The following is a 56707-nucleotide window of genomic DNA, read 5'->3' as shown; positions in this document are numbered from 1 at the left end:
ATGCTGGCGATCACGCAACCCAGCACCGGCAGCAGGACGGCCCACAAGAACGGCTTGCTGCGTGCCCATGCCGAGCACAGCATCAGCCAGCCCACTGTGGGCAGGGCCCACATGATGTAGACGGGCAACGAACCCAGCACGCCACCGATGATGCGCAGCGGATGCGAATCGGTGAACACCGCGGTGCCCGCACCCAGACCATTCACGGTCAGGGTCAGCGCCGAAATGATCCACAAGACCACGCCGATCAGGATGCCGACAGCCACGGCCGCGATAGGCGCCAGCACCAGGGCCCATGCCGCCTTAGAAAGCACCGTGCGCGTGTCCGAAACCGGCAGCGATTTCCAAAACAGCACGCTGCGATCGCGGCGGTCGTCGTACAGCGAACCCAGCGCGTAGAAGAAGACCACGAAAGCCAGCACGACCAAGGCCAGCAGCACACCTGCCAGCAGCACCCCGTCGCCGAACGCGCCGATGGCTTTGGCGACTTCCTCATGCGAGCCGTTGATGACGAACCCGTCGGCTCCCGCCGACCTGCGTCCGGCGATGCTGCCGATGATGGCCATCAGCAGATAGAGGAAGGAGACGATGGCGCCGGTGATCACTGGCGCCCATAAGAAACCGCCACGGTTTTCCCAGTATTCGCGCTTCAACAGCCATTTGAAGTTGTTGGTTTTATGCGTGGTGATGCTCGTAGTAGCGGGGGCGTTCATGCGTAGGTTCCTTTCATGATGGCCACGAACAGATCGGCCAGACCGGGGTTGCGCGTTTCGCCCAAGGCAGCGAGCTGTTGCCGGGATACGCCGTCGAAGAGCATCACGGTCTTGCCGAAGGGCAGGGCGCGTTCGTCGATGGGCTTCAGGGCGCGGGCTGCATCGACGTGTTCGGCCGATGCAAGCACTTCGGTGTAGCGGTCCGCGATTTCTTCCATCGGCGAGGTCAATACGATCCTGCCGTCGCGGATGAACATCACGTCGGTGAGGATGTTCTCGATCTCTTCCACCTGATGGGTGGTGATGATGATGGTCTTTTGTTCGTCGAAGTAATCCTCCAGCAGACGCTGGTAGAACTGTTTGCGGTACAGGATGTCCAGGCCCAGGGTCGGCTCGTCCAGCACCAGCAGCTTGGCGTCGATGGCCATCACCAGCGCCAGATGCAACTGCACGATCATGCCCTTGGACATCTCACGGACGCGCAGGTTGGGGTTGAGCTGGGTATTGGCGATGAAGCGTTCGCACTTGGCGCGATCGAAGCGAGGATGGATGCCGTCGACGAAATCGATGGCTTCCTTGACCTTGATCCAGCGCGGCAGCACGGCGACGTCGGCGATGAAACACACCTCGTTCATCAGCTCGTCGCGCTGCTTGCGCGGGTCCAGCCCCAACACCTTCAGGTCGCCGTCGAAGGGCACCAGCCCCAGGATCGCCTTGAGCGCGGTGGTCTTGCCGGCGCCGTTGGGGCCGATCAGGCCGATGATCTTCCCGGCTTCGATCTGGAAGCTGGTGTCGTTCAGGGCCAACTTGTTGCGATACGCCTTGCGCAGGTTGCGCGCGGTAATCACTGTGTTGGCGGTCACTGTATCTAAGCCGATGTTGTTGGCGACAGCGCTCATTTGGCACCCCCCTGGCGCAGCAGTTCTTCGGTGGACAGGCCCAAACGGTTGATGCGCTCGGCGACCGCCGGCCATTCGTCGTGCAGGAATCGTTCGCGCTCGCTAACGAGCAGTTTCTTCGCGGCTTCGTCGGTAACAAACATCCCCAGTCCTCTACGTTTTTCGACGAGTGCCTCGTCCGCCAGTTCCTGATAGGCGCGCGAGACGGTGATCGGGTTCAGCTGGTACTCGGCCGCCACCTGGCGGACCGAGGGCAGAGCGTCACCCGGCTTGAGTACACCGTCCAGCATCATCGCGATCACGCGATCCTTCAGCTGGCGGTAAATGGGAGCGCCGTCGCTCCACTGGATTGAGGTCAGAGTCATCATGGTTCAGCCCCGCGGGCGCAGTGATTGAGCAAAGGAGAAATAGGGCATCGACAGCGAGGAACGGCTGCGACGGTGTTTTCGCTCAACCGGGGCCACCACTTCATCGGTCGCCTGCACGGCGCCGGTTTCGATGGATTCGACCAGCGGACTGTCGTTGCCCAGGGTGTCATTGGCATGATCCGGAAGGCGATTAGCCTCGCCGTTTGCCATCAGCCCCACGGCCAACAGCGCGGTGCTGATGGAGAGGCTGGACAGTGTGGTGAACAGTTTGTGGTTCATGGGACCCCCGCTGCGTTGGGTGAGTGGTGTTGTATTGAACTATAACACCTAATCACGGCACGTCAATAGGTCATGTCAACTTTGTTACCCAACTAAAGGCATACTGCGCTCCGGCTTTCTTCCAGGTGTTCTAACAATGGCTAACGCATTGAAAATATTGATGATTATTGGATTTTTGATGGTCGGGCAGAACGCATTCGCCCAGGATTTGCTGGACCAGAACTACCGGGCACTGGCCGGGAAAACCGCCGTGAACCTGAAGGAAGCCTATGGCGGCGACGTCATTCTGGTGGTCAATACCGCAAGCAAGTGCGGTTTCACCCCGCAATACGAGGGCCTGGAGGCACTGCAGCGGAAGTACTCAGCGCGCGGTTTCACCGTTCTCGGCTTTCCTTCCAACGACTTCAAGGGCCAAGAGCCGGGCGAGGAAGCGCAGATCAAGGAGTTCTGCACGCTTACTTACGGCGTCAAGTTCCCGATGTTCGAAAAAGTGCACGTCAAGGGCGACGAGACGACACCGCTGTATCGGGAGCTGGAGAAAGCGACCGGCGTGTCGCCCGGCTGGAATTTCCACAAATACCTGATCGCACGCGACGGCACGGTGGTGGCGAACTTCCCAAGCAAGGTCAAGCCGGATGATGCGGCGTTGGTGGCTGCGATAGAACGCGAACTGAAGGCCAAGCGCCCCCGCAAATAAGCCCCGCGTCATCGTCGTCGCGCATGCGACAATATCCGTATTGCGCCGGATATCGGCGTCGGTTTCGAATTTTTTCAGGAGTTAGCAATGAAGCGGGCGATGCGCGGCGTAGCCGCATTGATGGCGGCGACTTTGGCAATGATGGGAGGCGACTTGTCGGCACAGACGGTGGAGAAAGGCGGCAAGACCGCGCTGGTGACGGAGAAAGACAAGGTCAGCTACGCGGTGGGTATGGACGTGGGCAGGTCTTTCCAACCTATCGCCGAATACATCGACATCGCCGCGTTCGAACGCGCTGTCGGCAATGTCTTCGCCGGCGGGCAGCCGCTGATCACCGAGACCGAAGCCAAGGCGACCGACGAAGCGCTACGTATGAACCTGGCGGTGAAGCAGGGAGCGCCTGTACCCGGCATGCCGCCGGGCTCGCAGCCGCCGGCCGTGGCCAAGGATAAAGTGGGTCTGATGCTGGGCAGCTTCGCGGTGGGTCCGTCGCTGGCGCCGCTGAAGGACGAAATCGATCTGCCGGTGCTGGTCCAAGCGGTGCGCAGCTCGCTGGCCAAGAGCGCGCTGCTGATGACCGAGCAGGAAGCGCAGGCCACCATGCAGGCCTACATGACCAAGAAGCAAAGCACCGCCGGGCAGAAGAACCGCGAGGAAGGAGCGGCCTTCCTGACCAAGAACAAGAACGAGAAGGGCGTCATCACCACGCCGTCCGGCCTGCAGTACATGGTGTTGCGCCAGGGCAGCGGCGCGCGTCCCACGCCGCAAAGCCGCGTGCGGGTGAACTACGAGGGTAAGCTGCTCAATGGCACCGTCTTCGACAGTTCCTACCAGCGCGGACAACCGGCCGAGTTCGGCCTGAACCAGGTCATCGCGGGTTGGACCGAAGGCGTTTCGTTGATGCCGGTGGGCGCCAAATACCGTTTCTGGATCCCGTCCGGCCTGGCGTACGGCCCCAACGGCGGCCAGGGTCCGATCGGTCCTGACGCAACGCTGACATTTGATGTCGAACTGATGGGTATCCTGCAGTAGTCCTTTTACTGAGCCAGTGAGTCCCCCATGCGGATAGCGATTTTTGGAACCGGTTATGTCGGTCTGGTTACCGGCACTTGTCTAGCGGAAGTAGGCCACGATGTGATCTGCGTCGATATCGACGCAGACAAGGTGCAAGGCCTGAAGCAGGGCGTGGTGCCTATTTTCGAGCCGGGCCTGCAGCCGATGGTGAAAGCCAACTATGAGGCGGGCCGGCTGGATTTCACTACCGACGCCGCCCTGGCCATCGCCCACGGCGAAGTGGTCTTCATCGCGGTAGGTACGCCGCCGGACGAAGACGGCAGCGCCGATCTGCAGTACGTGCTCAAGGTGGCACGCACCATCGGCCAGCATATCGACAGGCCGGCGCTGGTGGTCAATAAATCCACCGTTCCGGTGGGCACGGCCGATAAAGTACGCGCCGCCATCGCCTCGGAATTGCAGGCGCGCGGCGCCGAAGTGGCCTTCGACGTGGTTTCCAATCCCGAATTCCTGAAGGAAGGCGATGCCGTCAAGGATTGCATGCGCCCAGACCGCATCGTGATCGGTGCGGAAGGCGCGCGGGCGGTCGACAAGATGAAGCGGCTGTACGCGCCGTTCAACCGTAACCACGACCGCATCGTGGTGATGGATGTGCGTTCGGCGGAGCTGACCAAGTACGCGGCCAACGCCATGCTGGCGACCAAGATCAGTTTCATGAACGAGATCGCCAACATCGCCGAACGCGTCGGCGCCGATATCGAGCACGTGCGCAATGGCATAGGTTCCGATCCGCGCATCGGCTGGCATTTCATCTATCCCGGCGCGGGCTACGGCGGCTCCTGCTTTCCGAAGGATGTGCAGGCGTTGGCCCGGACCGCGCAACAACATCATTACGACGCACGCTTGCTCAATGCGGTGGAAGCGGTCAACGAATCGCAGAAAGGCCATTTGTTCGAACTGATCCAGCGCCACTACGACCTGGGCGAGGACGAAGGCGTGCGCGGCAAGACTTTCGCGGTCTGGGGGCTTTCCTTCAAGCCCAACACCGACGATATGCGTGCAGCTTCCAGCCGCCGTCTGCTGGAGCAGTTGTGGCAAGCCGGCGCCCTGGTCCGCGCCTACGATCCGGAAGCTTCCCATGAAGCTCGCCGCATCTTCGGTCAGCGCGATGATCTGGTGCTTTGCGATTCGGCCACGGCGGCAGTGCAGGGCGCCGACGCGCTAGTGGTGGTCACCGAATGGAAGCAGTTCCGCAGTCCGGATTTCGCGCGCTTGTACGCGGCGCTGGGCGATGCGGTCGTTTTCGACGGCCGCAACCTTTACGAGCCTGTCGACGTCGAGGCCGCGGGCCTGGCGTATTACGGCATCGGCCGAGGGAGATCCGTGCGTGCAGAGTGATCCGAAAGCGCTGGATCCGGCGTTGGAGCAACGACTGATCGAACTGGAAACCCGGTTAGCCTTCCAGGAGCACGCATTGGGAGAGCTAAGCGAAGCGCTCGCCGATGCGCGCGCCGAAGGCAACCGGACTTCCGAGCTGATGCGCAGCATGCTGTCCGATCTGCGCAAGGTCCGCACCGAGTTGTACGCCGACGCCACGGACGAACCGCCGCCGCCGCACTATTGATAGGCTGCGCGGCTCTACTGGTTTCTTTCTCCTGGCTCCGGTAGATACTGGAGCCAGCGACTCTCCCCACCGTCCACGACCATGACCGATTCCCTACGCGACCAACTCCTGGGGCTCGGCTTCAAGCCGGCGCCGAAGCCCGAAAGAAAACCCGAACGCAAGCCGGAGCGCAGGCCCGACTCCCGACCGGACAACCGACATGCCAGTGGCAAGCCTGCGGGCAAACCCGCTGGCAGGCCGGGCCAGGGTCCCAGGCCGAACAATGCGCCGCGTGCGGCGCAAGCCAAACCCGCTCGTTCGCGCGAGGAAATGGACCTGGCCAAGGCTTATGCCATCCGCGCGCAGAAGGAAAAGGACGAACGCATCGAAGCCGAGCGCCTGAAACAGGAAGAGGCGCGCCTGCGCCGTGAAGCCAAGGCCCGCGTCGAGGAGTTGCTGAAAGACAAGCCGCTGAATGATCCAAACGCGGAGATCGCCCGGCATTTTCCTTACGGCGGCAAGATCAAGCGCATCCACGTCAATGCGGAACAGTTGAAAGCGTTGAATGCCGGCGAACTCGGCGTAGTGCAGCAGAACGGCCGCTACTTGCTGGTCACCGCCGCGCTGCTGGCCGAAGCCGAAAGCATCTTTCCGGCTTGCGTAGCGCTGAAGGTCGATCCGGACGCGCCGGCTGGCGACGATCCGTACTCCGATCCGCAGTATCAAGTGCCTGACGATCTGGTTTGGTAGCCGAAAACAGCCAACGACTCATTGTCTGCCTGCTGCCCGGGCTCGATGGCACCGGCCGACTGTATAGCCGCCTGGCGACGGATTTATCGGGTGATTTCGAAGTGCGGATACTCGACTATCCGGTCGACGCATTCGATCGCTACGAAGCTCTTGCCGAAGCGCTCGCACTCCGCCTACCGCGGGACAGGCCTTTCCTGATCGTAGCGGAGTCCTATGCGGGTCCCTTGGCGGTGCTGCTCGCCGCAGCACGGCCATCCGGTCTGGTGGGCTTGGTCATCGCCGCTTCGTTCCTTCGCAAACCGATTGCGCAGGCAGGCTTGCTGTCTCGAATACTGCGATTCCTGCCTATGTCGGTAACGCCGCCGCTTCCCGTACTTGAGGCCGTCTTGATGGGAGGTTGGCATGACGCCGAAGTGAGGCGCGAGCTTGAATCGTCATTGCGTCTCGTCGAGCCGAGCGTGCTCAAGGCGCGTCTTATGGCGACGCTGCAGGTGGACGTCAGGGAAGAATTCCAGCGAATAACAGTGCCCGTACTGTATCTGCGGGCCAGCCGCGACCGACTGCTTCAAAGCGGCGTCGAGAAAGACTTCGCTATGCCCGGAGTGTGGCGTGTCGACATCGAGGCGCCGCATTTCGTATTCCAGGCCGTGGCTTCCGAGGCCGCGAACGCCATACGGAATTTCCTGCGGGATCGCGATATCTGGAACGGATGACCGATCAACGGCCCGGGGCTGGCGCGTTCCTCACCAGCCAGTACCACGCGATGACGGCGGCTAGCAGCGCAAAACAACCTGCCGCAAGAAACGCGACATCGCCGCCGAAATGCCAAAGCTGTCCGGCGGCCAGCGCACCGACCACGCCACCGACGCCCGAGGACAGGCCGTAGAAGACTCCCTGCCCGTGGCCGTTCATGCGTCCCGGAAAGAAACGCACCAACAACTGCATGACCGCTGCGAAGAACGCACCGAAGTTGAGGGCGTGGGTCAGCTGCGCCACGATCATCAGGGGAATGCTGTCGGGCCAGAGCGCAGTCGCCCACCATCGCAACGCTGCGCTGAGCAGGGCGAACGTCAGCACCTTGCCGGCGTCCCACCGCCGGAAGATGCGGCTGGAGAGGAAGAACACCCCGATCTCCGCCAACACTCCCACCGTCCAGAACACGCCCAGCATGGTCGCCGAATAGTGATGCTCGGTCAGATAGATCGAGAAAAACGTGTAGTACGGACCGAACGAGATCTGGGCAAGGAACGCGGCCACGAAAAAGGCGATCACCTGAGGGCGCTTCAGGCGCGCCCTGAAGCCTACGTGGTTCTCGTCATGCACCTCTTCGACCGGATGCGCGTAGCGATTAGCGAAGGACGATGCCAGCAGTCCCGCCAGCAACGGCAGCATCAGCCAGGGCAGGGTGCGCACGCCGAAACGGTCGAGCAGTACGCCGAATAGCGAGACCACCACGATGAAGCCGATGGAACCCCAGACCCTGATATGTCCGTAGCGATCGCTGCGCGCGCCCAAGTGCGACATGGTGATCGATTCGAACTGCGGCATCACCGCGTTGTAAGCGAAACAGAACGCACACATCACCGCGAACAGCCCGATGAAATCCAGCGGCAGCAGGAAGGCGGAGAAACTCATCAAAGTCAACAAGCAACCCAGGCGCAGCCAGCGGATGGGATGCGGAGAATGCGCCGCCAGCGTGGTCCAGGTGCTGGGCGCGACGATGCGGGTGGCGTACCACAGGCTCATCAGCACGCTGATCGCCGCTACCTCCATGCCACGCGACTTCAGGTATAGGCTCCAGTACGGCGTGAACGCGCCCAGTGCGGCGTAGTAGGCGAAGTAGAAGCTGGACAGGCGGACCGCAGGCACACGCGCCTCGGCGGTCGTTCGCTGCACGGGGTCAGCCATGGCCTTGAATGCTCAGAGCAGGTCCTCGACGGGCGTGTTGAGCAGCTCGCTGGCTTCGTGGGCGAAACGACGCAGGCTCGAAATGCCGAGGTCGCGGATCAGCGAATGGGTCTGGTGCGGAAGCACCGAGTCGTAGAGGTCCTGCGGTGCGATGTTCTTGCCATGCACGCCGGGAATGAATTCAACGCCGGCTGCCGCGTAGCAGTGCTGCACCATCGCCGAGCAATACAGTGCGCCTTCTTTGGCCAGCAGATTGTCGCGCTTGCGCAGGCGGGTGCTATGCATGGCGAACAAGGTGCCGACCAGTTCGCTGAGCGAATAGCTCGAGAGTCCCGACAACAGATCCAGTCCAGCGATCTGGACCTGACGGGTCTTCGTTTCGTCCAGCCCGAAGTCCAGAATGGCCAGGTTTGGAAACAGCTCGTCGTCAAAATAGCGGTCGGCGCGATTTTCCTGCACGCCCAGGCGTATCTGCCGATAGCGCAGGTCCAAATCGGATTCCAGTACCCACCAATGCCCGTCGAGGCGCTGTTCGCTGAAAATGAAAGCGTGCGACCACAGACTGCGATGCCCGTCGTTGGTCAGCGGGGCCTGCGCCTTGCGAATGATTTTGTTGATCCAGTCGCGCCCGCCGCACAAGCCGATACGGCCGGGTGCGGCATACTTGCGAATGAAAGCGGCATTGGCGCTGTCGGTGATGGCGTCCATGCGTGGATCCCAGGTCTACTATCGATTGATGGAAGGCTAAAACAGCCCCGGGCTCATTACCTACTTATTCCGGATCGTAGTCCAGATTGGAGGCCAGCCATCGTTCGGCTTGCACCAACGTCGCACCTTTGCGTTTGGCGTAATCCTCGGCCTGTTCCTTGGACACGCGGCCGACCACGAAGTATTGGCTCTGCGGATGGCTGAAATAGTAGCCGGACACCGCCGCGGTCGGCAGCATGGCGAAGCTTTCGGTCAGCGTCATCCCCGCATTCGCGCCTGCGTCCAGTAGTTCGAACAAGGTGCCTTTTTCGCTGTGTTCCGGGCAGGCGGGATAGCCCGGGGCAGGGCGAATGCCGACGTACTTTTCCAGAATCAGCGCTTCATTATCCAAGGCTTCTTGGGCCTGGTAGCCCCAGAATTCCTTGCGTACGCGCTGATGCAACCGTTCGGCCAAGGCTTCGGCCAGGCGGTCGGCCAGCGCCTTCAGCAGGATGGCGTTGTAGTCGTCGTGGTCGGCCTCGAAGCGGGCCACGTGTTCGTCGATGCCGATGCCGGCGGTGACGGCAAAGGCTCCGATCCAGTCTTGCTTGCCGCTGTCCTGCGGCGCGATGAAGTCCGCGAGGCAAAAGTCCGGTCGTTCGACCGGTTTGTCGACCTGCTGGCGTAGGAAATGCAGAGTTCTTAACCCCTCTCCCGCAGGCGGGAGAAGGGTGACCACGACATCGTCGCCTATGCTGTTGGCGGGCCACAGACCGAATACCGCCTTGGCGGTGAGCCATTTCTCCTCGACGATCTTTTTCAACATCGCCTGCGCATCGGCGAATAGCTCGCTAGCCTGTTTGCCCACCACTTCATCGGTAAGGATCGCCGGATATCGGCCCGCCAGCTCCCACGCCTGGAAGAAAGGCGTCCAGTCGATGAGCTCCACCAGTTCGGTCAGTGGGTAATCGTCGAATACGGTGATGCCCGGCTTGTTGGGTGTCGGTGGGATGTAGCTATCCCAACCACCCTCGAACTTCTGCCCGCGCGCCTTCGCCAGCGGCACCAGCCGCTTGGCGTCGCCACGGTTCTTGTGGCGCTCGCGGATCTCCGCGTAATCTGCATCGTTGGCGGCCATGAACGGGCCGCGCAGATCCTTGGAGATCAGGGACTGCGCCACGCCGACCGCGCGCGAGGCGTCCTTGACCCAGACCGTCGGCGATTTGTAGTGCGGATCGATCTTCAGCGCCGTATGCGCGCGCGAAGTCGTCGCGCCGCCGATCAGCAGCGGCATGGTCATGCCCTGGCGCTGCATCTCGCGCGCCACATGGGTCATTTCCTCCAACGAGGGCGTGATCAAGCCGGACAGACCGATCAAGTCCGCGTTCTCGGCCCGCGCCACGTCCAGGATCTTCTGCGTCGGCACCATGACGCCGAGATCCACCACGTCGAAGTTATTACAGGCCAACACCACGCCGACGATGTTCTTGCCGATATCGTGCACGTCGCCCTTGACCGTGGCCATGATGATCTTGCCGTTGGATTTGCCCACATCGCCGGTGCGCAATTTCTCGGCTTCGATGAAGGGCAGCAGATAAGCCACGGCCTTCTTCATGACCCGCGCCGACTTCACTACCTGCGGCAGGAACATTTTGCCGGCGCCGAACAGATCGCCGACCACGTTCATGCCGTCCATCAACGGGCCCTCGATCACGTCCAGCGGACGCGTGGAAAGCTGGCGCGCCTCTTCGGTATCGGTTTCCACGTACTGGTCGATGCCATGCACCAGCGCGTGGCTCAGGCGTTCGCGCACCGGCTTGTCGCGCCAGGCCAGGTTTTCGACCTGCACTTCGCCTTTCTTGCCGCGGTAGCGCTCGGCGATTTCCAACAGCCGTTCGGTAGAGTCCTTGCGGCGATTCAGCACTACATCCTCGACGCGCTCGCGCAAATCGGGTTCCAGGTCGTCGTAGATTGGCATGCCGCCGGCGTTGACGATGCCCATGTCCATGCCGGCCTTGATGGCGTGGTACAGGAATACCGAATGGATCGCCTGGCGCACGGGCTCGTTGCCGCGGAACGAGAACGACACGTTCGACACGCCGCCCGAGACATGGCAATGCGGCAGGGTCCGTTTGATGATGCGGGTGGCCTCGATGAAGTCGACCGCGTAGTTGTCGTGCTCCTCTATGCCGGTGGCGATAGCGAAGATATTGGGATCGAAGATGATGTCCTCAGGCGGAAATCCCACCTGCTCGGTCAACACCTTGTAGGCACGCGTGCAGATATCGACCTTGCGTTCGCACGTGTCGGCCTGGCCGTCCTCATCGAAGGCCATCACCACCGCCGCGGCGCCATAACGCAGCACCTTGCGCGCGTGTTCGATGAAGGCTTCCTCGCCTTCCTTCAGCGAGATCGAATTGACCACGCTCTTGCCCTGCAGGCATTTGAGGCCAGATTCAATGACGCTCCATTTCGACGAGTCCACCATCACCGGGATGCGCGCGATGTCGGGCTCGGACATGATCAGATTGAGGAAGCGCGCCATCGCTTTCTCCGAATCGATCAGCCCTTCGTCCATGTTGACGTCGAGGATCTGGGCGCCGTTGGCGACTTGCTGGCGCGCGACTTCCACCGCTTCCTCGTAACGCTCTTCCTTGATCAGCTTCTTGAACTGCGCGCTGCCGGTGACATTGGTACGCTCGCCCACGTTGATGAACAACAGATCGGGAGTGATGACCAGCGGCTCAAGTCCGGAGAGGCGGGTATGACGGATGTCGGTACTCATGCGGCGTCGGCCAACTCCAGATCGGCGGGAAGGCGACGCGGCGGAATGCCGCTCACCGCTTCGGCGATCGCCTTGATGTGCGCAGGGGTAGTACCGCAGCAACCGCCGACCAGATTGAGCAGGCCGGACTCGGCGAACTCCTTCAAGGTCGCCGCCATTTCTTCGGGGGTTTCGTCGTACTCGCCGAATGCATTGGGAAGGCCGGCGTTTGGATGCGCGCTGACGTAACCGTCGGCCACGCGCGCCAGCGTTTCCACGTGTTCGCGCAGATCCTTGGCGCCGAGCGCGCAGTTCAGGCCCACCGACAACGGCTTGCCATGCGCTACGGAGGCGTAGAACGCCTCGGCGGTCTGGCCGGAAAGCGTGCGCCCCGACGCGTCGGTGATGGTGCCGGAGATCATCACCGGCAGGCGGCCGCCGCGTGCCTCGAACACTTCTTCTACCGCGTACAGCGCGGCCTTGGCGTTGAGCGTATCGAAAATGGTTTCCACCATGATGGTGTCGGCGCCGCCGTCGATCAGGCCTTCGATGGCTTCGCGGTAGGTCGTGCGCAGTTCGTCGAAATTGGTGTTGCGGTAACCGGGATCGTTGACGTCGGGGCTGATGGAAGCGGTGCGGCTGGTCGGGCCCAATACGCCGATCACGAAACGCGGTTTTTCCGGCCGCCCTTCGGCATGCTCCTTGGCTTCGACGGCATCGCAGCAGGCGCGTGCGACGCGTGCGCCTTCCTTGTTGAGTTCGTAGACCAGGTGTTCCAGGTGGTAATCGGCCTGGCTGACGGAAGTGGCGTTGAAGGTGTTGGTCTCGACCAGGTCGGCGCCCGCTTCCAGGTATTCGGTGTGCACGCCGGCGATCACTTCCGGCTTGCTCAACAACAGTAAATCGTTATTGCCCTTCAAGTCATGCCCTTCGACAGCATGGCCACATTGACCGTCGTGGACGTGCGCGCTGTCGTAACCGTCGACGAAGCGTTCGCCGCGGTAGTCCGCTTCCTCCAGACGGTGGCGCTGGATCATGGTGCCCATGGCGCCATCGATGATCAGGATGCGTTCGGATAGCGCTTTCTGCAGGGCGTTCGCGCGCGCGGGATTCAGCCAGGGTAGCGTTTTCATGGTTTGACTCCGATCAGCGAGATCACTTCGAAATGCGGTGGGCGGCGCTCACGGGTGACCGTGCCCAGGTTCGACACTTGTAAGCCGGATTTTTCGGCGAACTTGCGCAGTTCCTTGTCGCCGAAGCCCAGGTTGAGATGGCCATAGGCCTGCACCGCGGCCTGGTGTTCGTGCTTGGCGAGGCTGCTGAGCAATAGGCGTCCGCCGCGGCGCAGCACGCGTGCCGCCTCGGACACCGCCTGTGCGGGCTTGGAGGAGTAAGTGAGGGCGTGCATCAGGACCACAAGGTCGAAACTGTTGTCTTTGAAGGGCAGGGCATGCATGTCGCCCTCGCGTACTTCCACGTTGGGGAAACGGCGAAGGCGCTCGCCTGCGGCCGCCACTACGCGCGCGCTGGTATCGATGCAGACGTAGCGCTTGGCATGCGGCGAAAGCAGCTCGGCCAGCACGCCATCGCCGGAAGCGATGTCCAGCACGTCGCCGGTTTCCAGCAGCGGCAACGCTGTGCGCGCCAGTGCTTCCCAAGTACGTCCCGGGGAGTAGTGCCGTTCCATGTCGCCAGCGACGCTGTCGGCCCAGTTCTGTTCGGCCGCACGCGCGGCCAGCACCGAGGGCACACGCTCGGCGTCCTGGCGCAGCAACGGATCGTCGCTGCCCTCCCGCAGATTGCGCCAGAGCTCGCGTTGCGCCTTGTCCAGATTGTCTTCGTCGAAACGGTAATAGGCCGATACGCCGGCGCGACGGTCGCGCACCAGGCCGGCTTCCTTCAGCTTGGCCAGATGGGTGGAGACACGCGGCTGGGCCAGCTGGGTGATGGCCGAGAGCTCGGCCACGGTCAGCTCTTCGGAGGCCAGCAATACCAGCAAGCGCACGCGGGTAGCATCGGCGAATACCTTGAGCCGGGTCGACCAGGCTTCCAGATCCATACATATCTTCCTATCGCGATATAAAGATATTGTCCGCCCGGATGGGCGCCGGGTCAAGCCGCGTACGCCCGCGCATGGTGGCCCGGTACAATGGGCGGACATGCTTACAGGAAGGGGTTTGCCGTGGATTTCGGATTTACCGAAGAACAGTTGATGATCCAGGAGGTGGCGCGGCGCATCGCGCAGGAGAAGATCGCGCCGAGCGCCGAACACTTCGACCGGGTGGGTGAATTCCCGTTGGAGAACATCCGTCTGCTGGGCGAGAACGGCCTGATGGGCATCGAAGTGCCAGCGGAATACGGCGGCGCTGGCATGGACCCGATCGCCTATGTGCTGGCCATGATCGAAATCGCGGCCGGCGATGCGGCCCATTCCACCATCATGTCGGTCAACAACTCGCTGTTCTGCAACGGCATCCTCTTGAATGGCACGGAGGAGCAGAAACAGAAATACGTGCGCGCGATTGCCGAAGGGCGCGAAATCGGCGCTTTCGCGCTGACCGAACCGCAGTCGGGCTCAGATGCGACCGCGATGCGTTGCCGTGCGATCAAGCAGGCCGACGGTAGCTATGTCATCAACGGCAAGAAAAGCTGGATCACCTCCGGCCCGGTCGCCAAATACATCGTCCTATTCGCTATGAGTGCCCCCGAACTGGGTGCGCGCGGCGTCACCGCTTTCCTGGTGGACACGGCCAACCCAGGCTTCCATCGCGGCAAGACCGAGCCCAAGCTCGGCATCCGCGCCTCGGCCACCTGCGAAATCGAGTTCCAGGACTACGTGGTCCCCGCTGAAGACGTGCTGGGCGCCGAAGGGCAGGGCTTCAAGATCGCTATGGGCGTGCTGGACGCCGGACGCATCGGTATCGCTTCGCAAGCCATCGGCATCGCCCGCGCCGCCTATGAAGCGACGCTGGCCTACGTCAAGGAGCGCAAGGCTTTCGGCGTGGCTATCGGTACTTTCCAGATGACCCAGGCCAAGATCGCCGACATGAGGTGCAAGTTGGATGCCGCGACGCTGCTCACGCTGCGCGCGGCCTGGGTTAAAGGGCAAGGCAAGCGTTTCAGCAACGAGGCCGCCATCGCCAAGCTCACCGCGTCCGAGTCGGCGATGTGGATTACCCACCAGGCCGTGCAGATCCATGGCGGCATGGGTTACTCGAAGGAAATGCCGCTGGAACGTTATTTCCGCGATGCCAAGATCACCGAGATCTATGAGGGCACCTCCGAGATCCAGCGTCTGGTGATCGCCCGCAACGAAACCGGCCTGCGCTGAGACCGTTCGGTACACCCGCATACACCGCTGCATGGCGGTGTATGCACGGTCGACTTGTCGTGTCTTGTCCGGCTGACGTTTCTGTGCGATCGACCCATCTTTAGTAATGGGACGGGCTTGTACCTGGTCCGCTAGAGTTCTCTGATGCGGGGGTCTGTCTCTCGCATCCACTCTGGAGAACCCGATGCGTAAAACCCTGATTTTCTGTGCCCTTGCGCTGGCCCTGACTGCCTGCGACCGTGCCGCTACGCCCGAAGCCGGCACGGCCTCAACGCCGGCGGCTTCCTTCTCGCAGGCCGATGTCGCCGCCGAAACCGAGCGGCTCAACCAGTGGTTCGAGAAGAAGTACGAGGAACAACTGCACTTCAGCCCGATCCAGCTGACCTTCCAGGGCCGCAAGGACCTGTACGACCGGTTGGACGATATGTCGGAAAAGGCGCAGCTGGACCAGGTCGCCTGGCAGAAGGCCAGCGTCGAGGAAATGGACAAGACCTTCGACTACGACAAGCTCAGCGACGAAGGGAAGTTTTCCTACGACCTGTGGAAGCTGCAGTACGAGAACGCGCGCGATGGTGTGCCGTTCCTTGGCGATGGCTACGCGTTCGACCAGATGAACGGTGCGCAGAGTTTCCTGCCCACTTTGCTGATCAGCTTCCACAAGGTGGAAGAAGAATCGGACTACACGGCTTACGTTTCGCGAGTGAAGGCCGTAGCGCAGGCATTCGACCAACTGCTCGAGCGCGCCCGCAAGTCGGCCGGGCAAGGTGTGCGTCCGCCGAAGTTCGCTTATGAGGGCGTCATCGACCAGTCGCGCAAGGTCATTACCGGTGCGCCGTTCTCTGCGGGCAAGGATTCGGCGATCTGGGCCGATGCGCAGGCCAAGGCCGATGCGCTGGTGAAGAGCGGAAAGATCAATGCCGAGCGCGCAACCGCGCTGAAAGAAGAAGCACGCAAAGCCCTCCTGGAACAGTTCAAGCCCGCCTATGAGCGCGTGATCGCATGGTCCGAAGAAGAACTGCCGAAGGCAGCGGTCAATGCCGCTGGCGTAGGCACCACCCATAGCAACGGCAAGGCGTACTACGAGTACCAGCTGCGTCAGATGACCACCACCAGCATGACGGCCGAGGAAATCCATGCGCTGGGTCTGAAGGAAGTCGAGCGCATCAAGGGCGAGATGAACGCACTGAAGGACAAGGTGGGCTTCAAGGGCGACCTTGACGCGTTCTTCGCCTTCATCGATTCCGACCCCCAGTTCAAGTACCCGAATACCGACGCCGGCCGCCAGGGCTACATCGATGATGCATCGAAGGCCATCGCCAACATCAAGAAGGAACTGCCGAACTATTTCGGCCTGCTGCCGAAGGCGGATCTGGTAGTCAAGCGCGTGGAAGCTTTCCGCGAGCAGGACGGCGCAGCGCAGCACTACTTCCCAGGAACGCCGGATGGTTCGCGGCCCGGCGTGTACTACGCTCATCTGTCCGACATGAATGCGATGCCGAAACCTTCGCTGGAAGTCATCGCCTACCACGAAGGTCTGCCGGGCCATCACATGCAGATCTCGATCGCGCAGGAACTGACCGGCGTGCCGAAGTTCCGCACCCAGGCGGGCTTCACCGCTTATGCGGAGGGTTGGGGCCTGTATTCGGAATGGCTGGCCAAAGAAATGCCGGACACGTATCAAGATCCGTATTCCGAGTTCGGCCGCTTGAGTTCGGAAATGTGGCGCGCGATCCGACTGGTTGTGGATACCGGCCTGCACGCCAAAGGCTGGACCGAACAGCAAGCGGTGGAATATTTCGACGCCAACAGCGCGGTGCCGCTGGCGGCGATCAAGTCGGAAGTGCGGCGTTACCTGATCATGCCGGGGCAGGCCACCGCGTACAAGATCGGCATGATCCGCATCCAGCAGCTGCGCAAGAAAGCGGAGACCGAACTGGGCGACAAGTTCGACATCAAGGGTTTCCACGACACGGTGCTGGGCGGCGGCGCTTTGCCGCTAACGTTGCTGGAACGTCGCGTGGACCAGTGGATTGCGGGGCAGAAAGCGAAGACGGTTGTTGCGGCGAAATAGCTTCGCCGAAACCAGTCCGGTTGATGGAGAGAAAAACCCCGGCCAGGCCGGGGTTTTTCATATGCCGACGGTTCGTTTCAGGGTGACTTCGCGGCAGGCGCGAAACGGTCGCCGAAGAAATCGCCCTTGTTCCATTTCGGTCTTTCCGCGGCATCGCCGACCAGCGTGCCGATGCGCGCATTGAGACGGGCCAGGCGAGCCGCATCTTCGTATTGAATGGGTTGCGATGCGTCATCGCAGGGCTGGTGATAGCAAGTGCGCAAGAACTTGTCCAAGGCCTCTTTCGGACTCGCCCCACCCGCGGAGGCAGGCTCCACGCCACCATCCAGATAGACGGCCGGGATGCCCGCCCGCACGAAGGCGTACTGGTCGCTGCGCACGAACACCACCTCTTCCGGGAACGGATCGGCCGACAGGCCCACGCCGATTTCCTTGGCCGCCGTGTCCAGCGCGGTCTTCAGCGTCGAATGCTCCAATCCGATCGGCACCACGTCCTTACCGGGCACCAGCAGCACCGGCATGTCCATATTGATATTGGCCACCAGATCGTTCTTGGGCACGGTGGGATGCGAGGCGAACCATTCCGCGCCCAATAATCCTTTCTCTTCGCCGGTCAGAGCGATGAATAGCAGCGAACGCTTGGGTTTGGTCGCGGCACCGGACAATTCCTTGGCCGCTTCCAGCATCACCGCGACGCCCAGTGCATTGTCCAACGCACCGTTGTAGATGCCGTCGCCATTCACCGCGGCGCCTACGCCGATATGATCCAGATGCGCGGTGTAGGCGATGAATTCGCGGGCCAAGGCGGCCTCGCTGCCGTCGAGCCTGGCGACGACGTTGCGCGACTCGGCAGGTTCGATGCGGGTTCGCCCGGCCAGGGTCAACGTGCCCGGCAGATCGAATGCTTTCAGCTGTCCGTCCGCTGCGGCCTTGAACAAGGCGTCCGCTTCGTGTCCGCTGCCGGCGAAGATCGCCTTGGCGACCGCCGCGCTGACCGAAGCGCCCGCCTTCAGCTGCGGAAACGTATCGATGCCGGTGCCGTCCTCGGCGCGCAGACGCATGCCGGGCATGCTCCATTTGGCGGCCGAATTGGCCCAGGGGCCGCGTTCTTCGTATTCCGGAGTGCCCACGAACACGACCCCCACCGCACCTTTCTCGGACAACGTGCGCAGCTTTTGGGTGCCGGAAGAATAGAAAGCGCGACGGTCGTTGTCGAACCGCGCGGGTGCGCCTGGGAACAGCACCGCGATCTTGCCGCGCACGTCGACTCCGGCGAAATCGTCCTGTCCCAGCTCCGGTGCGTAGACGCCCTGGCCGACGAATACCGCCGCTGCGGTCAGCGAATGCGAGGGCGCGTTGTAGTTGAGGCTGGGCAAGAACTCGTCGCGGAACTGCAACGACACCTTGCTGCCGCCGCGGTCGATGGTGAATGCAGCGCCCTGTTCCTGGCGTAGCGCTTTCAATAGCGGTACGCGCTGGAAGAAGGTTTCGCCATCGCCTGCCGGCTTCAAGCCCATTTCGGCATAGCGGCGGGCCACGTATTCGGCCGCAAGATCGTAGCCCGGCGTACCGGTATCGCGTCCCTCGAGCTTATCGTCCGCCAGGTAACGCACGTCGGCTTCGATGCGTTTGGCTTCGGAAGAGGTGCTTGCCGCAGGAGTCTGGGTTGCGGCTTCCGGCACCGGGGCGGGATCGGGCTTGCACGCGACCAGGCAGGCAAGCGCCAGGGTCAAGGGGATATTCCGGGGCATAGGGGAACGGCTCCATCGAAGGAGCCGGAACCCTAACATGCTCATTGCGGGCCCACCGAGTGCCGTCGCTTACAACGCCAAACCAAGACAACCGGCGATGGACTCGTGCCATCGCCGATCGTAAGAGGTGGTCAGTGCGCCGTCGGCGTTACGGTCGGCAGCGAAGGCTCCGCATTGTCGTCCTTGGCCTGGTGAATGCGATACCGGTAGTCATTACTCATCGAGAAACGGCTGTCGCCCTGAACCCTGGCGAATAGCAGCGCCATCGCTGGGGAAGATACTGAAGATGAAAAACCCCGGCGTAGTGCCGGGGTCGTTGTCCAAACAGACGCTGGAATCAGCGCGGCGCCGGCTGTTTCATTCGCTCCACATATTCGCCTGAAGACTCATCCAATTTGTCGCCCAGCATGCGGCGTACCACCACGAAGAACACCGGGATCAGCAACAAGCCGATGAAGGTGGCGAACATCATGCCGCCGATGACGCCAGTACCGATGGCGTGGCGGGCGTTGGCGCCGGCGCCGGTGGATATGGCCAGCGGGGTCACGCCCAGGATGAAAGCCAGCGAGGTCATCAGGATCGGGCGGAACCGCAGACGCGCCGCCTCCACCACGGCATCGCGCAAGGTCTTGCCTTCGCGACGCTGCTCCACCGCGAATTCCACGATCAGGATGGCGTTCTTCGCTGCCAGACCAATGATGGTGATCAGGCCGATCTTGAAGTAGATGTCATTGGGCAGTCCGCGCAGCATGGCAAAGACAATGGCGCCCAGCACACCCAGGGGCACCACAAGCAGCACCGAAACCGGGATGGACCAGCTTTCGTACAGCGCCGCCAGGCACAGGAAAACTACCAGGATCGACAGCACCAGCAACAATGTAGCCGTGTTGCCGGCCAGGATTTCCTGGTACGACAGGCCGGTCCAATCGAAGCCGAAGCCCTGTGGCAGGTCTTTGGTGACGATATTTTCCATTGACTTCATCGCCTCTCCGGAGCTGTGTCCAGGCGCTTGCGAGCCGACGATGTTGACCGCGGCGTAGCCGTTGTAGCGGGTCAGGGCCGGGGAGGCGCTGACCCACTCGGACTTGACGACATTGCTGAGCGGGATCATTTCACTGCCGCCACTGCCATTGCTGGCCAGTGTGCTTGGCGCATAGAGGTGACTCAGCGATTCCGGGCCCATGCGGTAGGCCGCGTCGGCCTGCATGGTCACGCGCTTGATTCGGCCGTCGTAGAAGAAATCGTTCACGTACACCGGTGCCAGCATCACCTGGATGGTGCTGAAAACATCCGAGACCGACACGCCCATGGACTGCGCTTGCACACGGTCGACGGTCAGCTTCAACTGCGGCGCCGGCTGCAACTCGTTGGGGCGCACGCCGGTCAGGGCGGGGCTGGCCTGCGGGTTGCCGGCTTTGCCCAGTAACGTGCCCATGGCTTGCATCAGTGCGTCGCGGCCCTTGCCGGTGCGGTCCTGAAGGTACATGTCGAAGCCGCCAAACTGCCCCAGCCCGTTCACCGTGGGCAGGTTGACCACGAAGATCTGTGCGTCCTTGATGCCGAACAGGGCCATGTTGGCGTTCTGGATGAATTGGCTGGCGTCGACTTTGCGTTCGTCCCAGGGCTTGAGCTTGATGAACGCCATACCGACGTTCTCGCCCTGGCCGACGAAGCTGAAGCCGGTCACCTCGAACAGACCGTCGAAACCTTCCAGCTTGCTCAGGTTGGTGCGAACCTGCTGGAACACCTTCTGCGTGCGCTGCATGGTGGCGCCCGGCGGCAATTGCACGATGCCCAGGGCGTAGCCCTGGTCTTCTTCGGGCAGGAAGCTGCCGGGCAGGCGGGTGAACAGCAGCCCGCATATCAGCGCCAACGCCACGAACACCATCATCCAGCGTGGCGCGTGCCTCACCGCCGAGCCGATATGGCCCACGTAGGTGTGGCTGATCTTGTCGTAGTACTTGTTGAAGAAGCGGAAGATTACATTGCGGCTTTCATGGTGGCCGGTGGGCTTGAGCATGGTCGCGCACAATGCCGGGGTGAAGCCCAGGGCTAGGAACGCCGAGAACAGCATGGCGATGGCGATGGTCAGCGCGAACTGCTTGTAGATTTCGCCGGCGCTGCCGCCCTGCAGGGCGCTGGGAATGAACACCGCCGCCAGCACCACGGTAATGGCGATCACCGCACCGCTGATCTGGTGCATGGCCTTGATAGTGGCCTCGCGCGGGGGCAGGTTCTCCTCGGTCATTATGCGTTCGACGTTCTCGATCACGACGATGGCGTCGTCGACTACGATGCCGATCGCCAGCACCATGCCGAACAGGGTCAGCTGGTTGATGGTGAAGCCGACCACGGTCATGCCGATGAAGGTGCCCAGCAGCGCCACCGGGATCACCAGCGTAGGGATGAGAGTGGCGCGCAGGTTCTGCAAGAAGACCAGCATCACCAGGAACACCAGCACGATGGCCTCGATCAGGGTCTTGACCACTTCCTCGATCGAGATCTTCACGAAATCGGTGGTGTCGTAGGGCACGAACCAGCTCACCCCAGGCGGGAAGCTGGGCGCCAGTTCGTCCATCTTGGCGCGGACCGCTTCGGCCACGTTGAGTGCGTTCGCGCCGGGCAGCAACAGCACGGCGAAGCCGGCGGCGGGATCGCCGTTCCAGCGCGTCTCGAAGCCGTAAGACGAAGCACCGACGCTGATGCGGGCCACGTCCTTCAGACGTACGGTGGAGCCGTCGGGGTTGGCGCGCAGCAGGATGTTGCCGAATTCCTCTGCCGAACTGAATTTGCCCTCGGCCGAAACCGAAGCGGTGAAGCCCTGGCCCCGTACGGCGGGCTCCGAACCGATAACGCCAGCGGTGAACTGCACGTTCTGGCCGCGCACCGCCGTCAGCGCCTGGGTGGCGGACAGGCCATAACCCTGAAGCTGGTCGGGATTGAGCCAGATATTCATGGCGTATTCGCTGCCGAACTGCTGGGTGCTGCCCACACCGGGCACGCGCGAGATCTGATCCAGCACGCGTCCGCCGACCAGATCTTGCAACGCATCCATACCGACGGACGGGTTGCTCGAGCGCAGCGCCGGCACCATCAGGAAGCCGGCATTGGACTTGGCCACCACGATGCCCTGTTGGGTCACTTCCGAGGGCAGGCGCGGGGTGGCCAGCGAGACCTTGTTTTGCACCTGCACCTGGGCGATGTCCGCATCGGTGCCAGTTTCGAAGGTCAGGGTGATGCTGACGCCGCCGCTGGCGCTGGACGAGGAGCTGAAATACAGCAAATGATCGATGCCGGTGAGCTGCTGTTCGATCACCTGGGTGACGGCTTTTTCTGCGGCCTCGGCGCTGGCGCCGGGGTAGCTGGCGTTGACCGTGACCTGAGGCGGGGCGATGTCGGGGTAGGACTCGACGCCCAGGCTGAAGATGGAAATTGCGCCGCCGAGCGAGATCAGGATCGCTACGACCCAGGCGAAGATCGGGTGGTCGATGAAGTATTTGGACATCATGGAAGCGATCCCTTTTAGTGCTGCGACGCGGCGGGGGTGGCTTCCGGACCCTTGGCTGCGCCTTGCGCGGCTTCGGGCTTCCACGGAGTCGGCTTGGCCGGGCCGCCGTCCTGTACCTTCTGCAGGCCGGAGACGATGACCTGGTCGCCCGCGGCCAAACCTGCCGTGATCAGCCATTGGCCGTCGGTTGCGTCGCCAGTAGTCACATTCTTGCGCGCCACCTTGCCGTCTTTGCCGACCACCATGGCGTAAGCGCCGGCGGGGTCGCGCTGGATCGCTGCCTGTGGAAGCAGGAAGGCATTGCTCTGTTCGCCCAGCGTGGCCTTGAGAGTGACGAAGCTGCCCGGCAACAGCGTGTGCTGCGGATTGGGCAGCTGCGCGCGTAACGAAACCGCGCCAGTAGCGGGATCAACCACGGTGTCGGAAAAATCCACGGTGCCGGGCTGGTCGTACACGCGGCCATCGCTCAGCACTACGTTGACGCTGGCTTTGCCATTGCTCGCCAGAGACACGTTCTGGGCACCGCGCAGTTGTTCCAGTTCGCTCGCGGCAATAGAGAAATTGACGTACAGCGGGTCGATCTGATCGATGGTGGTCAACAAGGTGGCATCGCTCGTGCCGACCAGCGCGCCTTCGGTGACCTGCTGCTTGCCGGCGCGGCCGGAAATCGGTGCGGTGACGCTGGCATAGCCCAAATTGATGCGCGCGCTGGTGACGCTGGCCTTGGCGGACTGCACCGCAGCGGCGGCCGTGCGTTCGGCGGCTTCGGCATTGTCCAGGTCGGACTTGGAAACGAACTTCTGCGGCGCCAGCTGGCGCGCACGATTCGCAGCGACATGGGCGTTGGTGTAACTGGCTTGAGCCGAAGCCAGGTTGGCCTGGGCGGCAGTCAGTGCCGCCTGCAACGGAGCGGGATCGATCTGGAACAGCGCCTGGCCTTCCTTCACGTCACTGCCTTCCTGATAGACGCGTTTGAGCAGTACCCCGGATACGCGGGCGCGCACATCGGAACTGCGGAACGGCGCCAGCCGTCCGGCCAGATTGCGTTGCAACGGCACGGTTTGCGCTTGAGCGGTGATCACACCCACTTCCGGCGGCGGCATTTGTTGCTCTTCCGGCTTCTTGCAGGCAGTCAAGGCCAGCAAAACGGCACTGGCCAATGCGAGGGAACGGAGGTTGGCAGTCATGGTAGGGAGGCTCCGGAATCGGTGTCGAAACGGTTGGAAGAGGGAATCGCAAAAAGAGGAACAGGGTCGGCGCTGGTGGTCGCAACAGGTGAGAAAGCACGTAGAAAGGCATCGACAGCGAATTCGGCCCAACGCTGGCGCACGGCATCGGCGTCGCGGTGCGGTACGGCGAAGCGCTGCCGCTCGAAATCCAAGCCGACGATCATGCCCAAAAGCAGTTCCGATGCGCAGTGCGGATCGTCATGCCTCAGCTGCCCGCGGCGCATGGCCAGAGTCAGCCATTCGGCCAGGCGTTGCTGCAGGGTGTCGCAGCCGTCGCGGTATAGGGTCCGGGCCTCTTCGGGGAACAGGGCAGCCTCCGCGCTCAAGAGCTGACAGGTGACGATCACATGCGGCTCGGACAGTCGCTGCAGGTGCTCCATCGCGAACGCTAGCAGGGTCGTGCGCAAATCGCCGTGTTCGTCGTCGAGGCGGGCCGTGGCCATTTCCAGGTGTTCCTGCATGACGCTGCGCATCAGCTCCTGTTTGCTGCCGAAATACGAATACAGCGTCTGTTTGGAGCAGCCGGCGCGTGCGGCTACCGCGTCCATGCTGACCCGGAAGCCCTGTTCGGCCATCAACTCCCGCACGGCGTCGTGCACGCGTTGGCGGCGCCGCAAGGCGGGAGTAGGACTGGGGGAGGCCGACATAGGAATTGGACTATACCGTCCAGTTTAGAATTTGACCAGCCCACGATGCGAAATCGGAGGGCTCACCCGATATCGGCACGGACGCTTCATCGCCAGGTAACGGGGTACCTTCCCGATGTGATGTCTGATGCGCACACGCCGGATGAGCTCCGTTCGCTAGCAGCGGTCCGCTGATTCGCCCATGAAGGGATGTCGATGATTTGCGGCCGCGCAACAAGGCTGTCATCGCCCGCGAGGCTACAATTACCTACTGCCTACAAACACAGAGTCACGGCCTGCATGAACGCTGTTCGCAAACCGAAAAAAACCGCGAAGTCCTCTTCTAAATCCGATTCCACGACCAGCGACACCCAGGCCTCCGCGGCCAAGACCAGCAAGGCCACGGCAGCGAAAACGGCGCCAGCTAAGCCCACACCCGTTTTCTCGCTCGAACCCATTTTCAACGCCATCCGCAAGCGCTTGCCGGCGGCGCGTCAGGCCGAAGCGAAGGCCTTCGCCGAATCGTTCTACAAGCGCATGGAAGACGACGAATATCCGCACCACGCGCCCGAAGCCTGGGCCGCGCTGGCCTGCGACATGCTGGATTTCGCGCGTGTGCGCAAGCCGGGTACCGCCAACGTGCGCGTGTTCAACGCCACCCTGAAAGCCAACGGTTGGGAATCGCCGCACACCGTGCTGCAGATCGTCAACGACGACATGCCGTTCCTGGTCGATTCGGTGAGCATGGCCCTGGCCGATGCCGGTATCGGCGTGCACGTGCTGGGACACCCGTTGTTGCGCTTCAGCCGCGACAAGGCGGGCAAGCTCACTGCGGTGGGCGAAGGGCAACCCGAATCGCTGATGCTGCTGGAAATCGACCGCCAGCCTGCCGAACAGATGCCGGTGATCGAGGCCCGCGTGCGTAAGGTGTTGGGCGAAGTCCGCTCCATCGTCCAGGACTGGAGCGCGATGCGCGAGAGGATGCTGGCGCTGGCTGAGGAGCTGGCCACGCGCCGCATGCCGGTGAACGACGCGGGCCGCCGCGAGGCCCAGGAATTCCTGCGTTGGGCCGCCGATGACCATTTCACGTTTTTCGGCTACCGCGAATACCGCATCGAACAGAAGGACGGGGAGCGCTTGCTCGAAGCCGTCGATGGTGGCCTGGGCCTGCTGCGCGGCAAGGGCCAATCGACCACGCGCAATGTGAAATCGCTCGCCGCCCATTACATGCCGCAGTCCGGCGCGGTGGATACGCTGATCCTGACCAAGACCAACGCCCGTTCCAGCGTGCATCGCCCCGGCAACATGGACTACATCGGTGTGCTGGAATTCGACGCCAAAGGCAAGCCAGTGGCCGAGCAGCGCTTCATCGGTCTGTATACCTCCAGCGCCTACAACCGCCGCCCCTGGGAAATTCCACTAGTGCGCGAGCGCCACGAGCACGTCATGCGCCAGTCCGGCCTGTCGCCCAACAGCCACAGCGGCAAGGCCCTGCGCCACATTCTGGAAACGCTGCCGCGCGAGGAACTGTTCCAATCCAACGAAGACGAGCTGAGCCGCACCAGCTTGGGCATCCTGGGCCTGCAGGAACGCGTGCGCAGTAAGCTGTTCCTGCGTCGCGACCGCTATGGACGGTTCTTCTCGGCGCTGGTCTACATTCCGCGCGAACGCTTCAACACCGATGTGCGCCTGCGCATCGAGGCCTTGTTGAAAGAGGCGCTGCACGGGGAATACGTGGATACCAACGTCCAGCTCGGCGAATCGCCGCTGGCGCAGTTGCATCTGGTGGTGCGGCCGCACGCGGGCGAACAGGTCAACGTGGACACCGCTGAACTCGAAGCGCGATTGGCGCACTTGCTGCGCAACTGGCAGGACGATCTGCGCGAAACCCTGATCGCGCGCCATGGCGAATCCGAAGGCCTGAAGCTTTCCGGCAGCTATGCGCGCGCCTTGCCGGCTGGCTATATCGAAACCGTTTCGCCGGACATCGCCGCCAGCGACGTCGAACAGCTCGCCGCGCTCAATGGGCCGGACGATCTGCGCCTGAGCCTGCACCTGTCGCGCCGCCAGCGCGAAGGCGAGGGCAGGCTGCGCCTCAACCTCTACCGCCAGCACCGCGACCTGCCGCTCTCCGACGCCTTGCCGTTGATGGAGAACATGGGCCTGCGCGTGATCTCCGAACATCCGTTCCGTCTGGAAGTGGAGGGCACCCCGGTTTATATCCAGGAATTCGAGGTCGAATCAGCCAGTGGCGAGATCGATGTCGAGAATCGCAATGCCGCCTTCGAGGAAGCGTTCGCTCGCATCTGGCGCGGCGACGCCGAGAACGACGGCTTCAACCGCCTGGTGCTCGGCGCCAGCATGGAATGGCGTCAGGTCGCGCTGTTGCGCGGGTACTGCAAATACTTGATGCAGACCGGCGTGCCGTTCTCCCAAAGCTATGTGGAAGAAACGCTCAATCGCTATCCGCTGCTGGCCAGGCTGCTGGTCGAGCTGTTCGAGGCGCGCTTCGATCCCTGCACGGGCAAGGAGAGCAAGGCGGAGATCAAACAGGGCCAGGAGCGTTTCGCCCAACAGTTGCGCGCCTTGGCGGGTGGCGATGAAGCTACGCTCAAGTCTTTGCAGTACGTAATCGAGACGCGCGGCGAAGATCGCGAACACCAGGTCGAAGCCACCCACAAGACTTTGCTCAAGTTGATGGACCGCGTCTCCAGCCTGGACGAAGACCGCATCCTGCGCAGTTTCATGGGCGTGATCGAAGCCACCCTGCGCACCAACTATTATCAGAAGGGCGCGGATGGTCGTCCCGCGCACACGATCAGCTTCAAACTGGACTCGGCGCGGGTGCCGGACCTGCCCAAGCCGCGCCCGTACCGCGAGATCTTCGTCTACGGTCCGCGCGTGGAAGGCGTGCATCTGCGCTTCGGCCCGGTGGCGCGCGGCGGTTTGCGCTGGTCCGACCGTCGCGAGGACTTCCGCACCGAGGTGCTGGGCCTGGTTAAGGCGCAGATGGTGAAGAACACGGTGATCGTGCCGGTCGGCGCCAAGGGCGGTTTCTTCGTCAAGCAATCGCCGGTCGGCGGCGACCGCGACGCGGTGCTGGCCGAAGGCATCGCCTGCTACAAGATGTTTATCCAAAGCCTGCTGGACATCACCGACAACATCGTCGGCAACAAGATCGTGCCTCCGCAGGACGTGGTTCGCCACGACAACGACGATCCTTATCTGGTAGTCGCGGCGGACAAGGGTACGGCCACGTTCTCCGACATCGCCAACGGCCTGGCCATCGCGCACGGTTTCTGGATGGGCGATGCGTTCGCCTCCGGTGGCTCGGTCGGTTACGACCACAAGGGCATGGGAATCACCGCCAAGGGTGCGTGGGAATCGGTCAAGCGCCACTTCCGCGCCATGGGCCGCGATTCGCAAACCCAGGACTTCACCTGCGCCGGCATCGGTGATATGTCCGGCGACGTGTTCGGCAACGGCATGTTGCTGTCCGAGCATATCCGCCTGGTGGCCGCATTCGATCATCGTCATATCTTCCTGGATCCGAACCCGGACGCGGCGCGCTCGTTCAAGGAGCGCGCTCGCATGTTCCAGGTGCCGCGTTCCAGTTGGGCCGACTACGACGTCAACCTCATCTCCAAGGGCGGCGGCGTCTATCCGCGCTCGCTGAAGGCTATCAACCTCACCCCGGAAGTGCATGCGGCATTGAGCATCGCCGACGATGTGAAGTCGATGTCCCCCAACGAACTGATGAGCGCGATCCTGAAGGCGCCCGTGGACCTGTTGTGGAATGGCGGCATCGGCGTCTACGTGAAGGCCAGCAGCGAACAACACACCGATGCGGGCGACCGCGCCAACAACGCGCTGCGCGTGAACGGCAGCGACCTGCGCTGCAAGGTGGTGGGCGAGGGCGGCAACCTGGGCCTGACCCAACTCGGCCGCATCGAGGCCGCGCAGCACGGCGTGCTGCTCAACACCGACTTCATCGACAACTCCGCCGGCGTGGACACCTCGGACCACGAGGTCAACATCAAGATCCTGCTCAACGGTGTGGTCCAGTCCAAGAAGCTGACCTACGACGCCCGCAACAAGCTGTTGGCGTCGATGACCGATGAAGTGGCTGATCTGGTGCTGTTCGATAACTATCGCCAGAACCAGGCGATCAGCCTGATGGAACGGATGAGCGTCGCGCGTCTGGGTTCCAAGCAGCATTTCATCCGAACCCTCGAATCGCAGGGCCTGCTGGACCGGCAGATCGAATTCCTGCCGTCCGATGCCGAACTGGCCGAGCGCAAAGCGCGTGGGCAGGGGCTGACCCGCCCGGAGCTGTCGGTGCTGCTTTCCTACTCCAAGCTGGTGGCTTACCAGCAGCTGCTGGATTCGGATATTCCAGAAGACGCGTACCTGTCCAAGGAACTGCAGCGCTACTTCCCCGAGCCGTTGCAGAAGAAATACGCCAACGAAATGGAGAAGCACCGCCTCAAGCGCGAAATCATCGCCACCGCCGTGACCAATTCCACCATCAACCGCATGGGCGCGACCTTCCTGTTACGCATGCAGGAAGACACCGGGCGTAGTCCGGCCGAAGTGGCCAAGGCGTTCACCATCACCCGCGAAACCCTGGATGCGCGTGCGCTGTGGACGCAGATCGACGCGCTGGATGGCAAGGTACCCGAGCCCGTGCAGATCGATGCCCTGCAGGTGATCTGGTCGTTGCAGCGTTCGTTCACCCGCTGGCTGTTGAGCCGCCCGGGGGCGATTCCCGATATCGCTACCGCAGTGGCGCGTTACCACGATGGCTACAACGAGATCCGTGCGGCCGATGGCGTGTTGCCGGATTCCCTGCGTCCCGCCTACGAGGCGAGCCTGCAGGACTGGAAGGAGAAGGGCTTGCCGTCGACTCTTGCCGGACAACTCGCGGCGTTGCCTTATCTGGAGCCTTCCAGCGACATCATCGAACTCGCGCGTGCGCGCAAGCTCAAGCCGGCGGAAGTGTCCAAGGCGCATTACCGCCTGGGCGAGGCCTTGCATTTGCCGTGGTTGTTCGACCAGATCGACGGATTGCAGGTCGACGGGCGCTGGCATGCCGTGGCGCGTGGCGTACTGCGCGACGAACTCGCGACCCAGCAACGCCTGCTTACCGATCAGGTGCTGTCGATGAAGGGCGGCGACGCCGATGCCAAGGTCCGCAACTGGATCGAACGCGACGATGCCGCCCTGCGCTTCACCCTGAACATGCTCAACGAACTGGCCGCGCAGAAGACGCTCGACTATCCGACCGCCTCGGTTGCGGTCCAGCGCCTGTCGCAGTTGTCGGTCAAGCATTGAGCGAGCTGCAGGAGCGGGTCTTTCCGCTCCTGCAGCGCTGGGTTGAGGTTATGCTGCCGCCATGACTACGCCACGCATCGCCTTTCTCGCTAGTCCCTCCGAAGAAGCGCAGCAGGCGCTGACGCAAATGACCGCGCTTCATGGCGTCTGCGAACCCGAAGACGCCGACGTGCTCTGCGCGCTAGGAGGAGATGGGTTCATGCTGCAGACCCTGCATCGCCATGGCGGGTTGGGCAAGCCGGTGTTCGGCATGAAGCTGGGCACGGTGGGCTTCCTGATGAATCATTACCGCGATGACGGCCTTTTGGACCGCATCGCCGCGGCCGAGCCCGCCAAGCTGCGCCCACTCGAAATGCTGGCGCTCACCGAATCCGGCGCCAGCATCGGCTCGCTGGCCTACAACGAGGTTTCGTTGTTGCGCCAGACCCGGCAGGCTGCGCATCTGAGCATCGACCTCAATGGCCAGACCCGGGTCGATGAACTGGTCTGCGACGGATTGCTGGTGGCCTCACCGGCCGGCAGCACCGCCTACAATTTTTCGGCGCATGGCCCGATCCTGCCATTGGGCTCGCACACCATCGCCCTGACCCCGATCGCGCCGTATAGGCCGCGCCGCTGGCGTGGCGCGATCCTCAAGGCCGACACCGAAGTGCGCTTCCGCGTGCTCGACCCCTACAAGCGCCCGGTCAGCGCCACCGCCGATTCGCACGAAGTACGCGATGTGGTGGAGGTCACCATCCGCGAATCCCGCGAGCGCACCGTGACCCTGCTGTTCGACCCCGAGCACAATCTGGAAGAGCGCATCCTCAGCGAGCAGTTCGTGGTCTGACCCGTCTTGACTTGACTGGAAAAGAGGTATGCTTTCAATAGCCGTGAAGTGGGGCGGCTCAAGTACAGACATTCCGATTGGGGGAGGGGTCTCCTATGAAGGGCAAGTGTGTGGTCATGCTGTGCGCGCTCTTGGCCGCACCGCAGGTTTATGCGTGCGGAATGACCAGCAAGCTGACGCCGTTCGCGCTGGCCGCAGGCGGTGCGCCGGTCGAAACGGTCGGCGAGATACCTGTGCCCGTGGTGGCGGTCACGGAAATAGTCCGCGGCATCGGTCCAAAGCATTCCAATTGCGATGACACTGGTCTGCTTTCGGTGGCGGTCGAGTGGCCGCGCGGGAAGCACAAGCTGCGCGACATGGGGTTCGAGTTCAAGGTGGTTTCCGGTAACCCGGCCTATGCGATCTTTCCCGAAGGGCCGATCCAGGCTCCCATCGAGGGACGCAGCAGCGATTTCCTGTTCATGTGGCAGGAAGGCGCGCCGGCGCAGCAGAAAACCATCGATCTGCAGGTCGAAGTACGGGCCGTGACCCGCGATAACCAGCGCGGGCCTCCAACCCGGATCGTGGTGCGCGCGGCTCCCGGAGGCTCGAGCTAGCCAACGTTTTCTCGTCCGATGCGACCGGCGTGCGGGATAATGGCGGCATGTCTTCCGATAACACTCCCCGCCTGCTGACGGTCGCGGTCACTTCCCGCGCGCTTTTCGACCTGGAAGAAAGCCACGCGCTTTTTGAGAGCGAAGGAGTCGAGGCGTACAGCGATTTCCAGCGCACGCACGAAGACGACGTGCTGGCTCCCGGTATGGCTTACTCCGTGGTACGGAAATTGCTGGCGCTCAATGAAGGCGCGCCCGCCGATGCGCCCAGGGTCGAGGTGATCCTGCTGTCGCGCAATTCCGCCGACACCGGATTGCGCATCTTCAATTCCATCCAACATCATCAACTGGGCATCGTCCGCGCCACCTTTACATCGGGCGAGCCGACTTGGCCGTATGCGAAGCCCTTCGGTGCGGACCTGTTCCTTTCCGCCAATCCGGAGTCCGTGCGGCGATCGTTGGAACACGGCATCGCCGCGGCAACGATCCTGCCGGCCAAGGCTTTGCAGCAACGTTCCGACCAGTTGCGCATCGCCTTCGACGGCGACGCGGTGATCTTCGGCGACGAGAGCGAACGGGTGTCGCGGGAGCAGGGGGTGGAAGCCTTCGGCCGGCATGAGCGCGACCGCGCCAAGGAGCCTTTGTCGGGTGGGCCGTTCAAGAGCTTCCTGTCGGCGTTGCACGACCTGCAGGCCGCTTTTCCGCCGGGCAAGGACGCGCCCATCCGCACCGCGCTGGTCACCGCGCGCTCGGCCCCAGCGCACGAGCGCGTGATCCGTACCTTGCGCGAGTGGGGCGTGCGCCTGGACGAGGCGCTATTCCTCGGCGGCAGGCATAAAGGTCCGTTCCTGGAGGCGTTCGGCGCCGATATCTTCTTCGACGACTCCCAGCACAACATCGACAGTGCGCGCCTGCATGTGGCGACCGGCCATGTGCCGCACGGCGTGGCGAATCCCTGACCAGTTTGTTTTAGGAGCGGGCCCTGCCCGCGACGGATCTTCGCGTGAGAAGCGATCGCGGGCAGGGCCCGCTCCTACAACGGCAGGCGGATATCGGCCAGTTTCCAGGTCAACCCGTTGCGCTTGAACACGAACACCACGGGGTCGCCATCCTCGTCCTGCACGGTGGCGGTGAAGCGCGACAACGATTCGTACTTATGTGTCGCCGTTTTTAGAGGGTCGGCAGGTACGGGTTTGCCGTAGGTGTCGCCATTCACGGTCTCGCCGATGGATTGCTTCCACATGCTGCGCCCCTGCAACAAGGCGCCGATGCCCAGCGGCGTGACCATGGCGTCCACCCCGCTGCCCATGACGTTGCTGGCGACCGACAAGGCGAATGCGCCGAAGATATTCGACCCCAGGTCGCTACCCGCACGCCGCGCCAAGGCGTCTTCCATCTGCGCCTTGATGCTGACGCGCAGAGCGGGGAAGTCTACGTGCCGCTCCAGCTTGCCGGTGTCCTGTTCGGCCAGCGCCGTGCGGATGCCGTTGATCGCAAGGTATGGGCCTGCGGCCACATAGCCGACCAGGGCGATCAACAACACCAGGACCAAAGCGATCCATTTCTTCATACTCAGAACTCCAGATCCAGGGCCGCACACAGATAGTCCACGAACGGGGCCAAAGCGGCAAGGTCGGTCGCCAGTGTCTGCCGTAGTCTCGGTCCGGTCATGGTTTCGTTATCCAATAAGCGCCAGAACACGAAGTTCTTGTGCTTCAGGTCGTCGATGAACTCGAAATCGGCCGGAAACCCACGCGGCGGGCGGCTCAGCATCTCGCCTTCTTCGAATTCGAAGCGCTTGCGGAATTTCGGCGCATGGGCGGCGGCCTTCCAACTGCCGGGGTTGTCGACGATGAACTGGCGGATGCGGCGTTGGGTATCGGGTTCCGGATGCCAGAGACCGGCGCCGACGAAACATTCGCCGGGTTGCAGGTGCAGGTAGAAGGAAGGTGCGGGCACCTGCTTGCGCCGCTCGTGGTAGAGCCGCGCGCCTTGCCAGGATTTGTAGGGGGACTTGTCGTTGGAGAAGCGCGCGTCGCGATAGATACGGAACAGCGAGCCGCCCACGGTTTTCGGATCCGAGCGGAAATGAGGACTGACCTGGGCGAGATCGGGCTGCAGATCGGTCAGCAGACGCAGGAATGGCTGACGCACATGGTCCTCGTATTTCTGCTTGTTGGCGGCAAACCAGGCCTTGTCGTTGTTCTTGGCGAGAGCACGCAGGAACTTGAAGCTGGCATCCGAGAAATAAGTGGTCATAGAAAGGCCATAAGCAAAAGTTGCAGATAATTGCGCGCAGGAGCGACGTGAGTCGCGAATGAATCTGGATGGATTAATTCGCGACTCACGTCGCTCCTACGACAGTTGGCGCTCCAGCTCTTTACCCCACGCCAGCAGCTGATCCAACAAGACTTGTTTGATGCCGTCTTCCGCGCACTGCAGGCGAAGGGTATCGATCTCCTGATAATAGGATTCGAACGTTACTTCCGACATTCCGCTGTCCACGCATAGCCGTTGCCTGCGGTAATGATTCCATCGCTCCTGTTCGGACTGCGTCAACGCGCCGGGCCAGTTGCGGGCGCGATAGCGGAACAGTAGTTCCGGCAGGCGCGGGTCCTTGAAGCCGAATTCGCGCTTGTTCAGATGCTCGGGCGGTGTGGCACGGACCTCCGCCATCCCACGCTTATCGCCGTCGGCGATGAAGCCGTCGTATAGCGAAGCATCGACGTCTGGCTTGTCGTGGACGCGTTCGCTTCCGAACACACGCCGCATCTTCTCCGCAAGCTGCGCTGCGAAGGGACGCAGCCTTTCGGCCGCCGCCTCCATGGCTTCCCGATCAATCTGCAACCGGTTGAAATCCTCTTCGCGCAGGTGCGACCAAGACACCAGCGCCGGGGACTTGTTTAGATGCACTTCCTTCAGCGGCACGCGTTGCTCGCCCGACGGAAGATCCGCTGCGGGCGTGTAGAGCCGGTCGGCGATATCCCCGGCATCCAGGCCCAACAGCGCTTCGGGATCGCCATCGAGATCGAATACGATGACGCGGTTATCGAATCGCGGATGGCGGGCCAGTGGGAGCACGGGGGCCGCGCACATTCGGCTTGCGGGATAACGTTGGGAAATATGCACAGCTGGGGTCAGCGCTACGGTATCCAGCAGCGTGGCGGCGAAACGCTTGTCGCGTAGCTTCAGCGCGTAGTCCCACAGGCGCGGCTGGGCGTCGCGGAATTTACGCGCCATGCCTATCGTGGCGTATACGTCGGATAAGGCCTCGTGGGCGTCGCCCTCGCGAACGCCATTGGCCGCGGCCAGGTGCTCCAGCTTGAAGGAGGTGGCGCCATCCTCGCGCTCGGGCCAGACGATTCCATCGGGACGCAGCGCGTGCGCGAGCCGCATCACGTCCAGCATGTCCCAGCGGCTATTCCCACCACGCCATTCGCGTTCATACGGGTCGTAGAAATTGCGGAACAGTCCATGGCGCACGAACTCGTCATCGAAGCGCAGCGAGTTCCAGCCCAGCGTACAAGTCTCCGGACGCGACATTTCCTCGGCGATGCGGGCGAAGGCTTCTGCTTCTTCCACGCCCTCGCGCAACGCATGCTGCGGGACGATTCCGGTGATCAACGTGGCGGTAGGCGAGGGCAGCAGATCGTCGGCGGCTTTGATGAAGAAGCTGATCGGCTCTTCTATGACATTCAGATCGCTGTCGGTGCGTACCGAGGCGAACTGGGCGATGCGGGTGCGACGCGGATCGCGGCCGAAGGTTTCCAGGTCGTAGAACAGGAAACTCGCGGCCATCAGGCGGCATCCACCAGAATATCGAGGCGCGACATTATTTCGGCGTCCACGGCTTTCCAGTCGACCGCATCCAGCGAGTCCAGTCCGCGCGTCGCCGCGACCAGGATTTCGCGCTGTATCTCGCTGCGATGCAGCGCGGTCGCGTACGGAATCAGCATGAAGGTGACCATGGTGTAGTGCGGCACGAAACGTCCCGGATGCCTCTCCTGCAGCACACGCTCCAGTTCCCGCTGCAGCAGGAAATCCGGGTCGTCGACACGATCCCGCATCTCCAGGTAGTTCTCCAGCGCCATCTGCTGGATGGCCGAGGCGTTGGGCTTGCGTTCGGCCTCGAACGCCGCGAAGGCGTCGGCAAGATCCGCATGCTGTTCCAACTTGCGGGCCAACACCACGCAATCCTCGAACGCGCAGTTCATACCTTGGCCGTGGAAGGGCACCATGGCGTGCGCGGCATCGCCAAGCAGCACGGCGCGGTTGTCGATATGCCAGTGGTCGAGGTACAGCGTGGCGAGGAGCCCAGGCGGATTGCGCTCCCAATCCTGCTCCAGCCGCGGGATCAACGGTACGGCGTCGGCGAAATCGCGCTCGAACAAGGCCCTGGCCTGGGCGCCGGTTCGCAACGTGGCGAAACTGGGGTCGCCCTGATTGGGCAGAAACAGGGTGACGGTGAAGGTTTTTTCGTCGTTCGGCAGCGCGATGCACATGTAGTGGCCGCGTGGCCAGATATGCAGCGCATTGGGCTCGATTTTGAAATTTCCGTCCACATCCGGCGGGATTTCGAGTTCCTTGTAGGAATGGTCGAGGAACTCCGTCGTCTCGCCCAAGTCGGATTGCTTCATCATCGCCGCGCGCAACGAAGAGCCTGCGCCATCGGCGCCCACCAGCGCTTCGAATCCAGTCTCGCTTTCCGAGCCATCGCGCTCGTCGACGAAACGCGCAGAGCGCGCGTCGAAGTCGACGCTTTCGAGCTTGTGGTTGAAATGCAAACGCGCCCCGGCCTGTTCGGCAAGATCGAGCAGGACGATATTGAGGTCGCCGCGGTGGATCGACCAAATCACTTCTGAGTCGTCGCGTCCATAACGCTGCAACTGCTGACGGCCGTCCAGGAAGTGCACCATGCGGCCGCGCATCATTACCGCCTGTTCCATCACTTCGTCGTCGGCATCGGCTTGGCGCAGAGCGTTACGTCCGCGTTCGGCGAGGGCCAGATTGATGGAACGGCCGCCTTCATAGCCTTTCACGCGCGGATCGCCACGCTTTTCATGTACCTCCACGCGCCAGCCGCGACGCGCCAGCAGGATGGCCAGCAGTGCACCGGCCAGGCCGGCGCCGATGAGGGTGATGGATCTTCCATTCCGGTCGTTCAAGGTTTCGCCCTCACACCCCGCGCCACGATTCGACTTCCTCGACGAAACGGTAAACGTCCATGAATTTGTTGTAGAGCGGGGCGGGCGAGATGCGGATTACGTCGGGTTCGCGCCAGTCGCCGATGGTGCCGACGGAGGAAAGATATTCGAATAGCTCGCGTCCCCGTTCGCGCCCGCCGGCGACGCGTAGCGAGAGCTGGCTGCCGCGGCGCGCAGGATCGGAAGGAGTGACGATCTCCAGCGTCTCTGGAACGCGCGCGCGTATCAGCGACTCCAGGAAGCCGGTGATCTTCTCGGACTTGGCGCGGATCGCGGTCATGCCGCCGGCCTTGTCGAATACTTCCAGCGATGCCAGCAACGGCGCCAACGCCAGAATGGGCGGATTGCTGAGCTGCCAACCATCGGCGCCTGGCGTCGGCACGAACTGCGGGCCCATCTGGAAACGGGTTTCTTTTTCATGGCCCCACCAGCCGGCGAAGCGCGGACGGCTGGTACGGGCGTGGCGCTCATGCACGAAGCAGCCCGCTACGGCGCCCGGGCCGGCGTTCATGTATTTGTAATGGCACCACACCGCGAAATCGGCCTGGCTGTCGTGCAGGTCGACCGGCACGTTGCCGACGGCATGGGCAAGGTCGAAACCTGCTACCGCGCCTTGGGCATGGGCAAGGCGTGCGATCTTCTTGAGCTCGAAAGACTGTCCGGTGCGGTACTGGATGCCCGGCCACAACACCAACGCGGTACGCGCCCCGTGCTCGCCTATCGCACGTTCTATGGCTCCCATCGACAAGGTGCCATCGGCCTGGTCGGGCTGCACTTCGATCAGCTGGGTCGCAGGATCGAAACCATGGAAACGGATCTGCGATTCGACCGCATGCCGGTCGGAAGGAAAGGCGCCGGCTTCGATGATAATGGCGGCGCGTTCGCTGGTCGGACGGTAGAAACTGACCATCATCAGATGCAGGTTGGCGGTAAGCGAATTCATCGCTACCACTTCCGAAGGCTGGGCGCCGACCACGCGCGCAAGCGGTTCGCGCACTTGTTCATGATAGGTCATCCATTGCGCCTGACCGGTGAAATGGCCTTCCACCGCTTCATGGCTCCACTTGTCCAACACTTGCAGCACATGCGCACGCGCGCCGCGCGGCTGCAGGCCCAGCGAGTTTCCGCAGAAATAGATCTGCTCGTTGTGCTTGTGCTTGGGAATCAGGAATTCGCTGCGCAGCGGACGCAGCGGATCGGCGGCGTCCAGGGCCATGGCGTGGGTACGGGAAAGCGAATCGCTCATTTGGTTAGGGATCTCTGGAAAAGCGGTGGTTATTTGATTCATGCGAAGCGCGAGGCCGACAGGCCCAGCCATTCCAGCGCGGTGCCGTGGTACAGCCGCGCCTGACCGACCGCATCCAGATTCAGGGCCGCGATGCCCGCGCCGGGTTCCTGTTCGCCCAAGGGGAAGGGATAGTCGGTGCCCAGCATCACGCGCTCGGTGCCTACGGTGTCCAGCAGGTATCGCAACGCGCGGGGATCGGCCACCCACGAGTCGAAGTAGAGCTGTTTGATGTAATCGCGCGGATTGCCGGGATTGTCCGTGGCCACCAGGTCTGGGCGCATGTTGAAACCGTGCTCGATGCGGCCGATGGTGTAGGGGAAACTCCCGCCGCCATGGGCCAGGCATATCTTCAGTTTCGGCAACCGCTCCAGTACGCCGCCGAAGATCAGGCAGCACGCCGCGCGCGATTGCTCCGCCGGCATGCCCACCAGCCAGGGCAACCAGTATTTGGGCATGCTGGCCGCGCCCATCATGTCCCACGGATGCACCAGCACCGCGGCTTCCAGCTCGGCCGCCGCCTGGAAGAACTCGAAAAGTTCGGGCGCGTCCAGATTCCAGTCACCTATATGGCTGCCGATCTGCACTCCTTGCAGGCCCAACTGGTCCATGCAGCGTTCCAATTCCTGAACCGCCAGCCGTGGCGACTGCATCGGTACCGTGCCGATGCCCGCGTAGTGGCGGGGATACTGGCGGCATGCTTCGGCCGTATGGTCGTTGAGCGCCTGATGCAGGTCCAGCGCCTGGTTGGGCTTGGCCCAATAGCTGAACATGACCGGGACGGTGCTGAGCACCTGCACCTGCACGTCGAATCTGGCGTAGTCGTCGATGCGTACCTGCGGATCCCAGGTCTTGGGCCATATCTCGCGGAAGAACTTGCCGTCCTTGTAGATGCGCGCACGCCCGTCATCGCCGTGATGGATCACGGGGAAGCGCTCATCGTTGTATTTCTTGGCCAGGTCCGGCCAAGTGTGCGGCAGGTAGTGGGCGTGGGTGTCGATCTTGAGCATGCGCTCAGTTTACCGGCTGAGTCCTGCCAGCAGCCGATTTGTGAACGATGCCGTCCTTCATAACGAACGCCACTTTTTGCAAGCGGGCGATCTCCGCCAACGGGTTCCCATCGACTGCAATAAGGTCGGCCAGGTAACCGGGGCGGACCGACCCCAGCTTATCTCCCATGCCAAGGATTTCAGCGCCGTTGGAGGTGGCGGCGCGGATCGCTTCGGCGGCGGGTACACCGCTGGCGACATACAGTTCCAATTCCCGGGCAGTAGCGGTGGGTTCGAAGCTGGGTCCTCCATCAGTGCCGACGCCCAGGCGAATACCGGCGCGCCAGGCGCGTCCAGGGCCGGCCAGAGCCGCGGTCGTCCAAGCCTTCAGGTCGTCCTCCGATCTGCCGTCGCGCCCGCCTGCGAACATTTCCAGCTTGGAGCGGACGTAGTCGGCGACAAAAGCGGTAGGCACCAGGAATGCGCCATGGCGCTTGAACAAAGCCGCGGACGTGTTGTCGAAATAGGTTCCGTGCTCGATCGTGCGTGCGCCGTAAGTCAGCGCCATGTTGATTGCGCGGGTGCTGTGCGCATGCGCAGCGATAGGACGATCGGCCTGGGCGGTCGCTTCGGCGATAGCCCTCATTTCGTCCTCGAACAGAATCGGCTGCGCGTCGGCCTTGCCGCCGGATTCGCGCCCGGAGCCGGACACGGTGACCTTGATCCAATCCGAACCCTGTTCGATGTTCTCGCGCACCGCGCGCCGGCACGATTCCGGACCGTCGCACTGCGCTGGCGTGTAGGGCAGCGAACCAGGCGTGGCCTGTTTAGCGCCATGGCCGCCGGTCCGCGAAATGATCCGGCCCGCCGCGAACGTCCGCGGACCAGGCAGATCGCCATTGGCGAACGAGTCGCGCAACGCGAACGTCACGCCAGTGTTGTCGCCCACGTCGCGCACCGTGGTCACTCCTGCTTCCAACAGTTTGCGCGAATAGCCGGCAACGGCGAGCGCCAGCCTCGATTCGGACGCGGCCGTCTCGTTGCTGGCATCCATGATGATCGCCAGGTGCATGTGCAGGTCGATCAGTCCTGGCAACACGAACTTGTCGGACAGATCGACCAACGCCGCGTCGGTACCGAACTCGGAAGCCGGCCGCAGCCCTTCCTGCATCGACACGATTCGCCCATCGCGCACGACAATGGTTTGTGGACCCAAAGGAGGTTCGCCCGGTGTGGCCAGCACCGCACCGGCATGGATCACGATTGTTGCCGGGGGCGGTTCGACCGGTGGTTCGGTTTCAGCCGCGTTGCAGGCGACAGCAGCGAATGCCGCGAACAGAAAACAGACGAACACGCGCGGTGGCGACCACTTCATCGTGAAGTTTCCCTAGTCCAACAGGCGCCGTAGCGCGGTTCAGGTGTCCGGCATGACATAGCGAGAAGGAGCGGGATTCAGATGCCCACAGTTTCCGCAGGTGCGATGTTCGACCGAGGAATAAAAGCGGTCGAATACGGGCGGAAAATCCTTCTCGATGTCGTGCAGGTGGAAATATTCTTCGTAAACCTTGTGGTTGCATCGCTCGCAGAACCATAGTAGGCCGTCATCCTCGTGCGGAAGACGCTTGCGTTCGATGACCAGGCCGATGGAATCGGGCATGCGTTGCGGCGAATGCGGTACGCGCGGGGGCAGCAGGAAGATTTCGCCAGCGCTGATGGGAATATCGCGTACCGCACCGTCCTCCTGGATGCGCAATACCATCTGGCCTTCCAGTTGATAGAACCATTCGGGACCCTCGTCCCAGTGATAGTCGGTGCGCGAATTCGGACCGCCCACCACCATGACTATGAAGTCGCCGGCGTAGATCACTTTATTGCCGACCGGCGGCTTCAGCAGGTGGCGATGCTCTTCGATCCAGGCTTGCAGGTTAAGTGGGTTCGGAAGCATTCGATTACTCCTTGATCGCTGCGACGCACTTCAGTTCGATGGCGATAGGTGTAGGCAGGGCTGTTATGCCCACTGTGGTTCTGCAGGGCGCAGTGTCCGCGTCGGGGAAATACTCGGCCCAGACCTTGTTGTAGGCCTTGAAATCGCGGTCCATGTCGGTGAGGTAGACGGTCACGTCGACCAGATCCTCCCAGCCGGCGCCGCTGGCTTCCAGCACCGCGCGCACGTTGGCGAAGACGGCGCGCGTCTGCGAATCGATGTCGTAGCTGATCAAGCGACCTTCGGCGTCATGCACGTTGCCGAGGATGGCGTCGGTGGCGGCATCCCGCGGGCCTATGCCGGAAAGGAACAGCAGGTTCCCCACGCGCCGCGCGTGCGGATAGCTGCCGACCGGCCTTGGGGCGGCGTCGGAGTGCACTGCCTTACTCATTGCGCGTGCTCTTCGGCGATATCCCCGCGATCGCCCGCTGGTAAGCCGGCATCAGTTGATCGTTGGATTCCACATCCATGCCCAACTGACGCACGCGGCCATCGAACAGGCTGTACACCCAGCCATGCACCGCGACCTTGTGACCGCTGGCCCATGCGTCTTGAACCACCGTGGTCTGGCAGACGTTGAAGACCTGCTCGATCACGTTCAGTTCGCACAGGCGCGCATGGCGCAGGGATTCGGTGTCGGTCTGCTCCAGCAGCGCCGCATGCTTCTGGGCCACATCGCCGACATGGCGCAGCCAGTTGTCGGCCAGGCCCACCCGGGCGCCGGTCATGGCCGCGTGCACGCCGCCGCAGCCATAGTGGCCGACCAGCAGGATGTGCTCCACCTTCAGGATATCCACGGCGAACTGCACCACCGACAGGCAATTGAGATCGCCGTGCGACATCACGTTGGCGATGTTGCGGTGTACGAACACCTCGCCCGGGTCCAAGCCGAGGATCTGGTTGGCCGGCACCCGCGAATCGGAACAACCGATCCACAGGTAGCGCGGAGATTGTTGCTGGGACAGTCGTTTGAAGAACCCCGGATCTTCCTGCTTGATCCTTTCGGCCCATTCGCGGTTGTTGCGCAACAGTTGTTCGAGGTCGGTCATTCGTACATTGTTCCAAATTAAGGCAGCAGGGCCAGGCAGACATTCTTGGGTTCGGTGAAGAAACGCATTGCTTCGGCACCGCCTTCGCGACCCAACCCGGAAGAACCCACACCGCCGAACGGCGTACGCAAATCGCGCATCAACCAGGTATTGACCCAAACGATGCCCGCGCGCAGTTGCGCGGAAAGCCGGTGCGCGCGATCCAGGTCGCGGGTCCATAGCGATGCGGACAGGCCGTAGTCGCTGGCGTTGGCGAGGGCCAGAGCCTGCGCTTCGGTGTCGAAGGCCTGCAGCGTGATCACGGGCCCGAAGATCTCTTCGCGGTTGCTTGCGCAGTCGGGCCCGAGTCCTTCGATTATGGTCGGTTCGACGAACCAGCCGGCGCGATCGATCCGATTGCCGCCATACAGGAATCGGCCGCCTTCTTCGCGCGCCCGCTGCAGGCAGGCCATGACCTTATCCAGATGCGCCTGAGAGACCAGCGGGCCCAGCTGCGTTCCCTCCGCCATGGGATCGCCTACTTGCAGATTGCGCACGCGTTCGACCAGGGCATCGCGGAAATCCGCGTAAATGGGGCGTTCGATCAGCAAGCGCGAACCGCATAGGCATATCTGGCCGGAATTTTGGAAAGCCGAACGTACCAAGGTGTCGATCTGGGCGCGCCAATCGCTGTCGGCGAATACCAACGATGGATTCTTGCCGCCCAGTTCCAGCGATACCTTCTTCAAAGCAGGCGCAGCCAGCGAGGCGATGCGCTTGCCGACCGCGGTACTACCGGTGAACGACACCGCGCGCACCTGCGGATGCGTCGCCAGCGGTTCGCCGACTTCCGGTCCCAGCCCGTGCACGACATTCAGCACGCCTTTTGGAAAGCCAATCTCGGCCGCCAGTTCGCCCAGCATCGTCGCCGTCAGCGGCGTCACTTCGGAAGGTTTGGCGACTACCGTATTGCCGGCAGCCAAAGCGGGGGCGATCTTCCAGGTGAATAGATAGAGCGGCAGGTTCCACGGCGAAATCGTCGCCACCACACCCAATGGCGGGCGCAGCGTGTAGTTGAGGCCCGCCTCGCCGTGATGCGATTCGCTGGCGAACTGGGTCGCCGCGTGGGCGAAGAAGCGCAGGTTGGAAACCGCACGCGGAATTTCGGCATCGCGTGCCAGCGCAAATGGCTTGCCGCCATCCAGCGACTCGGCGCGAGCGAAGGCATCGATGCGCGATTCCAGTGCCGCGGCGAGTTTCTCCAGCCATGCGGCACGGTCGCTGTTGCGCAGGGCGGACCACGCCGGAAAGGCCCTCGCGGCGGCGGCGATGGCGGCTTCCACGTCTTCGGCATCGCCGCGCGCCACCTGCGCATGGGGCTGGGCCGTGCAGGGGTCGAATACCTCCAGCCAACCTCCGCGTCGGGGCGATTGCGCCTGGCCATCGATCCAGTGGTGCAGCTTCTGCATCCGCCAAGCTTAACCGCCCGCGTCGAAAGCGTCATCGTTGGCGGAACGGGCGCCGACAGAGAGGTGTCCGGCGAAGCGTGTTCTCGCGTGCTAGATCGATTGCATGCGCCCGCCATCCACGGCCAAGCTGACGCCGTTGATGTAGGCGGCCGCAGGGCTGGCAAGGAAAGCGATGGCGGCGGCGATCTCGCTGGCTTCGGCGAAGCGGCCTACCGGCACGGTCGACAACATGGTGGCGGCGATCGCATCGCGCGTCTTGCCGGTGGAGGTGGAGCGGTCGTCCAGAATTTGCTCCAGTCGTGCCGTACGGGTATAGCCGGGCAATACGTTGTTGACCGTGATTCCGTCCTGGGCCAGTTCACGCGACAGGGTCTTGGCCCAGCTGGCGACCGCGCCACGGATGGCATTGGAGACGCCGAGGTTGGCGATAGGTTCTTTCACCGACGTGGAAATCACATTGACGATGCGGCCCCATTGCGCGTTCTGCATGCCAGGCAGCACCGCCCGCACCAGCATCTGATTGGCCAGCAGATGTTTGTTGAAGGCGTCGAGATAGGCGCCGGCATCCGCATCGATAGCACGGCCACCGGGCGGCCCGCCGGTGTTATTGACCAGAATATGCACCGGCTTGGCGCTGGTCAGCGCCTGCACGCGCCCAGCCAGCGCTTCGTGCTCGGAAATATCGACGGCTACCCAGTCGTGCCGCTGGCCTACGGCGTTGCGGGGCAGGGAGGACGCTACTGCTTCAAGCGTCTCAGCGCGCCGAGCCAGCAGAGTGACGTCTGCGCCCAGCAGCGCGAGTTCCAATGCGGCCGCGCGGCCTATGCCTGCCGACGCCCCGCAAACCAGCGCATGTTTTCCGTTGAGATTCAGGTCCATGCATTCCTCAGTCGGGTGCGCGACTTGCGAGCCGCTCCCTCATCAATCCCGCGATTTCATGCGATTGCGGATCCCCCAGCTTCGACAGTCCCTCTGCCGCGCCCTGCACATTGGCCGCAGGATGGTTCTGACTGAGCTTGAATTTCAGTTCGATCCGTTCGGGCACGAAACGGAACCCCACGATCCCGCGCAGCTGACTGCGGAGCCTGGGATTGCCGTGTTCGTAGCGCCAATCGTTGCCGACGGCGGTTTCATGGCGGACGCTCAGGCGATCGACGATGCTGGCAAGGAAAGCCTCCTCGGTGGAAGCTTCCAGCCTGCCAGTCAGGTGCGCTACCGCGTAGTTCCAGGTCGGCACCCGTGCGGCTTCTTCCTTATCGGTGTACCAGCCTGGGGAGATATACGCATGCGGGCCGTGCACGATCATCAATGCGGTGCCGCCATGCGCAATCTGCGGATTCGGTCTGGCCCAGTGACCTTCGATCAACACACGCTCGCCGTCGCGCGAATACAGTACGGGCAGATGGCTGGCAAACGGAATGCCTTCCTCACAGCTAATCAGGGTGACGAAAGGATCGCGCCCCAGCAGTCGATCGAGTTCGAGCAGGTCGGTTTCAGCGAAAGCCGGGGGCGTGTACATCGGAGCGGATCAGGCCCGCGCGCCCAGCGACTGCACCATCAGGTTACGCAACGCAGCGTCGTTCTCCGCTCGCGGCGGAGAGACTTCGTCCAGCGAGAAACCCCTGGCCAGCGCATCGTCTTCGTCCAGTCCGTCGAACGCCACGAATTCGGCATCGAACAGCGCGGCGCGGGCGGTGTCGTCGCTGTCGTAGGTCAGTGTATTGCCGTCGCTGTCGAAGACTTCGGCGGTGCCCGCTTCGCGCACGCACAGCCGCGCCCACACCAGGGTGCGGCCGAGGGACGCTACGTACCACTGATAGTCGATCGTCTCGTTCATGCCATCACCAGGGACAGAAGCCAAAGCGCTCCAGCGCATGCCAGGCCGCCAAAGATGACCAGCAGCGAAACCTTCGCCGGCGTGGCCAGACCGGTCAGCGAACTGTCGTGCGTTTCGCGGTAGCGGCCGCTCAACAGCCAGCCCAATGCGACCGGTTTGAGGAAGGCACCGGCGCCGAATTCGGCGGCGAGCGCTTCATGGCGGTCGCGCACGTGCACCAGTGTCAGCGGCCAGAAAATCACGAACGCGCAGAAACCGGCGATGGCGGTGGCGACGAAGAGCAGGGCGAAGAACAGGATCACGGATCAGAACTCCGCATTGCCCGGCGCGCGAGGGTAAGGGATCGAATCGCGGATGTTGGAAAGTCCGCAGACATAGACCACCAGCCGCTCGAAGCCCAGGCCGAAACCCGCATGCGGTACCGTGCCATAGCGGCGGAAATCGCGGTACCAACCGTAGTGCGCCGCATCCAGTCCGAACTGCGCCATGCGCGAATCCAGCACGTCCAGTCGTTCTTCGCGCTGGCTGCCGCCGATGATCTCGCCAATGCCGGGCGCAAGCACGTCCATCGCCGCCACGGTCTTGCCGTCGTCGTTGAGGCGCATGTAGAACGCCTTGATGTGCTCCGGATAGTTGGTGACCACCACCGGCCGGCCCACGTGCTGCTCGGTCAGCCAGCGCTCGTGCTCGGTCTGCAGGTCCAGGCCCCATTCGACCGGGAAATCGAACTTCTGCTTGGATTCCTGCAGCAGCTTGATCGCATCGGTGTATTCGATGCGTTCGAACGGCGCGTTGATGAACTCCTCCAGCTTGGTGATCGCGTTCTTGTCCACGCGTTCGGCCAGGAAGGCCAGATCGTCGCCGCGTTCGTCCAGTACTGCGCGGAACAGGTACTTGAGGAAGTCCTCGGCCACGCGCGCGTCCTCGGCCAGATCGGCGAAGGCGATCTCCGGCTCGATCATCCAGAACTCGGCCAGGTGGCGGGTGGTGTTGCTGTTCTCGGCGCGGAAGGTCGGGCCGAAGGTGTAGACCTTGCTCAGCGCCAGGCAGTAGGCCTCGACGTTCAGTTGGCCGGACACGGTGAGGAAGGTTTCCTTGCCGAAGAAATCGCGGCTGAAATCCACTTCGCCCTTGTCGGTGCGCGGCAGGTTGGCCAGGTCCAGCGTGGACACGCGGAACATCTGTCCGGCGCCTTCGGCGTCGGAAGTGGTGACGATGGGCGTGCTGATCCAGTAGTAGCCGTTCTGGTGGAAGAAACGGTGCACCGCCTGCGCCAGGCTGTTGCGGATGCGCGTCACCGCGCCGAACAGGTTGGTGCGTGGACGCAGGTGGGCGACTTCGCGCAGGAATTCCAGCGAGTGCGCCTTGGGTTGGATCGGATAGGTTTCCGGGTCTTCCACCCAGCCGACCACTTCCAGTTCGGAGGCCTGGATCTCGTAACTCTGCCCTTGACCCTGGGACACGACCAAGGTGCCCGTGGCGACGACCGCGCAACCCGCGGTGAGATGCTTCACTTCGGATTCGTAATTGCCCAGCGCGCTCGGAACGACGACCTGGATCGGCGCGAAGCAGGAGCCGTCGCTGACGTTGACGAAGGACAGGCCGGCCTTGGAATCGCGCCGTGTGCGCACCCAACCGCGTACCGTGACTTCGCCGCCGGCCGGGATCTTGCCCGCCAGCGCATGTTCGACGCTTACCACCGTCATGACTTGAATCCTTCGGGAACGCAACCATTAATGGAACGCGGAGTTTACCGGAGCAGCGCCGGGAAAGCCCTGCTCGCAGGTCTATAATCGTTGGCAGCAGGAGATCCGATGGCTATTACCCTTACCCCAGTCGCGTTCCAGCGCGTGCAACGCTTCGTTGCCGAGACGGGCGCTTTGGGCCTGCGTTTCGGCGTTACCCGCACCGGTTGCTCGGGCTGGGGTCACGTGGCCGACCTGGCCCGCGAGCGACGCCAGGACGACACCGTGTTCGAGCAGGAAGGCGTGAAGATCTTCGTCGATGCCGACAGCCTGTCCCTGGTCGATGGCACCGAGATCGACTTCGGCAAGCAGGGCCTCAGCGAAACCTTCCTGTTCCACAACCCCAACGCCACCGCCGAATGCGGCTGCGGCGAGAGCTTCACCACCGAAGCCGATCTGGCCTGAAGCCATCGCAATGTGGCGGGTGCGACCAATGGCACTCCCACCGACCTGACCTCCGCGTATTAAGCTCCCGGTTCGTCGAATCCGGAGTGGTCCATGTTCCGTCCCCTGTTGCTGGCAGCGTTGACGCTTGCCGCCGCTGTTCCTACGCACGCGCAAACCAGCGCCCAGAATCCCGCGCTTCACCAGCTGTTCGCCGACGAATGGGAGCGTGGCCTGCGCGAAAGTCCGGAGAACGCCAGCTACAACGGCGATCCCCGCTTCAACGACCGCTGGACCGATTTCAGTCTGTCGGCCATCGCAGTGCGGGAAGGCGAGGATCGCGCGGCGTTGGAAAAGCTGCATGCGATCGACCGCAAGACCCTGTCCGCGGCCGACCAGCTGGACTACGACACTTTCGAATGGAATCTGCAGCGCAGTATCGAGCGCCAGAAGTTCCGCGAATACCAGCAGCCGATCAGCCACCAGGGCGGGCCGCAGACCGCGGACGGCATCGCGGAGGTGCTGCCCTTCGCCACGGTCAAGGACTACCAGGACTGGTTGAAGCGCTTGCAAGCGCTGCCCAAGACCATCGACCAGATCATCGTGCTGATGCAGGAAGGCGTGAAGGCGGGCAATCTGCCGCCGCGTGTGCTGATGCAGCGCGTGCCGGCGCAGATCGCGGGGCAGGTGGTCGATGACCCAGCCAAGAGCGCCTTCTACAAGCCATTCCTGAAGTTTCCGGACAGCATCTCCCAAGCGGAGCGCGGCAAGCTGCAGGCTGACGCCAAGCGCGTCATCGCCAGCGATGTGGTTCCCGCCTACCGCAAGCTGCAGGCGTATTTCAACGGGGAGTACCTGCCCAAAACCCGCGAGTCGATCGCCGCGACCGACCTGCCGAACGGCAAGGCCTACTACGATTTCCTGGCGCGCTACTACACGACGACCGAGCTGAGCGCCGAGCAGATCCACGCCATCGGCCTGAAGGAGGTCGCGCGCATCCGCGCCGAGATGGAGAAGGTCAAGGCGCAGGCGGGCTTCAAGGGCACGCTGGGCGAATTCTTCACCTACCTGCGCACCGATCCGAAGTTCTTCCACAAGACGCCGGACGAGCTGCTGACCGCTTACCGGGCGCTGTCCAAGCGCATCGACCCGGAACTGGTGAAGGTGTTCAAGACCATCCCGCGCCTGCCGTATGGCGTGCGGCCGATCCCCGACAACATCGCCCCGGACACCACGACCGCCTACTACCAGCCGGGCGCCTCCGACGGCACCCGGCCTGGCTATTACTACGTCAACCTGTACAAGCCGGAGGTGCGGCCGACCTGGGAAATGGTGCCGCTGTCGCTGCACGAAGCGGTGCCCGGTCACCACTTCCAGTTCGCGCGCGGGCTGGAGATTCCGGACGCCCCGATGTTCCGTCGTACGGCCTATTTCGTTGCCTATGGCGAAGGCTGGGGCCTGTACGCGGAGCAGTTAGGCTACGAAATGGGGCTATACGACGACCCCTATGACCGTTTCGGTCAGTTGGTCTACGAAATGTGGCGCGCGGTCCGGTTGGTGGTGGACACCGGCATGCATGCCAAGGGCTGGAGCCGGGAGCGGGCCATCGCCTATTTCAAGGACAACGCAGCCAAGACCGACCAGGACATCGTCAACGAGATCGACCGGTACATCGGCACGCCCGGCCAGGCCCTGGCCTACAAGATCGGGCAGATGAAGATTTCCGAGCTACGGGCCAAGGCCAAGCGCGAGCTGGGGCCGAAGTTCGATCTGCGGGAATACAACGATGCGGTGCTGGAGACCGGCTCGGTGCCCCTGGAGGCCCTGGAAAAGCATATCGATGCCTGGATCGCGACCCGCAAGGCAGCCCAATAGGGGCGACTCGGTAGGGCTGGCTTGCGGCTAAGTCATTGAGCTGACATAATTTACGGCTTCCTACGGGCACCTGCTCGCGGGAACCCTTGCCCCACCGCGTCCTTCATCCTCATGTTTTTGGGGGACGGTACGGGGGGCTGTCCGGTCCGGCTTTTCGCCGTGCCCTCATCCGAAAGGTATACAACGATGCGTCATTATGAAGTCGTGTTCCTGGTCCATCCTGACCAGAGCGAGCAAGTCCCCGCCATGATCGAGCGTTACAAGACGCTGGTCGAGAATGGCGGCGGCAAGATCCACCGTCTGGAAGACTGGGGTCGCCGTCAGCTGGCTTACCCGATCCAGAACCTGGTCAAGGCCCACTACGTGCTGTTCAACATCGAAGTCGAACAGGCGATCCTGGCCGAACTGACCGAAAGCTTCCGCTTCAACGACGCGGTGCTGCGCCACCTGATCATGAAGCGCGATGAAGCCGACACCGAGATGTCGATCATCATGAAGAGCAAGGACGAGAAGGGCGACAAGCCCGAGCGTGGCGAACGCCGCCGTCGCGATGACGACGAGGGCGAGGTTGTCGAAGCCGCCGTCGACACCGATTCCGACACTGCCGAAGCCGCCTAAGGAGCACACCCATGTCCAAGTTCTTCCGTCGCCGCAAGTTCTGCAAGTTCACCGCCGAAGGCGTGAAAGAGATCGACTACAAGGATCTCAACACCCTACGCCAGTACCTGACCGAAACCGGCAAGATCGTTCCCAGCCGCGTGACCGGCACCAAGTCGCGCTACCAGCGCCAGCTGTCCACCGCGGTCAAGCGCGCCCGTTTCCTGGCGCTGATCCCGTACACCGACAGCCACGACATGTAAGTCGTGTCCCGACGGGAGCTTCGCGACAAGCGCGGCTCCCGATGGGGAAACCTTATTTTCCAACGGCGTCATCCATTCACTGTCATTCGGACAGCCCACCGCTGCGGGATGAATCCCGCTAACGAATACGGAGCAAGACCATGCAACTGATCCTCCTGCAGAAAGTGACCAATCTCGGCGTGCTCGGCGACAAGGTCGACGTGAAGCCGGGCTACGGCCGCAACTACCTGGTGCCGCAGGGCAAGGCCGTACCGGCCACCGCCGCCAACGTCGCCGAGTTCGAAGCCAAGCGCGCCGACTACGAAGCCAAGGCCAAGTCGATCCATGACGAAGCCGAAGGCCGCCGCGCCAAGCTGGAAGGCGCCAGCGTCACCATCAGCGCCAACGCCGCTACCGAAGGCAAGCTGTTCGGTTCGGTCGGCCCGCGCGACATCGCCGAAGCCTTCACCAAGGCGGGTTTCCCGCTGGAGAAGAGCGAAGTCATCCTTGGCGAAGGCGCGTTCCGCCATATCGGCGAATACGACGTGCTGGTTCACCTGCATGCCGACGTCGAAACCACGGTCAAGGTCATCGTCATCGCCGACGTCTGAGCCCGAACCGCCGCAATACCGTGACGGGCGCCGAAAGGCGCCCGTTTCGTTTTCGGTATCGCAGGATTTGAGACCGGCAAGGTTTATCAAGCAATCGTACTTATCCACAGGTTGTGCCATCGCGCGCACACAGGCGGAGGACCTACGATGGCCGATCAGATTCGCCGAGCGACGTCTCTTGCCCGCGTTGGCCTCATCGCAAGCCCTGCATAGGAATCCACCGCACCCATGTCAGCACGCCCAGGTTTCCGCTACGACCAGCACGACGCACGCATCGAACAACTGCGCGTGCCGCCGCATTCCATCGAAGCGGAGCAGGCGGTGCTGGGCGGGTTGATGCTGGCGCCGGAAGCCTACGATCGCATCAACGACAAGCTCAACGACACCGACTTCTATCGCCGCGATCATCAGCTGATCTATCGCGCGATCAGCGAGCTGGCGGAGAAGAGCCGTCCCTACGATGCGGTGACCCTGGGCGAGTGGTTCGAATCGCAGGGACAGATCGAGCAGGTCGCCGGCGGCGCCTATTTGGTGGAGCTGGCCACCACCACGCCGTCGGCCGCCAACATCGTGGCCTACGCGGAAATCGTGCGCGACAAGGCGGTGATGCGGCAGCTGATCGAGGTCGGCACGGCGATCATCAACGACGGCTTCCAGCCCGACGGCCGCGACAGCGCCGAATTGCTGGCCAAGGCCGAGCAGGAAGTCTTCGCCATCGCCGAAGCCGGCGCGCGCGGGCGCACCGATTTCACCGCGGTCAACACCGCATTGAAGGATGCATTCGAAGTGCTGCAGAGCCGTTTCGAGAACGGCGGCAGCATTACCGGTCTGCCCACCGGCTATCACGACTTCGACGAAATGACCGCCGGCTTGCAGCCGACCGACCTGCTGATCCTGGCCGCCCGCCCGGCCATGGGCAAGACCACGCTGGCGCTGAATATCGCCGAATACGCAGCGATCAAGTCGAAGAAGGCGGTCGCGGTGTTCTCGATGGAAATGTCGGCTTCGCAGCTGGCCTTGCGCCTGATTTCCTCCAACGGCCGCGTCAACGCCACCCGCCTGCGCACAGGTCAGCTGGAGGACGAGGACTGGAGCCGCGTCACCAGCGCCATCCGCATGCTCAAGGAAACCAAGATCTTCATCGACGATACGCCGGCGCTGTCGCCGGACGTGCTGCGCTCCAAGGCGCGTCGGCTCAAGCGCGAGCACGATCTAGGGTTGATCGTGATCGACTACCTGCAGCTGATGGCGGTGCCGGGCAATAGCGAGAATCGGGCCACGGAAATCTCTGAGATTTCCCGCTCGCTCAAGGGGCTGGCCAAGGAACTCAATGTGCCGGTGATCGCGCTCTCGCAGCTCAACCGCTCGCTGGAAACACGCACCGACAAGCGCCCGGTCATGGCCGACCTGCGCGAATCCGGCGCCATCGAGCAGGACGCCGACGTCATCATCTTCATCTACCGCGACGAGTACTACCACAAGGACTCGGCGGACAAAGGCCTGGCCGAAGTCATCATCGGCAAACAGCGTAACGGCCCCACCGGTTCGATCAAGCTGAAGTTCTTCGGCGAGTACACGCGCTTCGATAATCTTGCCCACGACGCAGTAGGAAGCTTCGAATAAGAGCGAATAAAGAGGGCGTCATCCCGGCGAAAGCCGGGACCCAACTATCCGACGCATGGGTTCCGGCTTTCGCCGGGATTGCGAACCAGCTAGGGCATTCTTTGTTTTAAACCGAATCGATCTTGGGCTTTTCCTGTGTCACCTTGTTCAGCAGCTTCACCGCATAACCGCTGCCCGGCACCACCGCAGAGGCCACTTCCGCGCCCAGCTCGAACATCATCTCCCGCGACATCACGATGTCGACCTTCTCGCGGAACCATTCGCCGTTTTCGATCACTTCGCCGGTGAGGCCATCGATTTCGATTACGCCCAGTTTGTTGTTCCAGTTGTATTCGAAGGCGAATACCGGGCGGAAATACAGGTGCGCGGTGGTGAACTCGACCGTGTCGCTTTGGATCGAATGGGCATCGATGGGCTCGGCAGCCAGTTTCGCTTTCACGATCTGCACGGCGGCGTTGAATGGCAGCTGCGGTGGAATGGTGCCGTCCATGTCGAGCTGGGTGCGCTCGGTCGCTTTGTAGCGGTCGATATAGCCCTGCAGCTTGGCTGCTTTGATCCCGCGCTTGAGCCCGTCCTGGTGGACCACTGCATCGATCTTGCGGTGGCAGAATTCCTGCAACTGCACGTCGATGCGTGGCTTGCTGCCGCCGCTGTTGGGAATGATCTCGAAGGAACTTCCGGCGATCTCGACTTTACGCGCGTAGGGATTGGTGATCTGCACTGGATATACCGCTTCGTGCAGGTAGTCGATCTCGCGACGCGCAACCAGGTGCCAGAACGGTTCGTAGCGCAGCTCCCATTTCGAGAGTTTCACCGTTTCCGGCTTCGGCCGATTCAGCGGATTGAGCCGTGCCAGCGTACCGAAGGCGGCCAGCTTGCTCTTCTCGGCCTGTTCCTCCGCGGCCCGGCTCGGATATATCTCTTCGAAATAGAGGATGCGGTAGACCGAGCTGTCCGGGGTGAGCGTGGTGTCCATCATCGATCCTGGCGCGCCATGGTTATCATTATTGATACGGAATCCGGCGACAGCGCAGGCCACTCGCGGTGCCGACGGCGGGTTCGCCAACGCGAGAACGCTGCGGACCGTTCGCGTTGCCGCCAGGGTAGGACGGCTACAATCTGGCGATGTCCGACTCGTCTCCGACCGCCGTGCCCGGTCAACCAAACCTGTCTCGCGCCGAAGCCAGCGACCGTCCCACGCGCATCCGCGTGGACCTCGATGCATTGACCCATAACCTGCGAACGATGCACAGCCACACCGGCGTGCCGATCATGGGCATCGTCAAAGCCAATGCCTATGGGCATGGCCTGGTGCCGGTGGCCCGACACCTCGAAGCGCAGGGTATCGCCCAGTTGGGCGTCGCTTTCGTGGAAGAGGGACTGGCACTGCGTCGGGCGGGGGTGCAGATACCGATTCTGGTATTGGGTGGGATCCACGCGCCACAGGTGACCCAGTTCCTGATCCACGACCTGGAAGTGACTGTCTCCTCCGTAGACAAGCTTCGCCAAGTGGAGCAGGCCGCCCAATCGGTCGGCCGCAAGGCGGTGATCCACCTGAAGATCGATACCGGCATGGAACGCATCGGCGTGCACAGCGAGAGCGCGGGCGCCTTCATCGAAGCGGCAGTGGCTTCGCGCTGGTGCACGGTTAAAGGCGTTTATTCGCATCTTGCCTGTTCCGACGATCCTGCCTCCGCCATGACTGCCGAGCAGTTGCAGCGTTTTCTGGCCGCCTGCTCGCACTTCGAGCGGATCGGCGCACCGATGCCGCTGCGCCATCTCGCGAATTCTGGCGGCGTGCTGCATTTTCCGGAGACCTGGCTGGACATGGTGCGCCCGGGCATTGCGCTGTATGGGGTGATGCCGGACCCGGCGTCGCGCGCTACCGTGGCGCTGAAACCGGCGCTGTCGCTGGTTTCCAGCGTGGTCTACTTCAAGGTGGTTAAAGCGGGCCGCACCGTGAGCTACGGCGCTACCTGGGCCGCGGCGGCGGATACACGCGTGATCACGCTTCCCATCGGCTATGGCGACGGCTACCCGCGCGCGTTGTCTTCGCGCGGCCAGGTGTTGGTGCGCGGACAGCGTCATCCGATCATCGGCCGCATTTGCATGGACCAGTTCATGGTCGACATTGGCCCGGCCGGCACCGCCTACAACGGCGATGAAGTGGTGCTGATCGGGCGGCAGGACGATGCGGCGATCGACTGCGAAGCAGTGGCGCAGGCCGCAGGCACCATTCCGTACGAAATCCTGACTGGTCTCAATCAGCGCATCCCACGCGAGTACCTGATGGCCGACGCCACCGGCGCATAGCGCCGCTTCCCACCCAAAGGCGCTCCGGCGCTGGCCGCCTACTAGCGCAGCGCAACATCCGAACTGCGTTGACGCCCTTCGCCGCCGCGTGCTTCACTCGACGCGGGAGAGGAGAAAACGATGGCAACGACAAAAGCGCCGCGCAAGCCGCGCAAGGAACCCATGTCGCGGGTGGATACGGCATGGTTGCGCATGGAACGCCCCACCAATCCGATGATGATCACCGGCGTGTTGATGCTGGACGAGCCGATGACGCTGGAAACGCTGAAGAAGCTGGTCAGGAAGCGCTTCCTGGCCTATCCGCGCTTCCTACAGAAGGCGGTGGATACGCCCGCTGGCGCGGCTTGGCTGGAAGACGAGCATTTCGACCTGGACTGGCACGTACGCATGACCGCATTGCCGGGCCGCAGCGACAAGAAATCCGAGAAGAAGGCCTTCGAACGTTTCGTCAGCCAGATGGCGTCCACGCCGTTGGACAAATCGAAACCGCTTTGGCAATTCCACCTGGTAGAGAAATACGGAGGCGGTTCGGCATTGGTCACCCGCATCCACCACAGCTACGCCGACGGCATCGCCCTGGTGCAGGTGCTGCTGTCGCTGACCGACACCACCCGCAAACCCGAGAAAAGCAGCGAGTTGCGCGCGGCCTGGTTGAAGCAGGATGGGGCCGAAGTGGTGCGCCGCGTCGGCGCCATGGACCGTTACATGAAGATCGGCGGCAAGGTGCTGGACAAGGGCATGGAGATGTACCGCGATCCGACCCTGGCGACGATGTTGGCGAAGGAGGGCGGCGAGATCGGCCGTGAACTGTTGGCGGCGCTGGCGCTGTCCGACGATCCGCCCACCATGCTCCGTGGCAAGTTGGGGGTGAGCAAGCGGGTGGCCTGGGCCGAACCCTTAGACCTGGATGAAGTGAAAGCGGTCGGCCGGGCCTGCGACTGCACGGTCAACGATGTGCTGATGGCGGCGGCGGCGGGCGCGCTTCGCAGTTACATGATCGAGCGCGGCGAAGATTTGGAAGGAGTGACCCTGCGCGCCACGGTGCCGGTGAATCTGCGTCCACTGGAGCACGCCAAGAAGCTGGGCAACCACTTCGGTCTGGTATTTCTTGAGCTTCCGGTCGGCGAAGACAATCCTATTCGCAGGGTAGAACGCGTCGCCAAATGCATGAATGACTTGAAGAATTCAAGGCAAGCCATTGTTGCATTTGGACTTTTAGCCGCGCTCGGCATGGCACCAACGGCAGTGCAGGGGATCGCGCTGGAGCTCTTTAGCCGCAAGGCCACCGCCGTTGCGACCAATGTTCCCGGCCCCCAACAGCCGCTGTACCTAGGCGGCTGCAAGATGCGGGAAATGATGTTCTGGGTGCCGCAGACCGGTTCCATCGGCATCGGCATCTCCATCATGAGTTACAACAGCCGGGTGCATTTCGGCTTGATCGCCGATGCCAAGCTGGTTCCCGATCCCGATGCGGTGATCCAGCGCTTCGGTCCTGAGTTCGAGAAGTTGCTGTACCTGGCGCTGATGGGCAACTGGGACAAGAACCTCGACTCGGACGCGGCGGCGGCTCTGATCGCCACGTCAAGCTGAACGAATTACGTTCTGTTTGCGTCTTCTTCACCTGTCTTTAGCTGTCAGACATCCCAAGCTAGGTAGCTTGCCGATTCTGAACCACCCAGTGGGACACGGTCCCCATGACAGGAGAAGTCGAATGAAGACCCATGCACTCAAGGCCACCGCAGCAGCGCTTATCGCCACCGTTACCCTCGGCGGCTGCGCCACCTACACCGGGCAGACCAACGATCCCAACGATCCCAACCGCACCCGCAACAACGCATTGATCGGTGCTGGCATCGGCGCAGTGGCCGGTTTGCTGAGCGGCGGCAATGCTACCGAACGGCGTCAGCGCGCTCTTGTGGGCGTGGGGGTGGGCGGCCTCGCCGGTGGCGCTATCGGCGCCTATCAGGACCGTCAGGAAGCCGAGCTGCGTCGCCAGACCGCGGGAACCGGAATCGAGGTCAGCCGCGATGGCGATGTCATCAAACTCAATCTGCCTGATGGCGTTACTTTCGATTTCGGCAAGTCGAATTTGAAACCGCAGTTCTATCCGGCGCTCGATAATGTCGCCAGCACCTTGGCCCAGTACAACCAGACCATCGTGGAGGTTTCCGGCCATACCGACAGCGTCGGCAGCGATGCGGCGAATCAGACCTTGTCGGTGCAACGCGCCAATTCGGTGGGCAATTACCTGATCGGCAAGGGACTGGTGCGTGAACGCTTCGAGATCGTCGGCTTCGGCGAAACGCAGCCGGTAGCCAGCAACGACACCGATTCGGGCCGCGCCTTGAACCGCCGGGTCGAAATCCGCGTGTTGCCGCTGCGTTCGTAAGCCGCGCATTCGTCTGCAGCGAAAGAGAATGGGCCGCCAAAAGCGGCCCGTTTTTATTGCGGCTTCGCTCTCGCGGGATTGCCGAACACCGTGGCGCCAACGGCCACGTCGCGCGTCACCACGCTGCCGGCCCCGATCAAGGCGTCGTCCCCAATCGTCACTCCCGGCAGGATCAGCG

The 56707-nt window shown here is 62.6% G+C and carries 53 protein-coding genes (2 of these 53 only partly in view); 21 read left to right on the top strand and 32 right to left on the bottom strand.

Features of this window, described 5'->3' with window-relative positions; genetic code table 11:
- The 4 genes in view from AC1DTQ_RS04080 to AC1DTQ_RS04065 are tightly spaced (at most 12 nt apart) and all read right to left on the bottom strand, a layout consistent with a single transcriptional unit that may run on beyond the window.
- Window positions 1-713, bottom strand: the 5' portion of a protein-coding gene (locus tag AC1DTQ_RS04080; RefSeq protein WP_477848189.1) for an ABC transporter permease. It extends 289 nt beyond the left edge of the window; 713 of the gene's 1002 nt are visible here — the first part of the coding sequence; the start codon lies at window positions 711-713; its stop codon lies off the left edge, out of view.
- Window positions 710-1612, bottom strand: coding sequence for an ABC transporter ATP-binding protein (locus AC1DTQ_RS04075; RefSeq protein WP_477848187.1), 903 nt, complete (start codon window positions 1610-1612; stop codon window positions 710-712). The genes AC1DTQ_RS04080 and AC1DTQ_RS04075 overlap by 4 nt, the downstream gene beginning before the upstream one ends.
- On the bottom strand, window positions 1609-1971 hold the full coding sequence (locus AC1DTQ_RS04070) for a GntR family transcriptional regulator (RefSeq protein WP_310091597.1): 363 nt from the start codon (window positions 1969-1971) through the stop codon (window positions 1609-1611). Before AC1DTQ_RS04070 ends, AC1DTQ_RS04075 begins: the two co-directional genes overlap by 4 nt.
- Before the next feature lie 12 nt (window positions 1972-1983).
- Window positions 1984-2259, bottom strand: a complete 276-nt coding sequence (locus AC1DTQ_RS04065) for a hypothetical protein (protein ID WP_477848185.1) — start codon at window positions 2257-2259, stop codon at window positions 1984-1986.
- A gap of 160 nt (window positions 2260-2419) precedes the next feature.
- Here AC1DTQ_RS04065 and AC1DTQ_RS04060 point away from each other — a divergent pair, with 160 nt between their 5' ends.
- From AC1DTQ_RS04060 to AC1DTQ_RS04035, 6 genes are all read left to right on the top strand, one after another.
- On the top strand, window positions 2420-2956 hold the full coding sequence (locus tag AC1DTQ_RS04060; protein WP_477848183.1) for a glutathione peroxidase: 537 nt from the start codon (window positions 2420-2422) through the stop codon (window positions 2954-2956).
- A gap of 87 nt (window positions 2957-3043) precedes the next feature.
- Complete coding sequence (locus AC1DTQ_RS04055; RefSeq protein ID WP_477848181.1) at window positions 3044-3988, top strand: FKBP-type peptidyl-prolyl cis-trans isomerase N-terminal domain-containing protein; 945 nt, start codon at window positions 3044-3046, stop codon at window positions 3986-3988.
- Between the two features lie 27 nt (window positions 3989-4015).
- Complete coding sequence (locus tag AC1DTQ_RS04050; protein ID WP_477848179.1) at window positions 4016-5368, top strand: UDP-glucose dehydrogenase family protein; 1353 nt, start codon at window positions 4016-4018, stop codon at window positions 5366-5368.
- Entirely contained in the window at window positions 5358-5594 is a 237-nt protein-coding gene (locus tag AC1DTQ_RS04045) for a SlyX family protein (RefSeq protein WP_477848177.1), read from the top strand. The genes AC1DTQ_RS04050 and AC1DTQ_RS04045 overlap by 11 nt, the downstream gene beginning before the upstream one ends.
- A gap of 81 nt (window positions 5595-5675) precedes the next feature.
- Window positions 5676-6323, top strand: a complete 648-nt coding sequence (locus AC1DTQ_RS04040; protein WP_477848175.1) for a DUF2058 domain-containing protein — start codon at window positions 5676-5678, stop codon at window positions 6321-6323.
- Window positions 6317-7036 carry an alpha/beta fold hydrolase gene (locus AC1DTQ_RS04035; protein WP_477848173.1) on the top strand — a complete coding sequence of 240 codons (720 nt, stop codon included), beginning with the start codon at window positions 6317-6319 and terminating at the stop codon, window positions 7034-7036. Before AC1DTQ_RS04040 ends, AC1DTQ_RS04035 begins: the two co-directional genes overlap by 7 nt.
- Before the next feature lie 4 nt (window positions 7037-7040).
- On the opposite strand, the gene AC1DTQ_RS04030 is transcribed toward AC1DTQ_RS04035, so the two are convergent.
- The 5 genes from AC1DTQ_RS04030 to AC1DTQ_RS04010 all read right to left on the bottom strand — a co-directional run bounded on the left by AC1DTQ_RS04030 (window position 7041) and on the right by AC1DTQ_RS04010 (window position 13741).
- Entirely contained in the window at window positions 7041-8231 is a 1191-nt protein-coding gene (locus tag AC1DTQ_RS04030) for an MFS transporter (protein ID WP_477848171.1), read from the bottom strand.
- Between the two features lie 12 nt (window positions 8232-8243).
- Window positions 8244-8939 carry a hypothetical protein gene (locus tag AC1DTQ_RS04025; protein ID WP_477848170.1) on the bottom strand — a complete coding sequence of 232 codons (696 nt, stop codon included), beginning with the start codon at window positions 8937-8939 and terminating at the stop codon, window positions 8244-8246.
- A 64-nt stretch (window positions 8940-9003) separates the two neighbouring features.
- Window positions 9004-11703, bottom strand: a complete 2700-nt coding sequence (gene metH / locus AC1DTQ_RS04020) for a methionine synthase (RefSeq protein ID WP_477848169.1) — start codon at window positions 11701-11703, stop codon at window positions 9004-9006.
- On the bottom strand, window positions 11700-12815 hold the full coding sequence (locus AC1DTQ_RS04015; protein WP_477848167.1) for a homocysteine S-methyltransferase family protein: 1116 nt from the start codon (window positions 12813-12815) through the stop codon (window positions 11700-11702). Before AC1DTQ_RS04015 ends, metH begins: the two co-directional genes overlap by 4 nt.
- Window positions 12812-13741, bottom strand: coding sequence for an ArsR/SmtB family transcription factor (locus AC1DTQ_RS04010; RefSeq protein ID WP_477848166.1), 930 nt, complete (start codon window positions 13739-13741; stop codon window positions 12812-12814). The genes AC1DTQ_RS04015 and AC1DTQ_RS04010 overlap by 4 nt, the downstream gene beginning before the upstream one ends.
- A gap of 123 nt (window positions 13742-13864) precedes the next feature.
- Here AC1DTQ_RS04010 and AC1DTQ_RS04005 point away from each other — a divergent pair, with 123 nt between their 5' ends.
- Window positions 13865-15013 carry an acyl-CoA dehydrogenase family protein gene (locus AC1DTQ_RS04005; RefSeq protein ID WP_477848165.1) on the top strand — a complete coding sequence of 383 codons (1149 nt, stop codon included), beginning with the start codon at window positions 13865-13867 and terminating at the stop codon, window positions 15011-15013.
- A 184-nt stretch (window positions 15014-15197) separates the two neighbouring features.
- On the top strand, window positions 15198-17084 hold the full coding sequence (locus AC1DTQ_RS04000; RefSeq protein ID WP_477848164.1) for a DUF885 domain-containing protein: 1887 nt from the start codon (window positions 15198-15200) through the stop codon (window positions 17082-17084).
- 77 nt (window positions 17085-17161) lie between these two features.
- Here AC1DTQ_RS04000 and AC1DTQ_RS03995 read toward each other — a convergent pair whose 3' ends face one another.
- The 5 genes from AC1DTQ_RS03995 to AC1DTQ_RS03975 all read right to left on the bottom strand — a co-directional run bounded on the left by AC1DTQ_RS03995 (window position 17162) and on the right by AC1DTQ_RS03975 (window position 24219).
- The gene (locus tag AC1DTQ_RS03995; protein WP_477848163.1) at window positions 17162-18835 is read right to left on the bottom strand and encodes a M28 family peptidase; all 1674 of its coding nucleotides are present in this window, start codon (window positions 18833-18835) and stop codon (window positions 17162-17164) included.
- Window positions 18836-18966: 131 nt separating this feature from the next.
- Window positions 18967-19101, bottom strand: a complete 135-nt coding sequence (locus tag AC1DTQ_RS03990) for a hypothetical protein (protein WP_477848162.1) — start codon at window positions 19099-19101, stop codon at window positions 18967-18969.
- A 71-nt stretch (window positions 19102-19172) separates the two neighbouring features.
- Entirely contained in the window at window positions 19173-22340 is a 3168-nt protein-coding gene (locus tag AC1DTQ_RS03985) for a multidrug efflux RND transporter permease subunit (protein WP_477848357.1), read from the bottom strand.
- Window positions 22341-22357: 17 nt separating this feature from the next.
- On the bottom strand, window positions 22358-23530 hold the full coding sequence (locus tag AC1DTQ_RS03980; RefSeq protein ID WP_477848161.1) for an efflux RND transporter periplasmic adaptor subunit: 1173 nt from the start codon (window positions 23528-23530) through the stop codon (window positions 22358-22360).
- A complete protein-coding gene (locus AC1DTQ_RS03975; RefSeq protein WP_477848159.1) occupies window positions 23527-24219 on the bottom strand; it encodes a TetR/AcrR family transcriptional regulator in 693 nt (230 codons plus the stop codon). The genes AC1DTQ_RS03980 and AC1DTQ_RS03975 overlap by 4 nt, the downstream gene beginning before the upstream one ends.
- Before the next feature lie 279 nt (window positions 24220-24498).
- On the opposite strand from AC1DTQ_RS03975, the gene AC1DTQ_RS03970 reads away from it, so the two are divergent.
- From AC1DTQ_RS03970 to AC1DTQ_RS03955, 4 genes are all read left to right on the top strand, one after another.
- A complete protein-coding gene (locus tag AC1DTQ_RS03970; protein WP_477848158.1) occupies window positions 24499-29532 on the top strand; it encodes an NAD-glutamate dehydrogenase in 5034 nt (1677 codons plus the stop codon).
- 61 nt (window positions 29533-29593) lie between these two features.
- Entirely contained in the window at window positions 29594-30361 is a 768-nt protein-coding gene (locus AC1DTQ_RS03965; RefSeq protein ID WP_477848157.1) for an NAD kinase, read from the top strand.
- Window positions 30362-30456: 95 nt separating this feature from the next.
- Complete coding sequence (locus tag AC1DTQ_RS03960) at window positions 30457-30957, top strand: hypothetical protein (RefSeq protein WP_477848156.1); 501 nt, start codon at window positions 30457-30459, stop codon at window positions 30955-30957.
- A gap of 47 nt (window positions 30958-31004) precedes the next feature.
- Window positions 31005-31913, top strand: a complete 909-nt coding sequence (locus AC1DTQ_RS03955) for a 5'-nucleotidase (protein ID WP_477848155.1) — start codon at window positions 31005-31007, stop codon at window positions 31911-31913.
- A gap of 74 nt (window positions 31914-31987) precedes the next feature.
- On the opposite strand, the gene AC1DTQ_RS03950 is transcribed toward AC1DTQ_RS03955, so the two are convergent.
- The 16 genes from AC1DTQ_RS03950 to asnS all read right to left on the bottom strand — a co-directional run bounded on the left by AC1DTQ_RS03950 (window position 31988) and on the right by asnS (window position 46456).
- Window positions 31988-32524 (bottom strand): DUF2939 domain-containing protein, encoded by a 537-nt coding sequence (locus AC1DTQ_RS03950; protein WP_477848153.1) that lies wholly within the window; start codon window positions 32522-32524, stop codon window positions 31988-31990.
- Between the two features lie 2 nt (window positions 32525-32526).
- Window positions 32527-33213 carry a DUF2461 domain-containing protein gene (locus AC1DTQ_RS03945; protein WP_477848152.1) on the bottom strand — a complete coding sequence of 229 codons (687 nt, stop codon included), beginning with the start codon at window positions 33211-33213 and terminating at the stop codon, window positions 32527-32529.
- A 96-nt stretch (window positions 33214-33309) separates the two neighbouring features.
- Window positions 33310-34752 carry an exodeoxyribonuclease I gene (sbcB, locus tag AC1DTQ_RS03940; RefSeq protein ID WP_477848151.1) on the bottom strand — a complete coding sequence of 481 codons (1443 nt, stop codon included), beginning with the start codon at window positions 34750-34752 and terminating at the stop codon, window positions 33310-33312.
- Complete coding sequence (locus AC1DTQ_RS03935) at window positions 34752-36119, bottom strand: FAD-dependent oxidoreductase (RefSeq protein ID WP_477848149.1); 1368 nt, start codon at window positions 36117-36119, stop codon at window positions 34752-34754. Before AC1DTQ_RS03935 ends, sbcB begins: the two co-directional genes overlap by 1 nt.
- A gap of 10 nt (window positions 36120-36129) precedes the next feature.
- On the bottom strand, window positions 36130-37404 hold the full coding sequence (kynU, locus tag AC1DTQ_RS03930; RefSeq protein WP_477848147.1) for a kynureninase: 1275 nt from the start codon (window positions 37402-37404) through the stop codon (window positions 36130-36132).
- A 38-nt stretch (window positions 37405-37442) separates the two neighbouring features.
- Window positions 37443-38453 (bottom strand): amidohydrolase family protein, encoded by a 1011-nt coding sequence (locus AC1DTQ_RS03925; protein ID WP_477848146.1) that lies wholly within the window; start codon window positions 38451-38453, stop codon window positions 37443-37445.
- A 4-nt stretch (window positions 38454-38457) separates the two neighbouring features.
- Window positions 38458-39807, bottom strand: a complete 1350-nt coding sequence (locus AC1DTQ_RS03920) for an amidohydrolase family protein (RefSeq protein WP_477848145.1) — start codon at window positions 39805-39807, stop codon at window positions 38458-38460.
- A 39-nt stretch (window positions 39808-39846) separates the two neighbouring features.
- Window positions 39847-40377: a 3-hydroxyanthranilate 3,4-dioxygenase gene (locus AC1DTQ_RS03915; protein ID WP_477848144.1), complete on the bottom strand. Its 531-nt coding sequence runs from the start codon at window positions 40375-40377 to the stop codon at window positions 39847-39849.
- 4 nt (window positions 40378-40381) lie between these two features.
- On the bottom strand, window positions 40382-40807 hold the full coding sequence (locus AC1DTQ_RS03910) for a RidA family protein (RefSeq protein WP_477848142.1): 426 nt from the start codon (window positions 40805-40807) through the stop codon (window positions 40382-40384).
- Window positions 40800-41465, bottom strand: coding sequence for a carbonate dehydratase (gene can, locus AC1DTQ_RS03905; RefSeq protein ID WP_477848140.1), 666 nt, complete (start codon window positions 41463-41465; stop codon window positions 40800-40802). The genes AC1DTQ_RS03910 and can overlap by 8 nt, the downstream gene beginning before the upstream one ends.
- Before the next feature lie 17 nt (window positions 41466-41482).
- Complete coding sequence (locus AC1DTQ_RS03900) at window positions 41483-42913, bottom strand: aldehyde dehydrogenase (protein WP_477848138.1); 1431 nt, start codon at window positions 42911-42913, stop codon at window positions 41483-41485.
- A gap of 90 nt (window positions 42914-43003) precedes the next feature.
- Entirely contained in the window at window positions 43004-43792 is a 789-nt protein-coding gene (locus AC1DTQ_RS03895) for an SDR family oxidoreductase (RefSeq protein WP_477848136.1), read from the bottom strand.
- Window positions 43793-43799: 7 nt separating this feature from the next.
- The gene (locus AC1DTQ_RS03890) at window positions 43800-44432 is read right to left on the bottom strand and encodes an FMN-binding negative transcriptional regulator (protein ID WP_477848134.1); all 633 of its coding nucleotides are present in this window, start codon (window positions 44430-44432) and stop codon (window positions 43800-43802) included.
- Window positions 44433-44441: 9 nt separating this feature from the next.
- A complete protein-coding gene (locus AC1DTQ_RS03885) occupies window positions 44442-44750 on the bottom strand; it encodes a hypothetical protein (RefSeq protein ID WP_477848132.1) in 309 nt (102 codons plus the stop codon).
- Window positions 44747-45052 (bottom strand): hypothetical protein, encoded by a 306-nt coding sequence (locus AC1DTQ_RS03880; RefSeq protein WP_477848130.1) that lies wholly within the window; start codon window positions 45050-45052, stop codon window positions 44747-44749. Before AC1DTQ_RS03880 ends, AC1DTQ_RS03885 begins: the two co-directional genes overlap by 4 nt.
- Window positions 45053-45055: 3 nt before the next feature.
- Window positions 45056-46456 (bottom strand): asparagine--tRNA ligase, encoded by a 1401-nt coding sequence (gene asnS, locus AC1DTQ_RS03875; RefSeq protein ID WP_477848128.1) that lies wholly within the window; start codon window positions 46454-46456, stop codon window positions 45056-45058.
- Window positions 46457-46564: 108 nt separating this feature from the next.
- Here asnS and AC1DTQ_RS03870 point away from each other — a divergent pair, with 108 nt between their 5' ends.
- From AC1DTQ_RS03870 to AC1DTQ_RS03845, 6 genes are all read left to right on the top strand, one after another.
- Window positions 46565-46900, top strand: coding sequence for a HesB/IscA family protein (locus AC1DTQ_RS03870; protein ID WP_477848126.1), 336 nt, complete (start codon window positions 46565-46567; stop codon window positions 46898-46900).
- A gap of 93 nt (window positions 46901-46993) precedes the next feature.
- Window positions 46994-48754 carry a DUF885 domain-containing protein gene (locus AC1DTQ_RS03865; protein WP_477848124.1) on the top strand — a complete coding sequence of 587 codons (1761 nt, stop codon included), beginning with the start codon at window positions 46994-46996 and terminating at the stop codon, window positions 48752-48754.
- A gap of 186 nt (window positions 48755-48940) precedes the next feature.
- Window positions 48941-49372: a 30S ribosomal protein S6 gene (gene rpsF / locus AC1DTQ_RS03860; protein ID WP_477848122.1), complete on the top strand. Its 432-nt coding sequence runs from the start codon at window positions 48941-48943 to the stop codon at window positions 49370-49372.
- A gap of 11 nt (window positions 49373-49383) precedes the next feature.
- Window positions 49384-49614: a 30S ribosomal protein S18 gene (rpsR, locus tag AC1DTQ_RS03855; protein ID WP_310090892.1), complete on the top strand. Its 231-nt coding sequence runs from the start codon at window positions 49384-49386 to the stop codon at window positions 49612-49614.
- Window positions 49615-49754: 140 nt separating this feature from the next.
- On the top strand, window positions 49755-50204 hold the full coding sequence (gene rplI, locus AC1DTQ_RS03850) for a 50S ribosomal protein L9 (protein ID WP_477848120.1): 450 nt from the start codon (window positions 49755-49757) through the stop codon (window positions 50202-50204).
- A 228-nt stretch (window positions 50205-50432) separates the two neighbouring features.
- Entirely contained in the window at window positions 50433-51827 is a 1395-nt protein-coding gene (locus AC1DTQ_RS03845; RefSeq protein WP_310090890.1) for a replicative DNA helicase, read from the top strand.
- A gap of 106 nt (window positions 51828-51933) precedes the next feature.
- On the opposite strand, the gene AC1DTQ_RS03840 is transcribed toward AC1DTQ_RS03845, so the two are convergent.
- Window positions 51934-52803: a hypothetical protein gene (locus AC1DTQ_RS03840; protein WP_477848117.1), complete on the bottom strand. Its 870-nt coding sequence runs from the start codon at window positions 52801-52803 to the stop codon at window positions 51934-51936.
- Window positions 52804-52952: 149 nt separating this feature from the next.
- Between AC1DTQ_RS03840 and alr the strand changes: the two genes are divergently transcribed.
- The 3 genes from alr (at window position 52953) to AC1DTQ_RS03825 (ending at window position 56529) form a co-directional block, all read left to right on the top strand.
- On the top strand, window positions 52953-54140 hold the full coding sequence (alr, locus tag AC1DTQ_RS03835) for an alanine racemase (RefSeq protein ID WP_477848115.1): 1188 nt from the start codon (window positions 52953-52955) through the stop codon (window positions 54138-54140).
- Window positions 54141-54260: 120 nt separating this feature from the next.
- On the top strand, window positions 54261-55730 hold the full coding sequence (locus AC1DTQ_RS03830; RefSeq protein ID WP_477848113.1) for a WS/DGAT/MGAT family O-acyltransferase: 1470 nt from the start codon (window positions 54261-54263) through the stop codon (window positions 55728-55730).
- A gap of 121 nt (window positions 55731-55851) precedes the next feature.
- Window positions 55852-56529, top strand: coding sequence for a YiaD family glycine zipper/OmpA-like lipoprotein (locus tag AC1DTQ_RS03825; protein ID WP_477848111.1), 678 nt, complete (start codon window positions 55852-55854; stop codon window positions 56527-56529).
- A gap of 53 nt (window positions 56530-56582) precedes the next feature.
- Here the strand turns inward: AC1DTQ_RS03825 and AC1DTQ_RS03820 are convergent, their stop codons facing one another.
- Window positions 56583-56707, bottom strand: the final stretch of a protein-coding gene (locus AC1DTQ_RS03820; RefSeq protein WP_477848109.1) for a sugar O-acetyltransferase. Its footprint extends 433 nt past the window's final position; only the last 125 of its 558 coding nucleotides appear in the window; its start codon lies beyond the right edge, outside the window; it ends in the stop codon at window positions 56583-56585.

Source organism: Pseudoxanthomonas sp. P4_B2 (assembly GCF_056402315.1).
This window is presented reverse-complemented; position numbering and strand designations above follow the sequence as displayed.

What these genes read in the sequence shown, in the direction of transcription:
- AC1DTQ_RS04075 (WP_477848187.1), bottom strand. Translation starts at nt 1,612, where the DNA reads ATGAGCGCTGTCGCCAACAACATCGGCTTAGATACAGTGACCGCCAAC.
- AC1DTQ_RS04065 (WP_477848185.1), bottom strand. Translation starts at nt 2,259, where the DNA reads ATGAACCACAAACTGTTCACCACACTGTCCAGCCTCTCCATCAGCACC.
- AC1DTQ_RS04060 (WP_477848183.1), top strand. Translation starts at nt 2,420, where the DNA reads ATGATTATTGGATTTTTGATGGTCGGGCAGAACGCATTCGCCCAGGAT.
- AC1DTQ_RS04055 (WP_477848181.1), top strand. Translation starts at nt 3,044, where the DNA reads ATGAAGCGGGCGATGCGCGGCGTAGCCGCATTGATGGCGGCGACTTTG.
- AC1DTQ_RS04050 (WP_477848179.1), top strand. Translation starts at nt 4,016, where the DNA reads ATGCGGATAGCGATTTTTGGAACCGGTTATGTCGGTCTGGTTACCGGC.
- AC1DTQ_RS04040 (WP_477848175.1), top strand. Translation starts at nt 5,676, where the DNA reads ATGACCGATTCCCTACGCGACCAACTCCTGGGGCTCGGCTTCAAGCCG.
- AC1DTQ_RS04030 (WP_477848171.1), bottom strand. Translation starts at nt 8,231, where the DNA reads ATGGCTGACCCCGTGCAGCGAACGACCGCCGAGGCGCGTGTGCCTGCG.
- AC1DTQ_RS04025 (WP_477848170.1), bottom strand. Translation starts at nt 8,939, where the DNA reads ATGGACGCCATCACCGACAGCGCCAATGCCGCTTTCATTCGCAAGTAT.
- metH (WP_477848169.1), bottom strand. Translation starts at nt 11,703, where the DNA reads ATGAGTACCGACATCCGTCATACCCGCCTCTCCGGACTTGAGCCGCTG.
- AC1DTQ_RS04015 (WP_477848167.1), bottom strand. Translation starts at nt 12,815, where the DNA reads ATGAAAACGCTACCCTGGCTGAATCCCGCGCGCGCGAACGCCCTGCAG.
- AC1DTQ_RS04010 (WP_477848166.1), bottom strand. Translation starts at nt 13,741, where the DNA reads ATGGATCTGGAAGCCTGGTCGACCCGGCTCAAGGTATTCGCCGATGCT.
- AC1DTQ_RS04000 (WP_477848164.1), top strand. Translation starts at nt 15,198, where the DNA reads ATGCGTAAAACCCTGATTTTCTGTGCCCTTGCGCTGGCCCTGACTGCC.
- AC1DTQ_RS03995 (WP_477848163.1), bottom strand. Translation starts at nt 18,835, where the DNA reads ATGCCCCGGAATATCCCCTTGACCCTGGCGCTTGCCTGCCTGGTCGCG.
- AC1DTQ_RS03990 (WP_477848162.1), bottom strand. Translation starts at nt 19,101, where the DNA reads ATGGCGCTGCTATTCGCCAGGGTTCAGGGCGACAGCCGTTTCTCGATG.
- AC1DTQ_RS03985 (WP_477848357.1), bottom strand. Translation starts at nt 22,340, where the DNA reads ATGTCCAAATACTTCATCGACCACCCGATCTTCGCCTGGGTCGTAGCG.
- AC1DTQ_RS03980 (WP_477848161.1), bottom strand. Translation starts at nt 23,530, where the DNA reads ATGACTGCCAACCTCCGTTCCCTCGCATTGGCCAGTGCCGTTTTGCTG.
- AC1DTQ_RS03975 (WP_477848159.1), bottom strand. Translation starts at nt 24,219, where the DNA reads ATGTCGGCCTCCCCCAGTCCTACTCCCGCCTTGCGGCGCCGCCAACGC.
- AC1DTQ_RS03970 (WP_477848158.1), top strand. Translation starts at nt 24,499, where the DNA reads ATGAACGCTGTTCGCAAACCGAAAAAAACCGCGAAGTCCTCTTCTAAA.
- AC1DTQ_RS03965 (WP_477848157.1), top strand. Translation starts at nt 29,594, where the DNA reads ATGACTACGCCACGCATCGCCTTTCTCGCTAGTCCCTCCGAAGAAGCG.
- AC1DTQ_RS03960 (WP_477848156.1), top strand. Translation starts at nt 30,457, where the DNA reads ATGAAGGGCAAGTGTGTGGTCATGCTGTGCGCGCTCTTGGCCGCACCG.
- AC1DTQ_RS03955 (WP_477848155.1), top strand. Translation starts at nt 31,005, where the DNA reads ATGTCTTCCGATAACACTCCCCGCCTGCTGACGGTCGCGGTCACTTCC.
- AC1DTQ_RS03950 (WP_477848153.1), bottom strand. Translation starts at nt 32,524, where the DNA reads ATGAAGAAATGGATCGCTTTGGTCCTGGTGTTGTTGATCGCCCTGGTC.
- AC1DTQ_RS03945 (WP_477848152.1), bottom strand. Translation starts at nt 33,213, where the DNA reads ATGACCACTTATTTCTCGGATGCCAGCTTCAAGTTCCTGCGTGCTCTC.
- sbcB (WP_477848151.1), bottom strand. Translation starts at nt 34,752, where the DNA reads ATGGCCGCGAGTTTCCTGTTCTACGACCTGGAAACCTTCGGCCGCGAT.
- kynU (WP_477848147.1), bottom strand. Translation starts at nt 37,404, where the DNA reads ATGAGCGATTCGCTTTCCCGTACCCACGCCATGGCCCTGGACGCCGCC.
- AC1DTQ_RS03925 (WP_477848146.1), bottom strand. Translation starts at nt 38,453, where the DNA reads ATGCTCAAGATCGACACCCACGCCCACTACCTGCCGCACACTTGGCCG.
- AC1DTQ_RS03920 (WP_477848145.1), bottom strand. Translation starts at nt 39,807, where the DNA reads ATGAAGTGGTCGCCACCGCGCGTGTTCGTCTGTTTTCTGTTCGCGGCA.
- AC1DTQ_RS03915 (WP_477848144.1), bottom strand. Translation starts at nt 40,377, where the DNA reads ATGCTTCCGAACCCACTTAACCTGCAAGCCTGGATCGAAGAGCATCGC.
- AC1DTQ_RS03910 (WP_477848142.1), bottom strand. Translation starts at nt 40,807, where the DNA reads ATGAGTAAGGCAGTGCACTCCGACGCCGCCCCAAGGCCGGTCGGCAGC.
- can (WP_477848140.1), bottom strand. Translation starts at nt 41,465, where the DNA reads ATGACCGACCTCGAACAACTGTTGCGCAACAACCGCGAATGGGCCGAA.
- AC1DTQ_RS03900 (WP_477848138.1), bottom strand. Translation starts at nt 42,913, where the DNA reads ATGCAGAAGCTGCACCACTGGATCGATGGCCAGGCGCAATCGCCCCGA.
- AC1DTQ_RS03895 (WP_477848136.1), bottom strand. Translation starts at nt 43,792, where the DNA reads ATGGACCTGAATCTCAACGGAAAACATGCGCTGGTTTGCGGGGCGTCG.
- AC1DTQ_RS03890 (WP_477848134.1), bottom strand. Translation starts at nt 44,432, where the DNA reads ATGTACACGCCCCCGGCTTTCGCTGAAACCGACCTGCTCGAACTCGAT.
- AC1DTQ_RS03885 (WP_477848132.1), bottom strand. Translation starts at nt 44,750, where the DNA reads ATGAACGAGACGATCGACTATCAGTGGTACGTAGCGTCCCTCGGCCGC.
- asnS (WP_477848128.1), bottom strand. Translation starts at nt 46,456, where the DNA reads ATGACGGTGGTAAGCGTCGAACATGCGCTGGCGGGCAAGATCCCGGCC.
- AC1DTQ_RS03870 (WP_477848126.1), top strand. Translation starts at nt 46,565, where the DNA reads ATGGCTATTACCCTTACCCCAGTCGCGTTCCAGCGCGTGCAACGCTTC.
- AC1DTQ_RS03865 (WP_477848124.1), top strand. Translation starts at nt 46,994, where the DNA reads ATGTTCCGTCCCCTGTTGCTGGCAGCGTTGACGCTTGCCGCCGCTGTT.
- rpsF (WP_477848122.1), top strand. Translation starts at nt 48,941, where the DNA reads ATGCGTCATTATGAAGTCGTGTTCCTGGTCCATCCTGACCAGAGCGAG.
- rpsR (WP_310090892.1), top strand. Translation starts at nt 49,384, where the DNA reads ATGTCCAAGTTCTTCCGTCGCCGCAAGTTCTGCAAGTTCACCGCCGAA.
- rplI (WP_477848120.1), top strand. Translation starts at nt 49,755, where the DNA reads ATGCAACTGATCCTCCTGCAGAAAGTGACCAATCTCGGCGTGCTCGGC.
- AC1DTQ_RS03845 (WP_310090890.1), top strand. Translation starts at nt 50,433, where the DNA reads ATGTCAGCACGCCCAGGTTTCCGCTACGACCAGCACGACGCACGCATC.
- AC1DTQ_RS03840 (WP_477848117.1), bottom strand. Translation starts at nt 52,803, where the DNA reads ATGGACACCACGCTCACCCCGGACAGCTCGGTCTACCGCATCCTCTAT.
- alr (WP_477848115.1), top strand. Translation starts at nt 52,953, where the DNA reads ATGTCCGACTCGTCTCCGACCGCCGTGCCCGGTCAACCAAACCTGTCT.
- AC1DTQ_RS03830 (WP_477848113.1), top strand. Translation starts at nt 54,261, where the DNA reads ATGGCAACGACAAAAGCGCCGCGCAAGCCGCGCAAGGAACCCATGTCG.
- AC1DTQ_RS03825 (WP_477848111.1), top strand. Translation starts at nt 55,852, where the DNA reads ATGAAGACCCATGCACTCAAGGCCACCGCAGCAGCGCTTATCGCCACC.